This window comes from Jannaschia aquimarina (assembly GCF_000877395.1).
GTDB classification, from domain to species: Bacteria; Pseudomonadota; Alphaproteobacteria; order Rhodobacterales; family Rhodobacteraceae; genus Jannaschia; species Jannaschia aquimarina.
The window spans coordinates 1-54,450 of record NZ_JYFE01000068.1 but is presented as its reverse complement, the minus strand read 5'-3'; the positions used below and the strand labels follow the sequence as shown (position 1 = coordinate 54,450).

At 67.0% G+C, this 54,450-nt stretch carries 58 protein-coding genes (1 of these 58 only partly in view); 18 read left to right on the top strand and 40 right to left on the bottom strand.

The window, feature by feature from the left end; genetic code table 11:
* A protein-coding gene (locus jaqu_RS17960; protein ID WP_084630026.1) for an efflux RND transporter permease subunit crosses the window boundary here: on the top strand, window positions 1-1,275 show its final stretch. The gene continues 2,502 nt to the left of window position 1, outside the view; the window shows 1,275 of its 3,777 coding nt (coding positions 2,503-3,777); the start codon falls outside the window, past its left edge; it ends in the stop codon at window positions 1,273-1,275.
* A 258-nt stretch (window positions 1,276-1,533) separates the two neighbouring features.
* Here the strand turns inward: jaqu_RS17960 and jaqu_RS17955 are convergent, their stop codons facing one another.
* The 3 genes from jaqu_RS17955 to jaqu_RS17945 all read right to left on the bottom strand — a co-directional run bounded on the left by jaqu_RS17955 (window position 1,534) and on the right by jaqu_RS17945 (window position 6,488).
* The gene (locus tag jaqu_RS17955) at window positions 1,534-4,074 is read right to left on the bottom strand and encodes a penicillin-binding protein 1A (protein ID WP_089268440.1); all 2,541 of its coding nucleotides are present in this window, start codon (window positions 4,072-4,074) and stop codon (window positions 1,534-1,536) included.
* Between the two features lie 141 nt (window positions 4,075-4,215).
* Window positions 4,216-5,343, bottom strand: a complete 1,128-nt coding sequence (locus tag jaqu_RS17950) for an N-acetylmuramoyl-L-alanine amidase family protein (RefSeq protein WP_043920386.1) — start codon at window positions 5,341-5,343, stop codon at window positions 4,216-4,218.
* Entirely contained in the window at window positions 5,340-6,488 is a 1,149-nt protein-coding gene (locus jaqu_RS17945) for a pyridoxal phosphate-dependent aminotransferase (protein WP_043920409.1), read from the bottom strand. Before jaqu_RS17945 ends, jaqu_RS17950 begins: the two co-directional genes overlap by 4 nt.
* 67 nt (window positions 6,489-6,555) lie before the next feature.
* On the opposite strand from jaqu_RS17945, the gene jaqu_RS22335 reads away from it, so the two are divergent.
* Window positions 6,556-7,020, top strand: coding sequence for a M48 family metalloprotease (locus jaqu_RS22335; protein WP_316243073.1), 465 nt, complete (start codon window positions 6,556-6,558; stop codon window positions 7,018-7,020).
* Window positions 6,962-7,837, top strand: a complete 876-nt coding sequence (locus jaqu_RS17940) for a tetratricopeptide repeat protein (RefSeq protein ID WP_316243072.1) — start codon at window positions 6,962-6,964, stop codon at window positions 7,835-7,837. The genes jaqu_RS22335 and jaqu_RS17940 overlap by 59 nt, the downstream gene beginning before the upstream one ends.
* A 98-nt stretch (window positions 7,838-7,935) precedes the next feature.
* Here the strand turns inward: jaqu_RS17940 and jaqu_RS17935 are convergent, their stop codons facing one another.
* The 6 genes from jaqu_RS17935 to jaqu_RS17910 all read right to left on the bottom strand — a co-directional run bounded on the left by jaqu_RS17935 (window position 7,936) and on the right by jaqu_RS17910 (window position 16,717).
* On the bottom strand, window positions 7,936-10,872 hold the full coding sequence (locus jaqu_RS17935; protein WP_043920385.1) for an Rne/Rng family ribonuclease: 2,937 nt from the start codon (window positions 10,870-10,872) through the stop codon (window positions 7,936-7,938).
* Between the two features lie 429 nt (window positions 10,873-11,301).
* Window positions 11,302-11,772, bottom strand: a complete 471-nt coding sequence (locus tag jaqu_RS17930) for a hypothetical protein (protein WP_043920384.1) — start codon at window positions 11,770-11,772, stop codon at window positions 11,302-11,304.
* A complete protein-coding gene (locus jaqu_RS17925; protein ID WP_043920383.1) occupies window positions 11,769-13,100 on the bottom strand; it encodes a sigma-54-dependent transcriptional regulator in 1,332 nt (443 codons plus the stop codon). Before jaqu_RS17925 ends, jaqu_RS17930 begins: the two co-directional genes overlap by 4 nt.
* Before the next feature lie 11 nt (window positions 13,101-13,111).
* Entirely contained in the window at window positions 13,112-14,794 is a 1,683-nt protein-coding gene (locus tag jaqu_RS17920; RefSeq protein ID WP_236687895.1) for a sensor histidine kinase, read from the bottom strand.
* A 147-nt stretch (window positions 14,795-14,941) separates the two neighbouring features.
* Window positions 14,942-15,610, bottom strand: coding sequence for a phosphoribosylformylglycinamidine synthase subunit PurQ (purQ, locus tag jaqu_RS17915; protein ID WP_043920381.1), 669 nt, complete (start codon window positions 15,608-15,610; stop codon window positions 14,942-14,944).
* 72 nt (window positions 15,611-15,682) lie between these two features.
* Window positions 15,683-16,717 carry a zinc-binding dehydrogenase gene (locus tag jaqu_RS17910; RefSeq protein ID WP_043920380.1) on the bottom strand — a complete coding sequence of 345 codons (1,035 nt, stop codon included), beginning with the start codon at window positions 16,715-16,717 and terminating at the stop codon, window positions 15,683-15,685.
* Between the two features lie 136 nt (window positions 16,718-16,853).
* Here jaqu_RS17910 and jaqu_RS17905 point away from each other — a divergent pair, with 136 nt between their 5' ends.
* Window positions 16,854-17,885 carry an NADP-dependent oxidoreductase gene (locus tag jaqu_RS17905; RefSeq protein WP_043920379.1) on the top strand — a complete coding sequence of 344 codons (1,032 nt, stop codon included), beginning with the start codon at window positions 16,854-16,856 and terminating at the stop codon, window positions 17,883-17,885.
* A gap of 15 nt (window positions 17,886-17,900) precedes the next feature.
* On the opposite strand, the gene jaqu_RS17900 is transcribed toward jaqu_RS17905, so the two are convergent.
* The 4 genes from jaqu_RS17900 to jaqu_RS17885 form a co-directional block, all read right to left on the bottom strand.
* The gene (locus jaqu_RS17900) at window positions 17,901-18,098 is read right to left on the bottom strand and encodes a CsbD family protein (protein WP_043920378.1); all 198 of its coding nucleotides are present in this window, start codon (window positions 18,096-18,098) and stop codon (window positions 17,901-17,903) included.
* Window positions 18,099-18,246: 148 nt separating this feature from the next.
* Window positions 18,247-18,474: a phosphoribosylformylglycinamidine synthase subunit PurS gene (purS, locus tag jaqu_RS17895; RefSeq protein ID WP_043920377.1), complete on the bottom strand. Its 228-nt coding sequence runs from the start codon at window positions 18,472-18,474 to the stop codon at window positions 18,247-18,249.
* 1 nt (window position 18,475) lies between these two features.
* Complete coding sequence (gene purC, locus jaqu_RS17890; RefSeq protein WP_043920376.1) at window positions 18,476-19,237, bottom strand: phosphoribosylaminoimidazolesuccinocarboxamide synthase; 762 nt, start codon at window positions 19,235-19,237, stop codon at window positions 18,476-18,478.
* Between the two features lie 132 nt (window positions 19,238-19,369).
* Window positions 19,370-19,819: a tellurite resistance TerB family protein gene (locus jaqu_RS17885; RefSeq protein WP_043920375.1), complete on the bottom strand. Its 450-nt coding sequence runs from the start codon at window positions 19,817-19,819 to the stop codon at window positions 19,370-19,372.
* Between the two features lie 159 nt (window positions 19,820-19,978).
* Here jaqu_RS17885 and jaqu_RS17880 point away from each other — a divergent pair, with 159 nt between their 5' ends.
* Complete coding sequence (locus jaqu_RS17880; RefSeq protein WP_084630022.1) at window positions 19,979-20,299, top strand: DUF1476 domain-containing protein; 321 nt, start codon at window positions 19,979-19,981, stop codon at window positions 20,297-20,299.
* Between the two features lie 31 nt (window positions 20,300-20,330).
* Here the strand turns inward: jaqu_RS17880 and jaqu_RS17875 are convergent, their stop codons facing one another.
* Window positions 20,331-21,317, bottom strand: coding sequence for a hypothetical protein (locus jaqu_RS17875; RefSeq protein ID WP_043920374.1), 987 nt, complete (start codon window positions 21,315-21,317; stop codon window positions 20,331-20,333).
* Between the two features lie 7 nt (window positions 21,318-21,324).
* Window positions 21,325-21,828: a tellurite resistance TerB family protein gene (locus jaqu_RS17870; protein WP_141134390.1), complete on the bottom strand. Its 504-nt coding sequence runs from the start codon at window positions 21,826-21,828 to the stop codon at window positions 21,325-21,327.
* Window positions 21,829-21,970: 142 nt separating this feature from the next.
* Between jaqu_RS17870 and bmt the strand changes: the two genes are divergently transcribed.
* Window positions 21,971-22,978 (top strand): betaine--homocysteine S-methyltransferase, encoded by a 1,008-nt coding sequence (gene bmt / locus jaqu_RS17865; protein WP_043920372.1) that lies wholly within the window; start codon window positions 21,971-21,973, stop codon window positions 22,976-22,978.
* A complete protein-coding gene (locus jaqu_RS17860) occupies window positions 22,975-23,817 on the top strand; it encodes an endonuclease/exonuclease/phosphatase family protein (RefSeq protein WP_089268436.1) in 843 nt (280 codons plus the stop codon). Before bmt ends, jaqu_RS17860 begins: the two co-directional genes overlap by 4 nt.
* A 95-nt stretch (window positions 23,818-23,912) precedes the next feature.
* Here the strand turns inward: jaqu_RS17860 and jaqu_RS17855 are convergent, their stop codons facing one another.
* Complete coding sequence (locus jaqu_RS17855) at window positions 23,913-24,974, bottom strand: PA0069 family radical SAM protein (protein WP_043920370.1); 1,062 nt, start codon at window positions 24,972-24,974, stop codon at window positions 23,913-23,915.
* 152 nt (window positions 24,975-25,126) lie between these two features.
* Between jaqu_RS17855 and jaqu_RS17850 the strand changes: the two genes are divergently transcribed.
* Complete coding sequence (locus jaqu_RS17850; RefSeq protein WP_043920369.1) at window positions 25,127-25,831, top strand: corrinoid protein; 705 nt, start codon at window positions 25,127-25,129, stop codon at window positions 25,829-25,831.
* A gap of 277 nt (window positions 25,832-26,108) precedes the next feature.
* A complete protein-coding gene (locus jaqu_RS17845) occupies window positions 26,109-26,618 on the top strand; it encodes a superoxide dismutase family protein (protein ID WP_043920368.1) in 510 nt (169 codons plus the stop codon).
* 2 nt (window positions 26,619-26,620) lie between these two features.
* Here jaqu_RS17845 and jaqu_RS17840 read toward each other — a convergent pair whose 3' ends face one another.
* The 9 genes from jaqu_RS17840 to jaqu_RS17800 all read right to left on the bottom strand — a co-directional run bounded on the left by jaqu_RS17840 (window position 26,621) and on the right by jaqu_RS17800 (window position 33,194).
* The gene (locus jaqu_RS17840) at window positions 26,621-27,094 is read right to left on the bottom strand and encodes a hypothetical protein (protein WP_043920367.1); all 474 of its coding nucleotides are present in this window, start codon (window positions 27,092-27,094) and stop codon (window positions 26,621-26,623) included.
* A gap of 53 nt (window positions 27,095-27,147) precedes the next feature.
* Entirely contained in the window at window positions 27,148-27,975 is an 828-nt protein-coding gene (locus tag jaqu_RS17835; protein ID WP_043920366.1) for an ATP-binding protein, read from the bottom strand.
* Window positions 27,972-28,865 carry a twin-arginine translocase subunit TatC gene (gene tatC / locus jaqu_RS17830; RefSeq protein WP_043920365.1) on the bottom strand — a complete coding sequence of 298 codons (894 nt, stop codon included), beginning with the start codon at window positions 28,863-28,865 and terminating at the stop codon, window positions 27,972-27,974. Before tatC ends, jaqu_RS17835 begins: the two co-directional genes overlap by 4 nt.
* On the bottom strand, window positions 28,862-29,332 hold the full coding sequence (tatB, locus tag jaqu_RS17825; RefSeq protein ID WP_043920364.1) for a Sec-independent protein translocase protein TatB: 471 nt from the start codon (window positions 29,330-29,332) through the stop codon (window positions 28,862-28,864). The genes tatC and tatB overlap by 4 nt, the downstream gene beginning before the upstream one ends.
* A 14-nt stretch (window positions 29,333-29,346) precedes the next feature.
* Entirely contained in the window at window positions 29,347-29,571 is a 225-nt protein-coding gene (locus tag jaqu_RS17820; protein WP_043920363.1) for a twin-arginine translocase TatA/TatE family subunit, read from the bottom strand.
* A gap of 159 nt (window positions 29,572-29,730) precedes the next feature.
* Complete coding sequence (locus tag jaqu_RS17815; protein ID WP_052501065.1) at window positions 29,731-30,924, bottom strand: peptidoglycan DD-metalloendopeptidase family protein; 1,194 nt, start codon at window positions 30,922-30,924, stop codon at window positions 29,731-29,733.
* Between the two features lie 32 nt (window positions 30,925-30,956).
* Window positions 30,957-31,592, bottom strand: coding sequence for a protein-L-isoaspartate(D-aspartate) O-methyltransferase (locus jaqu_RS17810; RefSeq protein WP_269079001.1), 636 nt, complete (start codon window positions 31,590-31,592; stop codon window positions 30,957-30,959).
* Window positions 31,589-32,386 (bottom strand): 5'/3'-nucleotidase SurE, encoded by a 798-nt coding sequence (gene surE, locus jaqu_RS17805; protein WP_043920362.1) that lies wholly within the window; start codon window positions 32,384-32,386, stop codon window positions 31,589-31,591. The genes jaqu_RS17810 and surE overlap by 4 nt, the downstream gene beginning before the upstream one ends.
* Before the next feature lie 19 nt (window positions 32,387-32,405).
* On the bottom strand, window positions 32,406-33,194 hold the full coding sequence (locus tag jaqu_RS17800; RefSeq protein ID WP_043920361.1) for an enoyl-CoA hydratase: 789 nt from the start codon (window positions 33,192-33,194) through the stop codon (window positions 32,406-32,408).
* Window positions 33,195-33,231: 37 nt separating this feature from the next.
* On the opposite strand from jaqu_RS17800, the gene jaqu_RS17795 reads away from it, so the two are divergent.
* Entirely contained in the window at window positions 33,232-33,663 is a 432-nt protein-coding gene (locus tag jaqu_RS17795) for a PaaI family thioesterase (protein WP_043920360.1), read from the top strand.
* Here jaqu_RS17795 and jaqu_RS17790 read toward each other — a convergent pair.
* Complete coding sequence (locus tag jaqu_RS17790) at window positions 33,660-33,944, bottom strand: hypothetical protein (RefSeq protein ID WP_043920359.1); 285 nt, start codon at window positions 33,942-33,944, stop codon at window positions 33,660-33,662. The genes jaqu_RS17795 and jaqu_RS17790 overlap by 4 nt on opposite strands.
* A 138-nt stretch (window positions 33,945-34,082) precedes the next feature.
* On the bottom strand, window positions 34,083-34,310 hold the full coding sequence (locus jaqu_RS17785) for a DUF1127 domain-containing protein (RefSeq protein WP_052501064.1): 228 nt from the start codon (window positions 34,308-34,310) through the stop codon (window positions 34,083-34,085).
* A gap of 112 nt (window positions 34,311-34,422) precedes the next feature.
* Between jaqu_RS17785 and jaqu_RS17780 the strand changes: the two genes are divergently transcribed.
* The 3 genes from jaqu_RS17780 to rpsI all read left to right on the top strand — a co-directional run bounded on the left by jaqu_RS17780 (window position 34,423) and on the right by rpsI (window position 37,071).
* On the top strand, window positions 34,423-35,856 hold the full coding sequence (locus jaqu_RS17780) for an aminotransferase-like domain-containing protein (RefSeq protein ID WP_043920358.1): 1,434 nt from the start codon (window positions 34,423-34,425) through the stop codon (window positions 35,854-35,856).
* Between the two features lie 245 nt (window positions 35,857-36,101).
* Window positions 36,102-36,560: a 50S ribosomal protein L13 gene (gene rplM / locus jaqu_RS17775; protein ID WP_043920357.1), complete on the top strand. Its 459-nt coding sequence runs from the start codon at window positions 36,102-36,104 to the stop codon at window positions 36,558-36,560.
* A gap of 4 nt (window positions 36,561-36,564) precedes the next feature.
* Complete coding sequence (gene rpsI / locus jaqu_RS17770) at window positions 36,565-37,071, top strand: 30S ribosomal protein S9 (RefSeq protein ID WP_043920356.1); 507 nt, start codon at window positions 36,565-36,567, stop codon at window positions 37,069-37,071.
* A gap of 69 nt (window positions 37,072-37,140) precedes the next feature.
* Here rpsI and jaqu_RS17765 read toward each other — a convergent pair whose 3' ends face one another.
* Together jaqu_RS17765 and cutA are read right to left on the bottom strand one after the other, a co-directional pair.
* Window positions 37,141-37,653, bottom strand: coding sequence for a hypothetical protein (locus tag jaqu_RS17765; protein ID WP_043920355.1), 513 nt, complete (start codon window positions 37,651-37,653; stop codon window positions 37,141-37,143).
* Window positions 37,654-37,774: 121 nt separating this feature from the next.
* On the bottom strand, window positions 37,775-38,098 hold the full coding sequence (gene cutA / locus jaqu_RS17760) for a divalent-cation tolerance protein CutA (protein ID WP_043920354.1): 324 nt from the start codon (window positions 38,096-38,098) through the stop codon (window positions 37,775-37,777).
* Between cutA and jaqu_RS17755 the strand changes: the two genes are divergently transcribed.
* Window positions 38,097-38,558, top strand: a complete 462-nt coding sequence (locus jaqu_RS17755; RefSeq protein ID WP_161793900.1) for a hypothetical protein — start codon at window positions 38,097-38,099, stop codon at window positions 38,556-38,558. The two genes, cutA and jaqu_RS17755, sit on opposite strands and share 2 nt — an antisense overlap.
* Here jaqu_RS17755 and jaqu_RS17750 read toward each other — a convergent pair.
* The 6 genes from jaqu_RS17750 to jaqu_RS17725 form a co-directional block, all read right to left on the bottom strand.
* Window positions 38,555-39,691 carry a cobalamin-independent methionine synthase II family protein gene (locus jaqu_RS17750; RefSeq protein WP_043920352.1) on the bottom strand — a complete coding sequence of 379 codons (1,137 nt, stop codon included), beginning with the start codon at window positions 39,689-39,691 and terminating at the stop codon, window positions 38,555-38,557. The two genes, jaqu_RS17755 and jaqu_RS17750, sit on opposite strands and share 4 nt — an antisense overlap.
* A gap of 196 nt (window positions 39,692-39,887) precedes the next feature.
* Entirely contained in the window at window positions 39,888-40,841 is a 954-nt protein-coding gene (locus jaqu_RS17745) for a cupin domain-containing protein (protein WP_043920351.1), read from the bottom strand.
* 109 nt (window positions 40,842-40,950) lie between these two features.
* Window positions 40,951-41,604, bottom strand: a complete 654-nt coding sequence (locus jaqu_RS17740) for a DUF2268 domain-containing putative Zn-dependent protease (RefSeq protein ID WP_043920350.1) — start codon at window positions 41,602-41,604, stop codon at window positions 40,951-40,953.
* Between the two features lie 402 nt (window positions 41,605-42,006).
* Complete coding sequence (locus jaqu_RS17735; protein ID WP_043920349.1) at window positions 42,007-42,999, bottom strand: nuclear transport factor 2 family protein; 993 nt, start codon at window positions 42,997-42,999, stop codon at window positions 42,007-42,009.
* Window positions 42,996-44,030: a LacI family DNA-binding transcriptional regulator gene (locus jaqu_RS17730; RefSeq protein WP_043920348.1), complete on the bottom strand. Its 1,035-nt coding sequence runs from the start codon at window positions 44,028-44,030 to the stop codon at window positions 42,996-42,998. The genes jaqu_RS17735 and jaqu_RS17730 overlap by 4 nt, the downstream gene beginning before the upstream one ends.
* Complete coding sequence (locus tag jaqu_RS17725; RefSeq protein ID WP_043920347.1) at window positions 44,027-44,782, bottom strand: SDR family NAD(P)-dependent oxidoreductase; 756 nt, start codon at window positions 44,780-44,782, stop codon at window positions 44,027-44,029. Before jaqu_RS17725 ends, jaqu_RS17730 begins: the two co-directional genes overlap by 4 nt.
* A 122-nt stretch (window positions 44,783-44,904) precedes the next feature.
* Between jaqu_RS17725 and jaqu_RS17720 the strand changes: the two genes are divergently transcribed.
* Window positions 44,905-45,477 (top strand): exopolysaccharide biosynthesis protein, encoded by a 573-nt coding sequence (locus jaqu_RS17720; RefSeq protein WP_043920346.1) that lies wholly within the window; start codon window positions 44,905-44,907, stop codon window positions 45,475-45,477.
* On the opposite strand, the gene jaqu_RS17715 is transcribed toward jaqu_RS17720, so the two are convergent.
* The 5 genes from jaqu_RS17715 to jaqu_RS17695 form a co-directional block, all read right to left on the bottom strand.
* The gene (locus tag jaqu_RS17715; RefSeq protein WP_170938656.1) at window positions 45,464-46,411 is read right to left on the bottom strand and encodes an ester cyclase; all 948 of its coding nucleotides are present in this window, start codon (window positions 46,409-46,411) and stop codon (window positions 45,464-45,466) included. The two genes, jaqu_RS17720 and jaqu_RS17715, sit on opposite strands and share 14 nt — an antisense overlap.
* Before the next feature lie 105 nt (window positions 46,412-46,516).
* Window positions 46,517-47,839 carry a histidinol dehydrogenase gene (hisD, locus tag jaqu_RS17710; protein ID WP_043920345.1) on the bottom strand — a complete coding sequence of 441 codons (1,323 nt, stop codon included), beginning with the start codon at window positions 47,837-47,839 and terminating at the stop codon, window positions 46,517-46,519.
* A 106-nt stretch (window positions 47,840-47,945) separates the two neighbouring features.
* The gene (locus jaqu_RS17705) at window positions 47,946-48,536 is read right to left on the bottom strand and encodes a hypothetical protein (RefSeq protein WP_043920344.1); all 591 of its coding nucleotides are present in this window, start codon (window positions 48,534-48,536) and stop codon (window positions 47,946-47,948) included.
* A 27-nt stretch (window positions 48,537-48,563) separates the two neighbouring features.
* Window positions 48,564-49,553: an alpha/beta hydrolase gene (locus jaqu_RS17700; protein ID WP_043920343.1), complete on the bottom strand. Its 990-nt coding sequence runs from the start codon at window positions 49,551-49,553 to the stop codon at window positions 48,564-48,566.
* A gap of 45 nt (window positions 49,554-49,598) precedes the next feature.
* Window positions 49,599-50,342, bottom strand: coding sequence for an alpha/beta fold hydrolase (locus jaqu_RS17695; protein ID WP_043920342.1), 744 nt, complete (start codon window positions 50,340-50,342; stop codon window positions 49,599-49,601).
* 278 nt (window positions 50,343-50,620) lie between these two features.
* On the opposite strand from jaqu_RS17695, the gene jaqu_RS20860 reads away from it, so the two are divergent.
* The 3 genes from jaqu_RS20860 to jaqu_RS20850 all read left to right on the top strand — a co-directional run bounded on the left by jaqu_RS20860 (window position 50,621) and on the right by jaqu_RS20850 (window position 54,407).
* Window positions 50,621-51,709: a calcium-binding protein gene (locus jaqu_RS20860; protein WP_052501063.1), complete on the top strand. Its 1,089-nt coding sequence runs from the start codon at window positions 50,621-50,623 to the stop codon at window positions 51,707-51,709.
* Window positions 51,710-52,018: 309 nt separating this feature from the next.
* Window positions 52,019-53,116: a calcium-binding protein gene (locus tag jaqu_RS20855; RefSeq protein ID WP_052501062.1), complete on the top strand. Its 1,098-nt coding sequence runs from the start codon at window positions 52,019-52,021 to the stop codon at window positions 53,114-53,116.
* Window positions 53,117-53,348: 232 nt separating this feature from the next.
* Window positions 53,349-54,407 carry a calcium-binding protein gene (locus tag jaqu_RS20850; protein ID WP_052501061.1) on the top strand — a complete coding sequence of 353 codons (1,059 nt, stop codon included), beginning with the start codon at window positions 53,349-53,351 and terminating at the stop codon, window positions 54,405-54,407.
* Window positions 54,408-54,450 lie beyond the last annotated feature (43 nt).

Here is a 54,450-nt window from a genome sequence, read left to right as displayed (position 1 = left end):
GTTGGCGCGATGGTCCAGCTGGTGACGCGCGGCATCCTGCTGGACACGATGCGGGTCGACAGTTCGGACGAGGAAATCGAAATCCGCGTGCGCCTGCCCGAGGAAGATCGCGTCCTCTCCACGCTCGACTCCCTGCGCGTGCGCACCGTCGACGGGCTGGTGCCGCTTGATAACTTCATCACCCGGCGCCCCGTGCCTCAACTGGCAGAGATCAACCGCGTCGATCAGCAGCGCTATTTCGATGTGAAGGCGGATGTGGCCGCCGGTCTGGTTGTCACATCCGACGGATCCGTCGTTCCCGAAGGCGAAGCCGACGGCCAGCCCGTCACAGCGAATGAACGGATCGGAGAGCTGACGGAACTGCTCCAGGGACCCAACTCTCCCCTTCCCGCCTCGGTCAGCTTCGAATGGACCGGCGATCAGGAGGAACAGGCCGAAAGTCAGGCCTTTCTCCAGACGGCCTTTCTGGGCGCGTTGGGTCTGATGTTCATCATTCTGCTGGCTCAGTTCAATTCGGTCTACAACGCCGTGCTCGTCTTGCTGGCCGTCGTCCTGTCCACGACTGGCGTCCTGATCGGCATGCTCGTGATGGATCAGGCATTCTCCATCATCATGACGGGCACGGGGATCGTCGCGCTGGCGGGGATCGTCGTGAACAACAACATCGTGCTGATCGACACGTATCAGGACTACGCCCGCTACATGCCCAAGCTCGAGGCGATCGTCAGAACGGCCGAGGATCGGATCCGGCCCGTCCTGCTGACCACGCTCACGACGATGGCCGGCCTGACGCCGATGATGTTCGGGATCTCGGTCGACTTCATCGGCGGGGGCTATTCCTTCGGATCTCCGACTGCGCTCTGGTGGATCCAGCTCGCGACAGCCGTGGTGTGGGGCCTGGGCGTCGCGACGGTCCTGACGCTTCTCTTCACGCCGTCGATGCTGGCGCTGCGGATCTGGTTCTGGGTGATCGCCGGTGCGGCCTTCCGAGGGATCGGCCGACTGGGCGCCGCCCGGCTGAGCCGACGGGGGCAGGACTGGACCCTGACGCGTCAGGCCCGCCGCATCCGCCAGCCGCTCCTGCTCTGGGCAGAGGAAGAGGAGGAACCCGTAACCTACCCGGTCGTCGCAAGGCCGGACCAGACGGCCGGAAGCGCTGCGCCGAGCAGAATGGCGGACGTTCCGGAAGCGGACGCAGTGTCGGAAGGCGACGATACGGCCGACGAGACCTCAGCCGAAGAACCGAGGAGGCGCCCGCCCCACGCAGCCGAGTAAGCGCCTCCGCTGCGGATGTCGCATCTAAGGTCGGTCGTCCGATCAGGAGGGCGAGCTACATCGCGAAGCCCGGGTCGGCCTCAATAGGGCGCTTGTGACTGGGGAGGAAGCGACCGTTTGGGTCCACTCCGCGTCCTAATGGCCGTCTTCAAGAAGCGCACGCCTTACTTACACGGGCCGACCCGCCGGTCTCCGCGTCCGGCTGTCTCTCACGAGAACCGCGGACCGCCCAGGCGACCCGCCGAAGGAACCGGCGGGCTAGTAGAGCCCGCCGCTCGACAGCGACCCGAAACTCGCCCGCGGCGGCACGACGACCTGACGTCCGGTCGACGTCTGGACCTGAGTGGCGGACCCGCCGCCATATTCGTCGCCCTCACCACGGCCAAAGAGCGGCAAGTCCCCTGCCATCGCAAAGCCACCGTCGATGATGGTAATGCCGCCCAGCCCAGCATAGGTATCGTCACCGTCGCGGAAGTATTCGGCCACGACATGCTCTCCGGACGCCGAATCCGGAAGGCGCTGCCCGGAATACCGGTCGATCTTCACGAAGTAGCCGCCCGGCGGCACTTCGAACTGGCCACCGCCATACTTCTCGATGGCCTTCGACATGAACTCCTGAAAGACGGGCCCGCACATGCCGCCACCCGACGCACCGCGGCCCAAGCTGCGCGGCTGGTCGTAGCCGATATAGCATCCGGCCGCGATCTGCGATGAGAAGCCGACGAACCAGACGTCCTTCGCGTCGTTGGTCGTGCCCGTCTTGCCTGCGATCGGGACTGGGAGGTTCACCGTCTTCGATGCCGTCCCGCGATCGACCACGCCGGTCATCATCGACGTGAGCTGATAGGCCGTGATCGCATCCATGACCCGTTCGCGGTTGGAGACGATGCGGGGGCCGTAGCCTTCGGTCAACGACGCGAACTGCTCGCAGTCGCGGCACTCGCGCTGGTCGTGGGCATAGACGGTCCGGCCATAGCGGTCCTGAATGCGGTCGACCAATGTCGGCTCGACCCGTTCGCCGCCATTGGCGAACATCGCATAGGCCGCGACCATGTTGTGAAGCGTGGTCTCCTGGCTTCCCAGCGAGTTGGCCAGAAGCTGATCCATGCGGTCGTAAACACCGAAGCGTTCGGCGTAGCTGCCGACGACGCCCATCCCGACATCCTGCGCGAGACGGATCGTCATCAGGTTCCTTGACCGCTCGATCCCGGTTCGCAGGGGCGACGGGCCGTAGTAGCGGTTCGAGGCGTTCTTCGGGCGCCAGATCTCTCCGTTGCCCTGATCGATCTCGATGGGCGCATCCACAACGATGGTGTTCGGCTGATAGCCCGAGTCGAGCGCGGCCGCGTAGACGAAGGGCTTGAAGCTGGAGCCCGGCTGGCGCTGGGCCTGGGTCGTCCGGTTGAAGACGGAATCCTGATAGCTGAACCCGCCCTGCATCGCGAGCACCCGGCCCGTGTTGACGTCCATCGCCATGAAGCCGCCCTGGACCTCCGGCACCTGACGCAGGGACCAGCGGATCAGCGAGCCGTCGCTGTCATTCGTCATCTGCCGAACGTGGACGACATCGCCGCGCTCGAAATTGTCGAAGAAGCTGCCGCGCATCCACTGGATGTCTTCGCGGGGGACGGAAACGGTTCCGTCCACATCTTCGACGCCGAGCGTCATGGCCTGATCGCCGATCTCGAGAACGACGGCAGGGTGCCACCGATTGTCCAGTTCGATGTCGCGCGCGACATCGACACCGCTCAGCGCATCCCGCCACGCTCCGTCGGCCAGTTGCGCCTCTTCGAGCTTCTTGCCGGTTCCGCGCCAGATGCCGCGTTGACGATCGTAGGATTCCAACGCGCCCTGCAAGGCCTGCGCCGCGACCCGCTGCATCTCTGCGTCGACGGTCGCGCGAACGCTGAAACCCTGCGTGAAGAACGCCTCCTCGCCGAAGTCACGGACAAGCTGACGACGGATTTCGTCGGTGAAGTAGTCGCGGTCGGGCAAAGCGGAGCGGAACGAGCTGAAGTGCCCGGACTGGACGGTCAAAAGCGGCTTCTCCCGCGCCGTCTCCATTTCCTCGCGGCTGATATAGCCGTTCTCCCACATCTCGCGCAGGACGAAGTTGCGGCGCCCGATGGCGCGCTCGGTCTGACGGACGGGATGATAGTCGCTCGGCGCCTTGGGCAACACGGCGAGATAGGCCGCCTCTTCCAGCGTCAGCTCATCCAGCGGCTTGTTGAAGTAGGTCTGTGCGGCGGCGGTCACGCCATAGCTGTTCTGTCCGAGAAAGATCTCGTTGAGGTAGAGTTCGAGGATGCCCTCCTTGTCGAGCGTCTCCTCGATGCGGGAGGCCAGGATGATCTCCTTGACCTTCCGTTCGGCGGACCGGTCGGACGAGAGAAGGAAGTTTTTCATCACCTGCTGCGTGATGGTCGAGGCCCCGCGGATCGTTTCGCCACGCGTGCGGACCGCCTCGACACCGGCGGCAAGGATGCCGCGCGGATCATAGCCCGCATGGACGTAGAAGTTCTTGTCCTCGGCAGAGATGAAAGCCTGCTTGACCAGATCGGGGATCTCTTCGGCGGGCGTGAAAAGCCGGCGTTCGCGCGCGAATTCGTCCATCAGGCGGCCTTCGCCGGAATAGATCCGGCTGATCGTGGGCGGCGTGTATTGCGCGAGCTGCTCATGATCGGGGAGGTCCCGACCGTACATCCAGAGGATGGCGCCTACCGTCACGGCGGCGGCGATGATCCCCAACGTGATCGCCGAGAACAATCCGCCGATGGCGGAAAGAATGAACATGAACACGCCGGTGATGGCGCCGTGGACTGCCCGAACCATAGGATAAACCCCTTGCCCGCCTCGTTCGCTCGAGATCGTGACCCCACATTAGCACCCGATGGCAGCGTTCGAAAGCGACCCGGGATCACGCTATCGGCAGAGGCGCGCCTATCGACGTCGTCGTGTTTCATTCGCGCGATCGGCCACCGCCCACGTATCGACGGCACGCGCCAGGGCATCCGCCATCTGTCGCCGCCAGACAGGGTTGCGCAGGTTGGCCAGATCTCTCGGGTCCGACATGAAGCCGAGTTCCAGCAGGACCGCTGGAATGTCGGGGGATTTCAGCACGGTGAAATCGGCACCCAGCCGCGGGCGCTTGTGCAAGGGAAGACCGGCAGCCTCAATCGCTCCGGCCAGAGCGTCCGCGAAGGCATCGGCGCGGGGCGCCGTGTCCAGAAGCGCCAGATCCACGAGAATCTGAGCGACCCGGTCGCCCTGCCCCTCGAGAACGACCCCCATGAGCAAATCGTCGCGGGCCTGGCGAGCGGTCAGCTCTTGTGTGAGCGCATCCTCGTCCTGGGTCGCATGGGTGTAGATCGTTGCGCCGGAAGCGTCCCCGCTCTCGATCGCGTCCGCGTGGAGCGAAATGAGCAGATCCGCCCCAGCTGCCCGGGCGATGTTGACGCGGCCTCTCAGGCTGACGAACTCATCCCGCTCACGCGTGAAAACGACATCATGGCCGGATCGGCGCAAGGCGGCGGCCGCTTCCTGCGAGAAGCGGAGCATCAGATCGGCTTCGGTGGTCAGACCGCGTTGCGCACCGGGGTCGATCCCGCCATGCCCCGGATCCAGCGCGATCAGCAGCGGCCCCTCACGCGTCGAGGGCGGTGTGTCGAGGTCGGCGCTTTCTTCGGGCAGACTGGCCTGGGCATCCGCGTCGGCGGTCACGGTCACACGGATCGTGCCATCGGCCGAACTCATGGCCGCCTCGGTCACGCGCATCGGACCCGGCAGATCGACGATCAGACGCATCCTGTCGGGCCCGACCACACCCCAGCGCACGCCTTCTCCCAAAGCGTCGGCGCCCAGTCCGGCAAAGTCGCCGCCATCGAGATCCAGCGCCAGCCGCCAAGGATCCGCCAGCGTTCCGACACGCCAGGGGACAGCAGACGAGAGAACCAGTTTGACCTCCGCCCGATCCCGCCGGACGTCGATCCGTGTCTCGACGGTGTCGATAACGCCGCCCGTCGCCGGTGCAGCCAACAACAGCGCGAGGACGGCGAGGACGACCCTCACCAGCCGCCCCAGGCTGCGAGGCGGGCAAGCCCCTCCTCGATATCCGCAGTCGAGCGCGCGTAGCTGAAGCGGAGCGTCCCGGACCCGCGCGTCGGATCGAAGTCGAGACCTGGCGTCACGGCGACGCCCGCCTCGTCCAACAGGCGGCCCGAAAGCGCGAGGCTGTCCTGCGTCAGATCGGAGACGTCCGCATAGACGTAGAACGCCCCGTCAGGAGGTGCGAGGCGGGTCAGTCCCGCTTTCGGCAAACCCTCGATCATCCGGGCGCGGTTCGCGCGATAGGTCTCCACATTGGCCTCCAGCTCATCCCGTGCGTCCAAGGCATGCAGCGCGGCGATCTGGCTCGCATGGGGGGCGCAGATGAACATGTTCTGGGCCAGCCGCTCGTATGTTCGGATATGGCGTTCGGGCACGACGGCCCAGCCGATCCGCCAGCCGGTCATCGAGAAATACTTCGAGAACGACCCGATCACCGTCACGTCGTCGTCGACCTCCAGCGCGCTGACGGCCCGATCGCCGTAGTGCAGGCCGTGATAGATCTCGTCCGAAATGAGGGAGATGCCTCGCGCCCGGCAGGTCTGCGCCAGAGCGGCGAGCCCGTCGCGGTCCAGGATCGTCCCCGCTGGATTTGACGGCGAGGCGAGAATCAGGCCGTCCAGCTTTTCCGGTATGGATGTGGGGGCGGGCTGATAGCGGTCTTCTGCCCGCGTTTCGATGCCGACGGCGTCCAGCGAAAGGGCGTGCAGGATATGACGATAGGACGGATATCCCGGTAGACCGAGGCCGACGCGGTCCCCGGCGTCGAAGAGCGCGGTGAAGGCCAGGACGAACGCCCCCGACGCGCCTGCCGTGACCACGACACGGTCGGGATTGAGATCGATCCCGTACCAGTCGGAATAGAGACGGGCGATCCCGGACCTGAGCCCGGGCAGGCCGAGCGCGACCGTATAGCCCAGCCCGCCTTTGTCGATCTCTCGAGCGAGCGCGGCGCGCGCAATCGCGGGCGCGGGCGTCCCCGGCTGGCCGACCTCCATATGGATCACGTGACGCCCCGCGGCTTCCGCGGCGCGGGCGCGCTCCATCACGTCCATCACGATGAACGGATCGACCCTCGAGCGATCCGAAAGGTCCCTTGCGCCACCCATCCGCGCCTCCATACTGCCCGGATGCGGGATGCCGGGTCGGCGCTCCGGGGTCAACGGGAGGACGGACATGCGCATCCTGATCGCGGCACTCTGCTTCGTGGCGATCGCCGGAACGGCGACGGCGCGGCAGACCATCATCCGTGACGCGGAAATCGAATACGCCCTGCGACAGGTGGCGGCGCCGATCCTGCGTGCGGCGGGCCTGCCCTCCTCCGTCCGGATCATCGTCGTTCGAGACGACCGGATGAACGCCTTCGTGGCGAATTCACGCACGATCTTCATCCATTCCGGGCTGCTCCTTCGGATGGAGGACGCCGCGATGCTTCAGGCCGTCATCGCCCACGAGGCGGCCCATATCGCGAACGGGCATCTGACACGCCGCGCAACGGCCGTCCGCGGGGCGCGCAACATGGCGGCGATCGGCCTCCTGCTGTCGGCAGCCGGCGACTGGCGACGCGCGCGCGGGGCTCGGCGTGGCGGCCGGCACGTCGTCGGCGGCGCAGCGCTCGCTTTTCGCGCATACGAGGGCTGAGGAGGCAAGCGCCGACCAGTCGAGCCTCCGCTACCTTGCCAATGCAGGCGTCGATCCCCGGGCGGCACTCCGTGTACTGGAACTGTTCCGTGGCCAGGAAGTCCTGTCGGTCGGGCGGCAGGATCCCTATGCGCAGACGCATCCGCTGACGCGCGACCGCATCCGGGCCGTCGAAGGGTTCGCGGCAGCCGTCAGCCCGCGCGGATCCGCAGATCCTGCGACCGCCTACTGGTACGCGCGCGCCACCGGAAAGCTGTCGGCCTTCCTACGCGCCCCGCGATGGACATTGCGCCGGGTTCGCAATCAGAACGACGGCATCAGCGTCATGCGCCGTGCGATCGCCGAGCATCGGAACGCGAATAGCGGGCGCGCGGTCTCCCTGATGGACAGCCTACTCGCCGCCCGGCCGCAGGACCCCTATTGGCACGAGCTTCGCGGGCAGATCCTTCTGGAAAGCCGGAACGCAGCCGGGGCGGTCGCCTCCTATCAGCGCGCGGCATCCCTTGCGCCGCGCGAGCCGCTGATCCGCGCAGGGCTCGGGCGCGCCCTGCTCGCTGCCGGCCGACCGCAGGATGCCCTTGCCGCGCTTCAGGCCGCCCGGGCGAGCGCCCCCTACGATCCCAATATGCTCCGCGACCTCGCTCAGGCGCATGCCCAACTCGGCCAGGCCGGCCTCGCCTCCATCGCGACCGCGGAGAGGTATGCGATCACCGGCCGGATGGACGACGCGCGCATTCACGCGACCCGCGCGGAAGCGACCCTGCCACGCGGCTCATCGGGTTGGCTGCGGGCTCAGGACATATTGGCGGTTCGCTAGACGCGAAGGCCGCCCGCGTTCGATCCGGGCGTCACCGGCTGGTGCACGGTCGCGAGGGCGGCCCCGGAAAGGTTCCGGAGCAAGCCCTCACTCAGCTATCAACTCCCGAAAGACCACCAGCCGCGCTTCTTCTTCGGTGCCGGTTCCCCCTCGTCGGCCGAGGAGGTTGCTTCGGGCTCCGCTGCTGGCTCGGCGACGGGTTCGGACTTGACCGCCTCGGCAGCGGAAGCCGCCACTTCGGCCACCTCGGGGCTCGGCTCCGGTGCGGGCGCCTTGGCCCGGGCGCGTGACTTGCGCTTGGGCTTCTCCGGCTCCGCCTGCGGCTCGGTCTCGGACGCCTCCTCCGGCACCGCTTCGGCGGCCTTTGCCTCGTCACTCGCTTCGGAGGATTCCGGTACGGGATCGGCGGCTTTCTTCGATCGGGTCCGGGTCCGCCGCTTCAGCTTCTCGCTGGCCGGAGCCGCCTCGCCCTCGGCTTCGGCATCCGCCGCACTCTCTGACGGCGCGGATGGAGCGGCCGTCTGCTCCGCCGCCGCCTCCTCATCTACGGCAGCGGATGCGGCCCCGCCTTCGTTCTGCGGCGCATCGTCCGTCGCGGATTCGGTGTCCGAGTTCTCGGCACCGCCATTGCCACGGCGGCGGCGCGACCGGCGACGGCGCTTCTTCTTGGGGCGATCCTCCTCCGAGGGCTCGTCCGCAACAGCATCCTCGGCTTCGTCCGTCTCGGGCTCGGCAACGTCCTCGTCGTCGTCCGGGGTCCACGACGTGTCGAGTTGCACGACGTTCGTGATCGCCTTCTGGACCTGACGGGACGCGGTCTTGGACTTTTCGAGCGGCGGGAGTTCGTCACCGATCAGGGACGGATCGGCCTCGACCCGGACGACCATCTCATAGCGTCCCTCGATCGCGGCCAGATGCTCCCGCTTCTCGTTCATCAGGTAATTCGCGACCTTCACGGGCACCCGCGCCGTCACCTCGCGGGACCGTTTGCGGGTCCCTTCCTCTTCCAGCATGCGGAGCACCTGGAGCGCGATGGAATCGTCTGATCGGATCAGCCCGGTTCCGTGGCAGTGGGGACAGGGCTGGGTCGTCGCCTCGAGCATGCCGGGTCGAAGCCGCTGCCGCGACATCTCAAGCAGGCCGAAGCCCGAAATGCGCCCCACCTGGATGCGCGCGCGATCGTTCTTGAGCGCGTCCTTCAACTTCTTCTCGACGGCGGCGTTGTTCTTGCGCTCGTCCATGTCGATGAAGTCGATGACGATCAGACCGGCGAGGTCCCGCAGCTTTGCCTGTCGCGCGACCTCGACGGCGGCTTCCAGGTTGGTCTTCAGAGCGGTCTCCTCGATCGAGCCCTCCTTCGTGGCCCGGCCCGAGTTCACGTCGACGGCGACCAGCGCCTCGGTGATGCCGATCACGATGTAGCCGCCCGACGGCAGCTGCACCGTCGGATTGAACATCGAGTCGAGATAGCTTTCGACCTGATAGCGCGCGAAGAGCGGAAGCGGATCGGTGTAATTCTTCACGTTCTTCGCATGCGAAGGCATGATGAGCTTCATGTAATCCTTCGCCTGGCGATACCCGGCCTCGCCCTCGACGATCACCTCGTCGATCTCGCGATTGTAGAGGTCGCGGATCGAGCGGTGGATGAGGTTGCCTTCCTCGTAGATTGGCGCCGGCGCGATGGATTGCAGCGTCAACTCGCGGATCTGCTCCCACTGGCGTTGAAGGTATTCGTAATCGCGCTTGATCTCGGTCTTGGTGCGCTTGGCGCCAGCGGTGCGGATGATCAGTCCGGCCCCCTGGGGCACGTCGATCTCTGACGCGATCTCCTTGAGCTTCTTCCGGTCGGGGGCATTGGTGATCTTGCGGCTGATCCCACCACCGCGCGCGGTGTTCGGCATCAAGACGCAATAGCGACCCGCCAGCGACAGATAGGTGGTCAGCGCCGCGCCCTTGTTGCCGCGCTCTTCCTTGACGACCTGCACCAGCATGATCTGGCGGACCTTCACGACCTCCTGGATCTTGTACTTCCGGGGGCGCGGCTTGGAAGGCAGACGGACCTCGTCTGCGGCATCGTCATCGGCCACCGTCTCGACGTCACCATCCTTGTCCGCCGCCGACTTGCGCCGCGACCGAGAGCGCGAGCGGGACTTGCGGGGGGCCGGATCCTCGGCCGGGGTATCCTCGACGATCTCGTTCGGTTCGGCATCGTCGTCCAGATCGACGACATCCATGCCGGTCGGACCTTCGGGCTGGGCCGCCTTCGGCGCATCCTCGGCTGCCGACTCGTCAGCGTCCGCCTCGGTCGTGGCCTCTTCGTCCCCGGCAGCGTCGCCGTCTTCGGGGGCGTCCCCCTCGCTCAGCGTCCGGTCTTCGAGACCCGCGCTTTCCGCGATGCTCTTGCTGTCATCGTTGCCGTCCGCCTCGGCTTCCGCCTCATCGCCCCGGTCGGCCGCATCGGACAAGTCCGCGCCGCTGCCAGAGACCACCTCGCCCTCACCCTCCACGGCGACGACCTCGGCCGCGTTCGGCGTGTCCTCGGTCTGCTGGCCCTCGCCTTCGGTCGGAGTCTCGCCGGCCTCGACCGTGTCCTCGACTTTCTTCTTGCGGCTGCGGCTGCGGCTGCGCGACTTGCGCTTCGGCTTATCTTCGCCCTCGTCCGGAGCGGCCTCGGCCTCCTCCGCGTCGGACGCAGCCCTTTCCTCGTCATCATCCTCACGCTCTGCCTGGGCGGCCATAGCCTCCGCATAGGCGCGTTCTTCGGCAAGCAGCGCGTCCCGATCCGCTTTGGGGATCTGATAGTAATCGGGGTGGATTTCCGAGAAGGCCAGGAACCCGTGCCGGTTGCCTCCGTAATCCACGAACGCCGCCTGGAGCGACGGCTCCACGCGTGTGACTTTTGCCAGGTAGATGTTGCCCGCAAGCTGACGCTTGTTCAGACTCTCGAAATCAAATTCCTCGACTTTGTTCCCGTCTGCCACCACGACCCGGGTCTCTTCCGGGTGGGTGGCGTCGATCAGCATCTTCTTCGCCATGAGTTCCTCGCCGGACGAACGCGACCGGCGCCCCGGGGGGCGCTAGGGTTCTCATCCGTCCGCATGATGCGTGCACGGAGGGATGCGGATGGGGGCGGCTGACCGCCCTGCCCGTCCGTCTTGTCCCGTCTCGCGTCATCGCGCTTCACCTCGGCCCCGGTCGGGGCCAGCTCGCGGCCCGCGCCTCTGGCGTCGGGCTGTTCTTCGGGGACGGCGTGTACCTACATCCCCAAAACGCTTCTCTCGGGCGCGGGGCCGACATTTCGGGCCACCGATGCGCGGAGAAGAATCCTCAAACCGGTCCCGACCACCGAGCGTCCGGCGGCACGACCGTAGGGCGAGGTATAGGTTTGTTTTCGCCGCGGACGCAATCGGATTCGACCGGATGGTCAGAGATCGGCCGGCCGCCTCCGTCGCCGCGGCCTTCCGCTAGTCGGGAGCCAGCCCCAACTTGCGGCGGAGGCGCTGCGTGTAGAACAACGCCCCGCCGAAGACCGACACCGCGATGATCGTAAGGTCGGCCAGTATAACCGGGTTTGTCGGCCTGAGGGACGCGATGCCACCGGCCAGCAAATCCCCGCGAGCCATCGCGTCGCCCAATCCGTAGAACACGGTCCCCACAAGCGACGTCGCCATTGCGACGGCCACCGGATGCCGGGCCGCATGGACCCCGACCGCCAAGGCCGCAATCACGCCCAGCGCGATCAGGGGCAGAGAAATCAGCGCACCCATGGTGTAGCTCAGCAGCATGTGCAGGGGCGTCAGGGCGATCCCCTGCAGCACCCCGGACAGACCGCCGCCTTGCGAGACCTCGGTGACCGGCCCATAGACCAGCCCGGCAATCGCAAGGCCGACGACCCACCCCAACAGAGCCTCGCCGACGATTGCCCAGCGGCTCACAGATAGTTCGCGCGGCTCAACCCGTACTTCGCCATCTTCTCGTTCAGCGTCCGCCGCGGCAGGCTCAGCTCGTCCATTACGGATTGGATCGAGCCGCGATGACGTCGCATCGTGTTGTCGATCAGCATCCGCTCGAACGCCTCGACATATTCCTTCAGCGGCTTGCCCTCTGTCGTGACTTGCGGAACGTCGGCCTGCGCCTCGGTATCCGCCATCAGAAGCGACGAGATGCTGCCGGTCCCGCGACGCTGCTGAAGAACGGCCCGTTCCGCCAGATTGATGAGCTGCCGCACGTTCCCCGGCCATGGCGCTTGCAGCAATTGGGCCGCCTCCTGCGCCGAAAGCTGTGGCGGCGTCGCGCCGTATTCGTCCCCGAAGGTCTCGGCGAAATGGGTGAAAAGCGTCAGCACGTCCTCGCCCCGATTACGAAGCGGAGGCAGCGTCAGCTTCATCGCCGCGAGCCGATAGTAGAGATCCGATCTCAGCGCCTGCTCGCAGCCTTTCTCGGGGTCTGAGGCGTTGCAGATCGCGACGATGCGGGTCTCTGCCGGAACGCCCTGATCGTTGATGAAGGTCAGCAGCCGGGCCTGAAGCGACGGCGGCAGGCTTTCGACATCCTCCAGCACAAGCGTGCCGCCCCGCGCCTCTTCGACCAGCGGAAGGCCGTCCTCGGTCGGACCGAACAGCTTCGCGCCGAGTTCCTCTTCGGCCAGGGCGGCGCAGGAGGTCAGCGCAAAGGTCTTGCCCGCCCTAGGCCCCACCGCGTGCAGCGCATGCGCCACCAGGGTCTTGCCGGTGCCCGTCTCTCCGTCGATCAGGACATGCGTGTCCGCCTGACCAAGATCGAGGATATCCTCGCGCAGCCGCTCCATCGCGGGGGAGGTGCCGATCAGCTTCCGCATCAGGACCGTGCCGTCCGACAGTTCCCGGCGCAGCGCACGGTTGTCGAGCGTCAGCTTGCGCGCCTGGCTCGCGCGGCGCGCCAGATCGGTCAGGCGATCCGGGTTGAACGGCTTCTCCATGAAGTCGTAGGCACCCAGTTGCATCGCCTCGACAGCCATCGGCACGTCGCCATGGCCGGTGATCATGATCACCGGAAGGCTGCTGTCCTGGCTCAGCAGGCGCTTGAGCAACGTCATGCCGTCCATGCCGGGCATGCGGATATCGCTGATGACGACACCGGGGTAGTCCGGGCCGACCGCCTTCAGCGCTTCGTCGCCGGATCCGAATGTCTCGGTCCGAAAACCGGATAGCGCAAGCCACTGGCTGATGGATTGGCGCATATCCTGTTCATCATCGACGATGGCGATACGTGTCTGCTCGGCCATCTAATCCACCCTTATTCTGCGGCGTCCAGCCGGTTATCTAAACGCGGGAGCCGGACTTCAAAGACCGCGCCGCCCCGCGCCGCGTTGCGAGCGGTCAACCGCCCACCGAGATCGTGAACGATCCCGGACGATATGGCGAGGCCAAGCCCGACGCCCTCCCCGGGCTTCTTCGTCGTGTAGAACGGCTCGAAGAGCTGGTCGGGATCGTCGAGGCCGTGACCGGTATCGCGCACGGCGATCACAGCTTCCTCTCCGGCGGCGACAAGGATTTCCAACTCCCGGACCTCCTGACCGCGCATCGCGTCGATCGCATTCCGCACGAGGTTGATGACGACCTGTTCCAGACGCAGGCGATCGGCCTGGATCGGCACCGGGAAGTCGGGGACGGTCGTCGTCAGCCGGACGCTCTCCTGACGCAAGGTCGGCTCCATCAGGGTCAGGGCCGAACTGAGCGCCGCGCGCAGGTCGAACACTTCGAAGGCCTCGTCTCCCTTGCGGGCATAGGACTTGAGCTGCCGGGTGATCGCCCCCATCCGTTCGATCAGGTCGTCGATCCGCTGGAACGAGGACAGCGCCTCTTCGGCGCGGTGGCGCTGGAGCAGCAGCTTGGCCCCGGCAAGATAGGTCTTCATCGCGGCAAGCGGCTGGTTCAACTCATGGCTCACGGCTGCCGACATCTCGCCGAGCGCGGCGAGTTTCGACGACTGGGCGAGGCTCTGCTCCGTTTCCTTGAGTTCTTCCTGAACGCGCTTTCGCTCGGCGATCTCGGCGCTCAGCCGATCGTTCAGACGCCGCAACGCCGCGCTTTCGCGTTGAAACAGAAGGCTGCGGACGGTCGCCCGGCGGTTGAGCAGATAGAACCCCAAGGCGAGCGCCAGCGCGAAGACCGTGATGATCAGGGCGAGGACACCGTTCACCCGTTCGCGAACGCTTTCGTAAGAGGTGAAGCTGACCAGTTTCCAACCGCGGAACGGCACCCGTGCTTCAAGCTGCATGAGCGCCGCGCCAGAGACCCAGTCCGGCTCCGGATCGCGGGAAAAGGCGCCTGCGGTCTGAAGTGCCCGCTGCAGCGCGGATGGCACCGGCAGCCCCTCGAGCGCCTCCTCCAACGGCTTGCCGCGCCAGCGGGGCTCGGTCGAGATGATGACGCGGTCGGTCGCGTCGGTGACGACGACGGCGGCCGTCGTGCCCCGCCAGCGGCGCTCGAACTGGGCCAGATCGACTTCCACCTGGATCACGCCCAAGGGCTGCGGCCCGACCCGGACAACACGGCTGAAACTGGCCTGATAGGTGCCCGTATCGGTCGGCACGAGGGTGAAGACCGTCCCGCTCGTATCCAGGGCCTCGGTGAAGAAGGGCGTCTCGGAGAAGTCGGTCCCAAGCTCTTCGCGCTCCGTCGCCGCCACCGTGCGCCCGTCCATGTCCAGCAGCGTGATCGCCGCCGCGCCGATTTCGTCCACGAATGAGATCAGCCGCTGGGAGGAGGCCGAGAAATCACGCGCTTCGAGCGCCGAGATCAGGACGGGATCCCGCGCCAGAAGCAGGGGGACGACCGAGTTGCGTTGCAACTCGGACAAGATCGCACCGGCGTAGAGCTGCTGTCGAAGCTCTGCCCGTGTTCTGGTCGACTCGACAAATCGGTCGGTCAGGAACGAGTTCGCGAACCAGATCGCGAGGATCGCGATCGCGATCATCAGGAGCAGGAGTATCCTGACGATCCACGGCAGCCGCGGAAGCGGTTTATCTTCGGATCCGGACCCGGAGGACTCGTCGCGCACGAACATGGCCAGAGCCTATTCCTGCTGCCCTGCCCGCTGCAAGCGACCGCAGCCTGATCGGCGTCAAGCCGCGACCAGCGCCTGCGCGAGGCCTCGGAACATCGGCGCCCCCTGCGTTCCGCCATGTGCCGGGTCGCACGCCCGTTCCGGATGCGGCATGAGACCCAGGACGCGACGGTTCTCGGACAGGATGCCGGCGATATCGTCCGTGGCGCCATTGGGCGCGTCGATGTAGCGGAAGGCGATCCGGTCTTGGCCGCGCAATCGCGCAAGCGTCTGGTCGTCGACGACGTAGTTCCCGTCGTGATGGGCGATCGGAATCTCGATCGTCTGATCCTCGGAATAGCGGCTCGTGAAGACGCTGTCCGTGGTCTCGACCCGCAAGGCGACCCTGTCGCAGATGTATTTCAGGCCCGCATTCCGGATCAGTGCGCCGGGCAGCAATCCGGTCTCACAGAGGATCTGGAACCCGTTGCAAGGGCCCAGAACATATCCTCCACGATCCGCATGTGCCCGCAGGGCCCCCGCGATCGGAGAGCGCGCGGCGATGGCTCCGCAACGCAGGTAATCGCCATAGGAAAAGCCGCCCGGAACACCGACGACGTCGATGCCGTCCGGCAGCGTCGTTTCCTTGTGCCAGACCATCGCCGTCTCGAAGCCCGCCTCCCGAAATCCGACGGCCAAATCGCGGTCGCAATTCGATCCGGGAAAGACGAGGATGGCGGCTTTCATGGGGCTGCTTTCACGGTTCGTTGGGTTTTCGAAGGCCGTCTTTCACATTCCGCACGAGATCTCCAGCGTCCCTCAGCATGTGAAATCGGTGATGACCGCGACGCCCGGAGGGGTCGGACCGTCGAAGGCCGCGAGTTCGGCCGAGACGTCAGACAAGGCCACCTCCCGCGCGATCATCGGTGCCAGATCGACGGCCCCGCTTTCGATCAGGGCGAGGAGCGAAGAATAGCGCCAGGACGGCATGCCGCGCGTTCCGAAGAGGGCGAGGTTGCCTTGGTAGACGGCGCTCATGTCGACCTCCATCCGGGCGGTATGGCCCACCGGCATTCCAACCTGCACGTGCCGTCCCAGCGGACGCAGACATTCGAGCGAAGCATTCACCGTCGCCGGAATGCCCAGCGCCTCGACGCTGACATGGGCGCCGCCGCCGGTGATCTCTCGGATCCGGGCGGCCGTGTCTTCGCCTGCCATCACCGCCGAGTCGATGCCCAAGCTCAACGCATGGTCCAGCTTCTCCTGTACCACATCGACCACCACGACCCGCGCGCCCAGCGCACGGCCCAGCAGGGCCGCCGACAGGCCGATCCCGCCGGTTCCGTGCACGGCAAGCCATTCGCCACCGGCAAGCGCGGCCCGCCCCGTCAGGGCATGCCAGGCCGTCGTCACGCGGCAGCCGAGCGCGGCGGCGAGGGTCGGGGCCATCCCTTCGGGCAATCGCGCAAGGTTGTGATCGCGCGGAACCGCCACGTATTCGGCGAATGCGCCGGGCTCGATAAAGCCCGGCAGGCGCTGGTCCAGGCAGGTATTCTGCGCACCCGACCGGCATTGCGGGCAGGTGCCGCAGGCGAGGATGAAGGGCGCGATCAGCAAGTCGCCCACCGCATGGGTCGCCTGAGGCCCCGCCTCGACCACCTCGCCGCAATATTCGTGGCCGCCGATCTGGCCCGGTTTGACGCGCGGATGCTCTCCGACCCAGCCATGCCAGTCGGAGCGGCAGACACCGCAAGCGAGGACTTTGAGGACGACGCCGTCGGGCGGGCAATCCGGATGGGGCACATCCTCGATGGCGAGCGGTTCGTGGTAGGTCCTGAGGATCGCGGCGCGCATGTGGGTCTCCCTTTTCCCGGGGGAACGATGGCCCGGCGGAGACACGCTCGGCAAGGGCGGGAGCGAGGGGCCAGCCCCTCGCGCTCCCCGGGATATTTGGGGCAGGATGAGAGATGGACGCGACAGGGAGGCCGGGATGGCGCAGAGTTCGAAGACCAACCGCAGGATCGTTCTGGCCGAACGGCCACGCGGCGAACCCGACGAAACGACGCTGCGGATGGAAGAGGCGCCCGTGCCAGAGGCAAGCGCGGGCGAGATGCTGATCCGCACGGAATTCCTGTCGCTGGACCCGTATATGCGCGGCCGCATGAACGACGCGAAATCCTACGCGGACCCGGTCGGGATCGGAGAAGTGATGACGGGGCAGGTCGTGGCGGAGGTCGTATCCTCCAAACTGGATGGGTTCGCGGCAGGGGATCGCGTCCTCGCGAGCAGCGGTTGGCAGGATTGGGCCGTCTCGGATGGGCGCGAGGTGCTGAACCTCGGCCCCGCTCCCGAGCGGCCGTCCTGGGCGTTGGGGATCCTGGGGATGCCTGGTTTCACCGCCCATGCGGGCCTCTACGGGATCGGCGCGCCGAGGGCCGGAGAGACGTTGGTCGTCGGAGCCGCGACGGGGCCGGTGGGCGCGACGGTCGGCCAGATCGGCAAGATCGAGGGATGCCGCGTCGTCGGCGTCGCGGGCGGGCCAGAGAAATGCGCCCATGCGGTCGAGACGCTTGGCTTCGATGCCTGCATCGACCACAGGGCCGAGGATTTACAGGCGCAACTCGCAGCCGCCTGCCCCGACGGGGTCGATATCTATTGGGAGAATGTGGGCGGCCGGGTCCTTTACGGTGTCCTGCCGCTGCTCAACCCGTTCGCGCGGATCCCGGTCTGCGGGGTGGCGGGCTGGTACAACCTGGAGCGTCTTCCCGACGGACCGGACCAGGGGCCGCAGATCATGGGAACGATCCTGCGGATGAAGGTGAAGATGCAGGGATTCATCATCTTCGACAATTTCGGGCCCGAAGAATATGCGCGGTTCCGCTCCGACATGGAGAAATGGCTGGCGGAAGGCCGCGTTCGCTACACCGAACAGATGGTCGAGGGACTGGAGGCCGCACCTGCCGCGTTGAACGACGTCCTGACGGGGCGCAATTTCGGAAAGGTGGTCGTGAAGGTCGGCTGACCCGGACGGCGTTCGTCAGAGGCGATCCAGCAGGGCCTCGATGCGTTCGCCGGCCTCCTGGCGGTCGTGCCCATACTTTTCCTGCAGGAGGCGTTCGAGATTCTCGCGCCGTCCCTCGGCGCGGTCCCATTCCTCGCCCGTGATCTCGTGCCACTGGGACAAGGCCTGACCCTTGAACCCGCTGTAATCTTGATCGATCCGGTTCCAAGCCATCGCGCACCCCCTTCGACATCCGTGGATGTAGTTGAAGGTAAACCGAATTCGAGGGCGAAAGTTCCGGTTGGCGGTGCATTCCCGTGCGGGCCGCGGCGGTTGGCGAAGGCCGAGATCCGGAGGCGACGCACCAATCGCGTCGAGATGGTCACATCTCGACGCGGTAGCTTTCGATGACGGTGTTGGCGAGGAGCTTTTCGCACATCTCGGTCACCTGCGCCTCGGTCGTTCCATCGGCGACGTCGAGTTCGATGAGCTTTCCCTGGCGCACGCCGTTGACGCCGTCGAAGCCCATTGCGCCCAAGGCATGACGCACGGCCTCTCCCTGCGGGTCGAGCACGCCGTCCTTGAGCATCACGGTCACCTTCACGCGCATCTCAATTCACCAGATGGGGCCGCGTCACCGGGCCGGAATTGTGAGGCAGCACGCCCAGACGACGCGCGACCTCCGTATAGGCGTCGGAGAGCGATCCGAGATCCTGACGGAAAACATCCTTGTCCAGCTTCTTGCCGGTCTCGATGTCCCAGAGACGGCAGGAATCAGGACTGATCTCGTCGGCGACGATCAGGCGGTGGAAGTCGTTTTCCCAGATGCGGCCGATTTCGATCTTGAAGTCCACCAGGCGGATGCCGACGGCCAGCATGCAACCGGACAGGAAGTCATTCACCCGCAAGGCGAGCGCCACCATGTCGTCGATGTCCTGCTGGTTGGCCCAGCCGAAGGCGATGATGTGCTCTTCGGAGACCATCGGGTCGCCCAGCTTGTCATCCTTGAAGTAGAACTCGATGATCGGGCGCGGGAGCGGCTGCCCTTCTTCGATGCCGAGCCGCTTGGACAGGCTGCCAGCGGCGACGTTGCGCACCACCACTTCCAGCGGAATAATCTCGACGGAGCGGATCAGCTGCTCGCGCATGTTGAGGCGCTTGATGAAGTGGGTGGGCACGCCGACGGCATTCAGACCGTTCATGAAGAACTCCGACAGGCGATTGTTCAGAACGCCCTTGCCTTCGATGACATCCTTCTTCTCGGCATTGAAGGCGGTGGCGTCGTCCTTGAAGTACTGAACGAGGGTCCCCGGCTCGGGTCCTTCATAGAGGATCTTGGCCTTGCCCTCGTAGACCTTCTTGCGACGTGCCATGTGCGATTCTTTCCCGTGCGGATTGGCCCGACATAGGGAACGGCCCCCGATCCCGCAAGACGGGACGAGGGCCGCGAAACCATGGCGGACGCACGAAAAGGGTCTGGTGCGATCCGGCCCGGTTGTGCGCAATCACGCGCGGTAGAGCACCGTTATGACGTCGGCGATGGCGTTGTAGCGCTCCGGTGAGACGTCGAGGCGGATCGCGAGAGACGCGAGGACTTCATGCTCCTGATCGCAGAAAGTGCCGTCGGCGGCGGCGACGAAGAGAGCCATCGCGATGGCGGTCTCGCGCAGGTCGGGGGGCTGGTTCGTGAGGCGGTCGAGAACACGCTCGGCCCCGCCCGCTGCGATCTCGGCGCTGGCGCGGGCCACGCAATCCTGTGTCGCGTCCGGACCGATGCGCAGGAACAGCGGGTTCGCCGTCAGCAGGTTGCCGAGCTTGCGGCGCTCGCTTTCCCGGGTGGCGCCATCGGCCGCCATCGCCAGCAGCGCGGGGCCCAGAAGGGCGCAGGCCCGCTCCCGGTCGGCGCCGAGCACGGCGGTGGCGTCGTTGGTGTCGATGCTGGAATCCTTGCCCATCTGGGTCCTCTCGGTCTTGGCCGCGATATCGGTGCCGGACAATCATGCCAGGGGGGCGATAATGTGGCGGGGCCGTGGAAACCGCGCATGGCGCCTTGCCCTCGCTCGCGCCCGTGTCCAGATTGCGCAGCAAGCATAGCCAGGGCCGGAGGAAGCAGGATGTCCGACAACATGAAAGACCGCGAACGCGGCTTCGAGAACAAGTTCGCCCATGACGCAGAACTGCAGTTCAAGGTCGAGGCGCGCCGCAATCGCCTTCTGGGCGAGTGGGCCGGGGATCTGCTGGGCAAGTCGGGCGACGAGCGCGCCGATTATGCCAAGGAGGTCGTGAAGGCCGATTTCGAGGAGGCCGGCGACGAGGACGTGTTCCGCAAGGTCTCCGGCGATCTGGGCGACCGGGCGACCGAAGCCGAGATCCGCGCGAAGATGGCCGAACTCATGACGGTGGCCAAGAAGCAGATCATGGAAGAGGTGACCTGACCGTCCCCGCCCCGTAGACCTTGCTGACGTCTCAGGCGCGGCGAAGCTGTCGCTTGAGCCAGCCGCCGTCCTCCCGGTCATGCTGCGCACCCGGGCCGGACTTCATGGGGCCGAACGCCGCGACGTGATCGAAAGGGCTGTCGCGGTGGATCAGGACGCGGTGGGCCGCGCCTGTCGCATGGCGGGCGGCTGGGATGTAGCGGATCGTGAACGCCGCTTCGTCTTCCGGCCCGGCGGGCCCGGACATCGTGTCGCCGTCGCGGAAATCGTGCCCCAACTCGCTGCACATGACACCGGCGGTCAGCGCAAGGCTCTTGGCGGCGGCGATGTCCATCGGGGCCTGACGCAGCTCGACCTCGGCGCCCGAGAACGTGGCGAAGCCCTGCGTCCGAACGGTCACCGTATCGGATCCGACGGGATCGGGCGCCGCCAGCAGCAGCGACATTCCCAGCCACGGAAGCGATCCCTGGCGCACCTCCTTGGCCCATTTCACCCAGCGCCGCGCCGGGACGACACGCGCGGCCTCGTGCCAGACGACAGCCGCCGCGATCGGCATGCGGGCCAGAACCGCGACCGTCGCGGCGAGATAGCGCGCCGCTTCGTGGAGGGCGGCGGGGTCGCCGGGCGGCACCTCGATGGCGACGTTCAGATAGGAGGCGGCCCGGGCCAGCCGCTCGGCCGTGGGGCGTTCGACCTGATTGACAGACAGGAGCCGCTGGTCGGGGCGGAAGTCGAAGCCGGGCTTGTTGTTGATGCGGACCGATCCGGCCGCCGCACCGCACAGGACAGAGGCGTCGACCTGTTCTTCACTGTCGAAATCCTCGGCGGCTGTCTCGTCCTCTTCATGCCATGTCAGTTCGGGGAAATCCTCGCGCAGGGCCACGATCAGGTGCCGGACGCGGAACTGCAGCGGCTCGTCCAGGATGACGAAGGCCGACAGGCGCACGCCATCCGGGACGGGCGTGGCCCGTGGGACGGACTCTGCGACCGTCGTGCTGCCCCGTCTGAACAAGCCCATCTGCGGACTACACCGCCAGATCGGCCTGCACGACGCGCATGGCGTCGGCGATAAGCCCATCCCTTTCGGACGCGTCGATCCCCAACTGGCGGGCGATGGGACCCAGAAGGGCCATCTGGTCGGGACCGATCGTACCATTCAGCGCGGCGACCTGCGCGGCGAGGGTGATCGCCACGCGGGCGGCGGTCTCGTCGAGGTCCGCGCGGACCTGCTCGAACACCTCGGCCTCGCCGTAATCGGCGATCCGCTCGCGGACGTCGCTGGCGATCGCATGGGCGAGATCCGGGTCGGGCATGATGACCGCGAGGCTGTGGCGCTGCGCGATCGGGATCAATTCGTCGGCAACCGCCTCGATCTCTTCCTCGGATAGCTCACGGTCGGCATAGGCCACGATCAGAGCGACCGTGGCGATCGCATGGGTCCGCCTGTAGGCCGGTCCGTTCACCGCCTTCGCCCTCTGTTCCAGAAACTGCGCCAATTCCCGCTCCGTCCGCTCGCTGTCCGTGATCAATGATTGGAGAGAGCGGCGAAAGTTGGGCCGATGACGGTTAATCCTACGACCGTTGGCAGGCTCAACAAGATCATGACGAATATGCGTTTGCGTCTGCGATCCGCGCGCGCGAGGGAGGCCCGACTTCACACGCGGAGACCTCATGTCCGACGCCCTGACCGCCCTTCTGACGAATCGTGACTGGCTGCTTGCCGACGGCGCGACCGGCACGAACCTGTTCAATGCAGGTCTGTCGTCCGGCGACGCGCCGGAATTCTGGAACGAGGACCATCCGGACCGGATCAGGGATCTCTATCGCGGGTCGGTGGATGCGGGATCGGATATCTTCCTGACCAACACCTTCGGCGCGAACCGCGCCCGGCTCAAGCTGCACGATGCGGGCCATCGCGCGGCCGAGCTGTCGCGGATGGGCGCCGAGCTGGGCCGCGAGGTGGCCGATGCCGCCGGACGTCCCGTCGTTGTCGCGGGCAGCATGGGTCCCACGGGCGAGATCATGGAGCCGATGGGCCCGCTGAGCCACGATCAGGCGGTAGAGATCTTCCACGAGCAGGCGGAGGGTCTGAAAGCGGGCGGCGCCGACGTCCTGTGGGTCGAGACGATCAGCGCCCCCGAAGAGATGAAGGCCGCCGCCGAGGCGGCCCGGCTCGCCGGGATGCCCTGGGTCATCACCATGAGCTTCGACACGGCAGGGCGCACCATGATGGGGACCGCCGCGCCCGAGATGACCCGCCTCGTCGGCCGCCTGCCCCATCCCCCCGTGGCCTACGGCGCGAATTGCGGCGTGGGCGCCTCGGATCTGGTGCGCACGGTTCTGGGCTTCGGCGAAGGCGCCGGGCCATTGGTCGCCAAGGGGAATGCGGGCATTCCGAAATATGTGGACGGGCATATCCATTATGACGGCACGCCCGACCTGATGGCCGATTATGCGCTGCTGGCCCGCGATGCCGGTGCGCGGATCATCGGCGGTTGCTGCGGAACGACGCCCGCCCATCTCGAGAAGATGCGCGCCGCGCTGGAAACCGTGCCCAAGGGTGCCCCCCCTGCCCTCGAAGAGATCGCGGCCAAGCTGGGCGGCTTCTCGTCCGAGGGGGACGGCATCGCGGCCAAGACTTCGGACCGTCCGCGCCGGCGGCGCCGCAGCACCGCGTGAGCGTGCGAAATGTGGCCGCGCTGGCCCTGCTGATTCTCTCGATCCCGCCAGTGCTGGGGGGATGGGCCGGAGGATGGACACCGTTTCTCGACAGCCTCGGGGTCGGCCTGCCGCTGGCAGTCGGCGCCTCGCTTCTGGCGGCGCTTTTGGGTCGGGGCTGGCCGCGCCTCGCCGCGCTGGGCGTTCTGGCCGCGGGGGCAATCCCCGTCGCGCAGGCCGCATGGCCGGGTCGCCTTCCGGAAGACAGCGCAGACGTTGCGCTCGTCCAGCACAACCTTCGCTTCGACAGCGGGATCACCGACCTCGCCCGACTGGAAAGGGCGGACGTGGCGACGTTGCAGGAGGTGCTTGTGCCGGAAGCACTGAGCCTCCCTGCCGGCTGGATGCTGCATCACTGCCCCTTCACGCGGGTCGGCGGGCAAGTCGTCGCAACGCCGCACCCGATCCTGGAGACCGGCTGCGCGGAAGGCATCGCCTGGGTCCGGGCTGCCCTGCCGAGCGGTGAGGCGACAATCGTGTCGCTGCATCTGCACTGGCCCTGGCCCAGCCGCCAGGCGTCGCAGGTGAATGCGCTGCTGCCGGTGCTGCGCGCCCTGCCCCGGCCCGTCCTGCTGGGTGGCGATTTCAACCAGACGCGCTGGTCCGCCAGTTTGCGCCGGATCGCAGAGGCGACCGGGACGCGCGCCCTGCCCGCCTTGCGGCCCAGCTACCACGTCGCGATCCTGCCGCTGCGGATCGACCACGTGTTGATCCCCGAAGACTGGATCGGCACGAACCGTATCGACGGGTATCATGGCTCCGACCACGCTGCGATCCGCGCAGCGGCGGCGCCCGCATGAGAACCGCAGCGCAGTGGGCGGGCGCCCCGCAGGGGGCAGTCCCGCAGGGCGCGCCAGCCCGCCCGGCACGGGTCGCATGCCGGGCATTCCGTCGTTCAGAAGAGGGCCAGCTGGGCCCCTGCCCCGGCCGGCACCTCGAACAGGTCGGTGCGCAGGTTCGGCATCCGCAGCTTGAGCCCCTCGGCCTCGCACGCCCGCCGGAACCGTTGCTGGAGCAGGTCCGCATGAACTCCTCGCCCCCGCATCCGGTGGCCGAACCCCGCGTCATAGAGTTTGCCGCCGTGGAATTGCCGGACCCGGTTCAGGACCTTGCGCGCCTCGCCGGGGACATGGGTCCGCAGCCATTCCTCGAAAAGCGGCGCGACTTCTGCCGGCAGTCGCAGGGGGATCATGCTGGCAGCCACGGCGCCCGCCTCTCGGGCAGCCGACAGGACGGCCTCGACCTCGTGGTCGGTCAGGCCCGGAATGATCGGCGAGACCATCACACGCACCTGAATACCAGCCTTGGCCAGCGTCTCGATCGCCTTGAGACGCCGCGCCGGGGCGGGCACCCGCGGCTCCAACCGCCGGGCGAGATCGGCGTCCAGCGTCGTGACCGACAGGCCGACGCGGCAAAGCTCCGGCCCCATCTCTGCCAGGATGTCCGCATCCCGTTCGACCAGGGTGCCCTTGGTGGTGATGCCGACCGGGTGGCGGAAATCGCGCAGCACCTCCAGCAGACCGCGGGTGATGGCGCGGTCCCTCTCTGCCGGCTGGTAGGGGTCGGTATTCGCCCCCAGCATGATGGTCTGCGGCGCGTAACCCTTGCGCGACAATTCACGCCGCAGCGCCTCGGGCGCATCGGTCTTGGCGGTGATCCGCGTCTCGAAGTCCAGCCCCGGCGACAGGCCGAGGAAAGCGTGGGTCGGACGGGCGTAGCAATAGATGCAGCCGTGCTCGCATCCCCGGTAGGGATTGATCGAACGGTCGAAACCCAGATCGGGGGAGCGGTTGGTCGATACGATGCGGCCGGCGCGTTCCTCCCGCAATTCCGTGCGCATGCGGCCGGGCAACGGCGCGTCGTAGGAATAGGGCTCGAACCGCCCGGCAAGGTTGGACACGGCGCCGCGCGCCTGCACCGGCGCGGGCGTATCGAAACTGCGGAAAGCCTGTCCCATTTTGCATCCCCCGGGGTGCTGCGGAATGAGAACATAAATAGAACATTAACCCTGCAGGCGCAAGAGCGTCGCCGCCTGACCGCCGGAAGTCGCTTTCCGCGCTGTCCAGCGGGCCGCGCCATTCCACACCTGCCTGCAAGACGGAGGCCCTGATGTCCGACGAAGACGACGAGATCATCCTGAGCGAGCTGCCGGACGACGAGCTGGTCCAGCAGATGTTCGACGACCTGTATGACGGCCTCAAGGACGAGATCGAGGAAGGCGTGACGATCCTGCTCGATCGCGGGTGGGAGCCCTACCGCATCCTGACCGAGGCGCTTGTCGGCGGCATGACCATCGTCGGCAACGACTTTCGCGACGGGATCCTGTTCGTCCCCGAAGTGCTGCTGGCGGCGAATGCGATGAAGGGCGGGATGGCGATCCTGAAGCCTCTGCTGATCGAGACCGGCGCGCCGCAGGTCGGAAAGATGGTCATCGGAACAGTGAAGGGCGACATCCACGACATCGGCAAAAACCTCGTCGGCATGATGATGGAGGGCGCGGGCTTCGAGGTGGTTGACCTCGGGATCAACAACGATGTCGACAAGTATCTGGGCGCCCTCGACACCGAAAAGCCGGACATCCTCGGTATGTCCGCCCTGCTGACGACGACGATGCCCTACATGAAGGTGGTGATCGACACGATGGTCGAGCGGGGTATCCGCGACGATTACATCGTTCTGGTCGGAGGCGCGCCGCTGAACGAGGAGTTCGGCAAGGCCATCGGTGCCGATGCCTATTGCCGCGACGCCGCCGTAGCGGTCGAGACGGCCAAGGAGTTCGTGGCCCGCCGCCATAATCGCCCTGCTGCCGGCTGACGCATCCCCCGTGCGATCACGGGCACATCCTCAAGAGCCGGGTCTACGCCGGCGGGCGCGGCGAAGGAGCGGTCCACCGGGGGACTGGCCTGGTCCGACAAGGCGCGATCACGGATGATCGGCGCGCCTCTGATGGTCCACGCGCCCCGGCTTCGAGTATCGCGCTCGACCGGGTGCCCGCATTTCGGTCCGCCGCCGGGTGGATCGCGACCGATGTCCCTGGGCGGCTGCGCGTGGCGGACTATTCTCAACAGCGCACCAACGACGGAGACCACTCATGTTTCGCCTGACCGCCGCCCTTGCTCTTTTCGCGACGCCGCTTCTGGCCGACGCCCATGTCGGCGCCCGCGTGACCGGCGACATCCAGAACCGTGAGGGCGAGATCATCGGCTCGACCTCGATCTTCGAAACGGCGAGCGGGATCGTCCGGATCATCGTCACGGCGAACGGCATCAGCCCCGGCACCCATGGCGTGCATCTGCACGAAGTCGGCGAATGCGAAGGCGACTTCACCTCTGCGGGCGGCCACATCGCCGGAGATGCCAACCATGGCCTCGTCGAGGGCGGCCCCCATCCCGGTGACCTGCCCAACGCCTACGTCCAGGACGACGGCGCCCTTGCGATGGAGGCATTCGCCGTGGCCTCGCTGTCGGTCGAAGAGCACCTGCGCGATCCCGATGGGGCGGCGTTGATCATCCATGCCGGCCCGGACGACTACGAAAGTCAGCCCAGCGGCGCGGCGGGCGACCGGGTCGCCTGCGCAGTTCTGAACCTGATGCCGGAATAGACCTACTTGCGGCGGTTCACCGCCGCCGAGGACAGGGGGGCGGGCGCGAAGAGCACCTTTTCCGGCAGCGGCCGCCCCGCTTCGAGACAGACGAGACCGCCTACGCAGCGCTCCGCCCGCCGCAACGCGCAGGCGACGAGAGCCAAGACGGCGAGCCCTCCAAGCAGGGGCGAGAAGGTCCGACCAAACCAGACGGTCAGCGTGCCCAGCAGGAAGACAGACCATCCCTGCGCCTCGACCCGCAAGGCCGTCGCCAGCATCAACGGTGCGTGCAAAGCACGCGCCCTTCCGTATCCGGCGGGCATGTCGCGGATATCGGTCAGATCTTCGGCGATATTTTCCTCGATCCACATGATGCGCAGCAAGGCAAGGATGGCAGCGAGGGCCATCAGACCAGTGGGAGCCACCACTGCGAGAAGGATGGAACTCAGGACGAGCGCGGCGGATGTCAGCGTATCGCGAGCGGTGGCGGCCATGGGAATTCTCCTGCGCTATGATTCCTCAATGCGCCGCGGCTGTGAAGGTTTCCCTAAAGCCGAATGCCGTGCCGTCCCGCCAGGTCGGTGAAGAATTGCCATGCGACCCGACCGGAGCGGCCGCCGCGCGTGGCCTGCCACTCGATCGCCTGCGCGCGCAGGTCGTCCGATGCGACATCAAGGCCGTAGGCATCGCAATAGCCACGGATCATCGCGAGGTATGCATCCTGATCGCAGGCATGGAAACCCAGCCACAGCCCGAACCGGTCCGAGAGGGAGACCTTTTCCTCGACCGCTTCGGCCGGGTTGATCGCGCTGGAGCGTTCATTCTCGATCATGTCGCGCGGCATCAGGTGGCGACGGTTCGAGGTGGCGTAGAAGACGACATTGTCCGGCCGCCCTTCGACCCCGCCGTCGAGCACCGCCTTCAGCGACTTATAGGCGGCATCATCATGGCTGAAGCTCAGGTCGTCGCAATAGAGCACGAACCGATGCGGCGCGTCCCGAAGCAGCGTCAGCAGCCGCCCGACGGTGGAGATATCCTCACGTTGCAACTCGACCAGCTTGAGGTCCGTCGCTTCGAGTTCCCCATGCACGGCCTTCACAAGAGACGACTTCCCCATCCCCCGTGCGCCCCACAGCAGCGCATTGTTCGCGGGCAGCCCGTTCGCGAAACGCCGCGTATTGCCCAGCAGGGTGTCGCGCTGCCGGTCGATCCCGACCAGCAGGGTCAGGGGGATGCGGTTCACCCGCGCCACCGGCGTCAGCCGGTCGGGATCGGCGTGCCACACATAGGCTGAAGCGCTCCAGTCCGGCGCGGAGGCCGCCGGCGGTGCCAGTCGTTCCAGCGCGTCTGCGATCCGCTCCAGCGGCTCGCTCACGAACGCTCCTCAGGGAGATCGGCATCATCCTCGTCGTCCAGCACCCCCTCGGCGCGCAGGCGCGCGTCGCGGCGCCGCTCCACGATGCGGACAAGCTGGATCGACACTTCGTACAGGCCGTAGACCACCACGAACAGAATGATCTGGGTGATGACGTCCGGCGGCGTGACGAGCGCGGCAAGCACCAGAATGCCGACGACCGCATATTTGCGGACATTGCCCAGCCCTTCGGCGCTGACCAGCCCGGCCATTCCCATGAGCGTCAGCAAGACCGGCAACTGGAAGCACAGCCCGAACGCCATGATGAACTTCAGCGACAGGTCCAGCGATTCCCGCACCGAACCCAGGAACACTGTCCGAAGCTCTTCATTCTCGATCTCGGCCACCGTGTCCGTGCCCGAGATGATGTTCACCAGCGCCGGGATCGCATCCGAGAAACCGATGAAGAAGTTCATCGCCAGCGGCGTCACGACATAATGGGCAAAGGCTGCGCCCAGCATGAAGAGCGCGGGTGAAGCGATGATGAAGGGCAGGAACGCGCGCTGTTCCGACTTGTAGAGACCGGGCGCGACGAAGCGCCAGAGCTGATGCGCGATGACCGGAAAGCTGAGACCCAGGCCGAAGATCACGCTGATCCGGATCAGAACGAAGAACTTCTCTTGCGGCGCCGTGAAGATGAGCTGCGGATTCTCGCCCCGCGCGCGCAAGACGTCAGCGATAGGCTCGGCCAGGAAGTTGAGAATCGGCTCGGCAACCGTGAAGCACGCGACCATCGCGATCAGGAACGCGATCACCGCGCGGATCAGCCGTGTCCGAAGTTCCGCCAGATGCTCGATCAGCGGTGCAGAAGAGCTTTCGATGTAGCTTTCGTCTTCGTCGGCGGCGCTCATGCGCTATCGGCCTTCTCAACGGGCGCGTCCGGTTCCGCGGGCGGCTCCGGCGAGGCGGGATCAGGTTGCAGCGCGTCGCGTTCCCGGGCCTGGCGTGCCAGAGCGGCGTCGGCCTGCGCCTTCTCGATCTTGGCGCGCTGCGCCTCACGCTCTTCGGACAGAGCCTTTGTATGGGGGCCGGTCGTCTCGTCCGGTTCCCATCTCGTCAGGTCCTTGGTGGCGTCCTTGATCGCGTCGATGCCGTATTTCTTGGGGTTGGCGATCTTGCGCAGGTCGCTTGACACCTCATCCACCCCGCTTTCGCGGGCGGCATCGTTCATCGCCGACTGGAACTCGCGCGCCATCCGTCGGGCTTTGCCCGTGAACTCGCCCAGCTTGCGGAACATGACGGGGAGGTCCTTCGGACCCACCACGATCAGCGCCACGATGCCGATGACGAGAAGCTCGCTCCAGCCGAGATCTAGCATGGATCAGAGAAGGCTCAGGCCTTCTCCTTCTCCGCCTCAGGGGTCACGTTGCGGGCGGCGGTGCCATCCGCGATCTCGGCGGCCTCGTCATCTTCCGAGCCGTCCTTGACGCCCTTCTTGAAAGCAGTGATCCCCTTGCCGACCTCGCCCATCAGCGAAGAGATCTTGCCGCGCCCGAAGAGCACAAGCACGACCACGGCGATCAGCAGAAGGCCCGGCAGGCCGATGTTGTTCAGCATTTCCCTACTCCCTCGACGCCCGTCCGGACGAAATCATTCCCGACCTACTTACGTGGTTCCGGACCCGGTTTGAAGGTACGCCGGCGCCTTTTCGTACCTCGCGGCAAAGAACACAGCCACAGGGCGATCCGACCACGGGCCGGACCGCCTCAGGGGGCATCAGCGAAGGAAGCGCGACGGATCGACCGGATCGAGGCCCTGACGCAGTTCGAAATGCAGGAAGTCGCCCTCGCCGACGCTGGCGATCCGCTGGCCCTTGCGGACGGTATCGCCCTTGTCGACGCGGATGTCCTGAATATTCGCGTAGACGGTCAGCAACCCGTCACCGTGGCGCAGGACAAGTATCGGCACCTGATCCGTATCGCGGGTGATCGCCGCGACACGTCCGTCCGCCGCGGCCCCGACAGGCGCGCCGGCCGGGGCGTTGTAGTCGATCCCTTCGTTGCGGTCCGAAAAGCCTTCGCGCACCGACCCGTTCACCGGACGCTGGAAGCTGACGCTGCCGCTCTCCTCCGGCTCCGTGGTCACGGGCTCGCGGACGCCGCTGGGCTGGGAGGCCGCTGCGCTCTCTTCGGTCCGGAACTGGTCGAGCTGCGGGCTTTCCGGCAGCGACTGGGCCTCCACCGCGTCCGGCAGGGCCGAGGACGCCGAGGGCGGCAGTGGCGTCTCGGATCCCGAGCCGGGCTCGGCCACGACTTCGGACCCATTGTCGCCGATGACCAGCGGGATCAGCAGGAACTGCCCCTCACGCACGGCGAGATCTGGGCCGAGACCGTTCCAATCCGCCAGACTGCGCGGCGTCACCCCGTAGAGACGTGCGATGGAGAATGCCGTCTCCCCGCGCGCGACCTGGTGACGGACCGGCTCTGCCCCGCCCTGCACGTCGAGGGGAGCGGCCGCCTGCGAGGCCGAGGCCCGGTCGATGGCCTGCCCGGCGATCGAGGCGATATCGCGCTGCCCGCCCGACGCGGCCGGGTTCACCCGGCTCGGCAAGGCCAGCACCGCGTTCCGGTTCAGCCGCGCGTCGGGTGTCACGCCGTTGAAGCGCGCCAGTTCGGCCGCATCGGCGCCGATCCGCTGCGCCACGTCCGTGACCGTGTCTCCCCGCCGGGCGACCGCGACCTGATAGGTCGGATAGGTGATCAATCCGTTCGCGTCCGGCTCCGGCCGGTCAGCGGCCGCCCGAAGCGCCGCCTCGGACGTATCCAGCGCGCCCACCGCGTTGTCGCGAAGATCCAGATCCAGCCGGCTGAGCGTGTCGCAGGCGCCGAGCACCCCCAAAGCGAGCGTCGCCGCCGCAAGGCGGGGATATGTCGAAAGGCGCGGCCTGCGCGCGCTGATGCGATCGGTCATCCGATCCTCCTGCCCCGGGGGCGTCAGGCCCTTCAGTCCTGTTCCACCCCATCCACCAGTGGCACGAAGCGCACCGGCATCAATTCGTCGTACTCGTATCCGTCTTCCGTCCGCGTGACCTTGATGAGGGTCTGAACCGCATCCGACACGCCGACGGGCAGCACCATGCTACCCCCCTCTCGCAATTGGCTCAACAGCGGACCGGGCGGATCCTCCGCGGCGGCGGAGACGAGGATCGCGTCGAAGGGCGCCTGCTCGGGCAGGCCGCGGGTGCCATCGCCGGTGATGACGGTCACGTTGGTGATGCCGAGGCGTTCGAGATTGGCCCGTGCCGCCCTGGCCAGAGGGGCGTGGCGCTCGACGGAATAGACCCGCCGGGCGAGGCGCGAGAGGATCGCGGCCTGAAAGCCCGTGCCTGTCCCGATCTCCAACACCTTGTCGCGAGGGCCGATCCGGGCGGCCTGCGCCATCAGGCCGATGACGGAGGGCTGGCTGGTCGTCTGCCCCGATGCGATGGGCAGGGGCACATCCTCTTCGGACCGTTCCGCAAAGGTGGCGGGCACGAATTCGGCCCGGTCGATCTTTTCGAAGGCGGTCAGCACGCGCGCATCCGTCACCCCGCGCGAGCGAAGCGCGTAGATGCGCCGCATGACCTGTTCGGGCGTCACCCGTCGGTCGGCGAGTCGAGCACGCCGTTCATCGCCGCGAGGACCTCGTGATCCGTCAGGTCGCAGCGCATGGGCGTCACGCTTGTCCAGCCGTTCACGTTGGCGTGGACGTCCGTCCCCTCGGCTGTCGCCTCGCCCTGGGCACTGCCGCTGATCCACAGATACTTGCGGCCCGATGGCGCCGTCTGCGGCGTCACGCCCATGCGTCCGTCGCCGCGATAGCCCTGCGACACCGCCAGCGCCCCGCGCACGCCGTCCGCGGGAACGGGCGGGAAGTTGACATTGTAGAACAGCTTGTAGGTGTCGCCGCCCCAGGGCGCGCCCTCGATCAGACGTCGGACGAGATCCGCGCCGGTGGCGCGCGCCGCCTCGAACGGATCGTCGAGTTGCACGTTCCGGGGACCGTAGAACTGGCTGAGTGCGATGGCGTTCACGCCTTGCAGCGCCGCCTCGATCGCCGCGCCGATGGTGCCGGAATAGATCGTGTTCTCACCCGCGTTGTTCCCCCGGTTCACGCCCGACAGGACCAGATCGACCGGCCCGTCCACCAGTTCGCCGAGGCCCGCGAGGACGCAATCCGCCGGAGAGCCCTCGACCGCGATCCGCCGCGGCCCGATCTGCTGGACCATCGAGGGGCGGACGTAGTTGATCGCGTGCCCGACGCCCGATTGCTCGAAGGCCGGCGCTACGGTCCAGACCTCTCCGTCCGGGCCGGCAACGTCGTGGGCGATTTCGGTCAGGACTTCGAGCCCGGGGGCGCCGATGCCGTCGTCGTTCGTGATGAGGATACGCATGGTGCCAGCTAGCCGCGCCCTAACCGCGCGTCCAGCCGGGAGGCCGCTTTTCGAGAAAGGCCTGTATCCCTTCGGCCGTATCCGCATCGGCGAGGTTCTGGACCATCGCTTCGCGGGCCAGCGCATAGGCTTCCTCGACCGGCCGCTCGGCCTGGGCGTGGAACGCCCCCTTTCCGATGCGAACGGCGGCCGGCAGCTTGGACGCGACGGTCCGGGCAAGGTTGTCCACGTCGTCGGCCAAATGGTCGGCATGGACGACGCGGTTCACCAGGCCGGCCTCCTCGGCTTCGGACGCGGACAGGAACCGGCCGGTGGCCAGCATCTCGAAGGCACGCTTGCGCCCCACATTGCGGCTCAAAGCGACCATCGGGGTCGAGCAGAAAAGCCCTATATCCACCCCGTTCACCCCGAACCGCGCCTCGTCCGACGCCACCGCCATGTCACAGGTCGCCACAAGCTGGCATCCGGCGGCTGTGGCCAGCCCATGCACCTGTGCGATCACCGGCTGCGGCAGCTCGCGGATGGCCCGCATGACGGCCGCGCACCGGTCGAACAGATCGCCGAAGGCCGCCGCCCCGCCGTCGGGAGCCTGCCGCATGGCCTGCATCTGTGCGAGGTGATGCCCGGCGCAGAAGGCGCGTCCCTCCGCCCGCAGCACGACCACCCCGGCCTCCGACACGGCGATCCGCTCCAAGGCGCCGCCCAGCGCGGCGAGCATCTCATCGGACAGCGCGTTCAGCGTCCCGGGGTCATTCAGGGTCAGGCGGACGATCTCTCCGTCAACCTCTTGCAGCAGCAGATCCGACATTTGACGCGCCCTCCTTCGCGTCGCAGGGTGCGGCGCGATGGACGGGGACGCAAACATAAAGATGGACGAGGCGGCGCTGATGGCGTTCCTCGACACGCATTTCCTTCAGGTGAAGGGCGAGTTCATCGTCGAAGAGGTGACGGATGACGGCGTCACGGTCCGGCTCGACGTCGCCGAACGTCATCTGAGGCCAGGCGGCACGGTTTCCGGCCCTACCATGTTCGCGCTGGCGGATGTGGGCGCCTATCTCGCGATCCTGTCGCGGATCGGTCCCGTGGCGCTGGCCGTGACGACCAATTGCTCGATCGACTTCATGCGAAAGCCGGCACCAGACGCGCCGCTGAGATGCGAGACCCGGCTGCTCAAGCTCGGCCGGGTCCTCGCCGTGTGCGATGTCCTGATCTTTTCCGAAGGCGTGGTCGAGGCGGTCGCGCGCGCCTCGCTCACCTATTCGATCCCGCCGCGTTAGCCGACCGTCCGGCACCGGATGGCGGCGACATCCTCTGTCACGACACCGTTGAACACCGCGAGACCGGTCCCGGCCGTCACGGTGGAGTTCGCGCGCGGCTCGTCATCGGGTCCGACCGCCACGCAGAACAGGGGAACATCGGCTTGCACCTGGCAGGCGACGCCGCCCTCGGCGGTCTCGCACACGACGGCGACATCCTTCATCTCGCCCTCGGCCAGCGCGAAGAACGGCGCCGTGATAAGCGTTACGAATCCGATGAATGCGGCAATACGGCCGGTCATGGTCTTCCTCCTTGCAGGTCGCGGACATAACGCCGCAGCCCCCGGCAGGTTCACCTGACCAAAAAAAAGGACCGGACGTCCATCGGGGGAAGCGTCCGGCCAGGGGGGAAGAGAACGGGTGTTGCGCTGTGGTCGCGGTCAGGCCCGCCAGAAGGGCTTGGCCCCCTCGTGCAGCGCCTCGGCGGTGGTCAAGCCGATATCCGGCAGACGTTCGGCAGGAAGCTCGCGCAGGGCGGCGCGGGTGCGGGCGCGCGTCTCCCACTTCGCCAGCGTCACCGCAGCCGACAACAGCGCCTGCGTCACCGGCGAAGCGGTCGGCAGGGCGTGGGCGTTCAGGGCGGGATGTTCGAAGGCGGGGGCGGCCATGGCGTGTTCCTTTCGGGATCTCCGTCTGCGGAAGTGTATTGATACAATCGTAGCGATCAGCTACGGGATATAGATACAATCCTGTTCCGCCTCGATCCAGAGAAACATTGTCATGGTTACAATCACGGATGAGAATGTCATCGAGGTGGAGTTCGGCTCGGACCCCCGCCCGAAATACGTCGTCCTGGAAGGCGCCGTGCGGGCGGCGATCGAACGGGGCCGCCTGACGCCCGGCACGCGTCTGCCCCCCGTCCGCGATCTGGCCTGGCGCGTGGGCGTCACGCCCGGCACCGTTGCCCGCGTCTATCGAAGCCTGACCGAAGAGGGCGTGCTGGAGGCCGCCGTCGGCCGCGGCACCTTCGTCGCCGAGCCCGGCCCTCCTGCCCCGATCTATCAGGAGTTCCAGGCCCTCGCCGTCGATGCCACGCCGCACAAGACGGGCGGGGATAATTATGCGGTCAATCTGCTCTCGCCGCACCTGCCTTCGGTCGGGCAGACCTATCTGATCCGCGATCTGCTGGCCGAGGTGGCGCAGGATCCGCCCTCCGGCCTGATGCACTATCCCGTCCATGCCAGCGAGCGCCCGGCGCGCGAAGCGGCGGCGGCCTTCCTCCAGAACCCGATGCTGGGCCCGGTCGAGCCCGACGATATCGCCCTGACCCATGGCGGCCAGCACGGCATCGCCCTGGTCCTGCAAGCCGTCCTGCGCGGCCGCCGTCCCGTCGTCCTGTTGGAAGAGTTGGCCTATCCCGGCTTCCGCCGCATGGCAGAGATGCTGCGTGCCGAAATCGCTACCGTCGCCATCGACGAGCAGGGCATCGTCCCGGAAGCATTCGAACAGGCGGTGCGGAGGTCGGACGTCCAGATCCTGTGCACCTCGCCGGATGTCCAGAACCCGACCTGCGCCCACATGCCAGAGGATCGGCGCCGCCGGATCGCGGCCATCGCGCGCGAGGCGGACATCCAGATCCTCGAAGACGATTGCTACATGATGGAGAAGGCCAAGCTGCCGACCTACCGTCTGCTTGCGCCGGAACGGACGTGGCACGTCTCGTCCATCGCCAAGACGATCACGCCGGCCCTCCGGCTCGGCTTCGCATTGGCCCCGCCCGAACGCCGCCTCGCCCTGCAGCGAGCGGCCGAGTACAATTCCTTCGGCCTCGCCACACCCATGAGCGACCTCGCAGCCAAGCTGCTGGTCCATTCGGACCTCCCCGCCCTGATGGAAGAGACGCGCGACGTGGTCCGTCGCTACGTTGAAGTCGCCGCCCGCGTGCTGGAGGGACACGATCTCAAATGGCGCCCGGACGTCTCGTTCGTGTGGCTCAACCTGCCCAGCGGCTGGCGCGCCTCGGCCTTCTGCCGCGCGGCCGAGGCGGCCGGCATCAAGATCCGGGCCGCCGAGGAATATGCCGACCGCGATGCCAACGCCCCCCACGCGGTGCGTTTCGCGGTGAATGCGGGCGTGTCGCTGGCCAGCTTCGAAGCTGCGATGATCCGCCTGCGCGACCTGCTCGACCATCCGCCGGAGGGGCTGGGGGTCTAGGTCTCGCCAGGCCTCCACCACTTTGCCGGTCCAATTCCCAACGTGCGGCAACACCGCGCCCGCTTCCGGACAGGCCATTCCACATCGCGTGTGCATGGGGTAAAATTGCACCCCAGACGCAACCCCTTGATGAAAATAGATAACGCGCCGTTCGCGCCACTTGACACCGCTCGCGCCGCGCTTAAAAGCCGCCCATCCGCCGCCGGACGCCTCCGGCTCTCACACGAACAAGGAAGGGCGAGGGAATGAAGACCTACACCATGACCCCCGACCAGATCGACAAGAAGTGGATCCTGATCGACGCCGAGGGCGTGGTTCTGGGCCGTCTCGCCTCGATCGTGGCCACCCGCCTGCGGGGCAAGCACAAGGCGACCTTCACGCCGCACATGGACATGGGCGACAACGTGATCGTCATCAACGCCGACAAGGTGCAGCTTACCGGCAAGCACCGCGACCGGCCAGTCTACTGGCACACCGGCTATCCGGGCGGCATAAAGTCCCGCACCGTCGGCCAGATCCTCGAAGGCAAGCACCCCGAGCGGGTCGTGATGCAGGCCGTGAAGCGGATGCTTCCGGGCAACCGCCTGTCGCGCAAGCAGATGACCAACCTGCGCGTCTATGCCGGTGCCGAGCATCCCCACGACGCCCAGTCGCCCGAAGTGCTGGACGTCAAGTCGATGAACCCCAAGAACACGCGGAGCTGAGCGCATGGCCGACCAGATCAACTCCCTCGAAGACCTCAAGGGCGCCGTCGATACCTCGACGCTCGCCGAAGGCTCCGACGCTGTCACGCTTGAGGAAGTCACCCGTGAACCCGTGCGTGACGACCTCGGCCGTTCCTACGCGACCGGCAAGCGCAAGGACGCGGTCGCCCGCGTCTGGATTAAGCCCGGCTCGGGCAAGGTGACTGTCAACGGCAAGGAGATGGACAAGTACTTCGCCCGTCCCGTGCTGCAGATGATCCTGCGCCAGCCGTTCCAGATCACCGACCGCGAAGGTCAGTTCGACGTGATGGCCACCGTCAAGGGCGGCGGCCTGTCGGGCCAGGCGGGGGCCGTCAAGCACGGCATCTCCAAGGCACTGCAGCTCTATGAACCGTCGCTGCGCGGCGCGCTCAAGGCCGCCGGCTTCCTGACCCGCGACAGCCGCGTGGTCGAACGCAAGAAGTACGGTCGCGCCAAGGCCCGGAAGAGCTTCCAGTTCTCCAAGCGCTGATCCGCTTCCCCGGACATGCAAAGGCCCGCCTCTCCGGCGGGCCTTCTTCATTCTGGGATGCGCTCTGGGTCAGAACAGATGCACGTTCGGATCGTCGGACTGGATCCAATCGAACTCGTCCAGATATCCGAGCTGCGGTCCCTGCGGTGGTGGCGGCGGCGGGGACGGTTCCTGGTACTGACCGTAATTGTCCTCTCCGTCCGACTCGAAGGCGTACTGGTCGCCGTCATCCGTGACGTACTCGCCGGTATAGCCCGCACTAGGGTCGTCCGGATCCCGCTCGACGAGAAAGAACGAGTCGACTGCGCCCAACTCGGATAGCCATTCGAGCCAGGCCAGCACGGTGTCCGCAGTCGGCGCCTCCCCGTCGTTGAACGGATTGTTGTCGTCGGCGAAATCCTCCTGCCCTTCGGAAGGGCGCCGCGCCGTCACGACGATCTCTGGCGTGTCGTCCTCGTCCGGATCGTCGGGTTCGTCGTCGGGGGGCGGCCGAGTGCCGCCTCCGCCGCCATCGTCGTCAACGGTGCCGACCACGACGATTTCGTTCTCGGTGGTGTCATCGTCCTCAATTTCGTCAGACACAGATCTTCCCCCTTCCAATTCCGTTGAAGAATGGGCCCACGGTGCCAAGCGTCCGGATTCTCTCAAGCTGCCGAAAACGGCATATGGCGGATTGCTGCCAATCCCTGCGAAAACGTCGGCCTCAGGGGGCGCGGGTTTCGGTCCGGACCCAGTCGGCATAGGCGGCGGACACGAAATCCGCCTTCCATCCCAGGATCGCCGGCACCTCGTAGGGATGGAGGTCGGTCACACGCGCCGTGACGGCATCGCCAAGTTCCGCCCGCGTCTTGGCGAGCAGCGTGACCTCTCCTTCGCAGGCGACCGACCCCGCCCACCGATACCGGCTCTCATGCGGCGCCAGAACGTGGGTGCAGGCGGCGAGACGTTCTTCGACCAGCCGGGCGCCGAGGACCGATGCGGTTTCCGTGTCCGGGCAGGCGATGTGAAGGATCAGGATGTCGGTCATGGAGCCTCCGCTATTCGGCCCCCACATTAGCGAGCCGTCGGCAAAGGTTTACCCGTTCCAGAGCGCCGACAATGCATCGCTTGCCGCAGGCCGGTCCGCCGCGCAGGGTTCGGCCATGCCTGTCTCGCGCGTCATCCTCTTTCTCGTTTCGGTCGCCGGCTGGTGCGTTCTGGTCTTTGGCGCGTGGATCGCGTGGCGCGGCGCGGTGCTTTACGAGAACGACGCCGTGCTCATGGGCACTGGCGGCGGACTTGCATTGGGCGGCCTGCTCGTGATTGCGCTGACGATCGGCGCCTTCGCGCAGGTCTCGGCCGCGCGCGACCTCGCCGCGATGCGCGCCCGCCTCGAGGCGCGCGAAGAGCGTCGCGCAGATGCCCCGCCCCCGCGCGGCGAGCCGGCCCTTCGATCGGTCGAAAAGCCCAAGGCCGTGCCGCGCGTCGAACCCCGGTTGTCGCTCTAGCTCCGGGCGCGTGCGTTCGTCAGCGCGGCGCCCTCGGCCATCGCGCCCAGCTTGGCGTAGGCGATCTCGGGGTCGACGGCCCCGAACCCCGCAAACGTGCCGAAACCGCAATCGCTGCCGGCGATCACCCGTTCGGCACCCACGATGTCGACGAAGCGGCCCAGCCGTTCGGCCACGACTTCGGGATGTTCGACGAAATTCGTCGTGGTATCGACGACGCCTGGTATCAGCACCTTGTCCTCGGGGATCTCCGACGCCCGGTCCCGCCAGACGCGCCATTCATGGGCGTGCCGCGGGTTCGACGTCTCGAACAGCAGGTGCGACGCGTTCACCCGCAGGAAGGTCGAGAACACCGTGTCCATCGCGATGTCGCAGACATGCGGGCCCTCGTAATTGCCCCAGCAGATGTGCACCCGCACCCGCGACGGGTCGATACCGGCGAGCGCGCCATTCAACGCTTCGACATGGGTCTCGGCGACCTTCAGGAATTCGTCGTCCGTAAGGTCCGTGAAGAGCATGTGACGGCTGAGCGCGAGGTCCGGGCAATCGAGCTGCAGGTAGAGCCCCGCCTCGACGATGGTGCGATATTCCTCGGCCATCGCGTCGGCCAGCGCCGCCAGATAGGCCTCGCGCGTCGGGTAAAAGTCGTTCTGCAGGAACAGGCTGATCACACCGGGCGAGGCCGCGTTCATGAACCCTTCCGCCGCGCCGTGGGCGACCATCGCCGCCTTCAGGTTGTCGATGTCCTTCTGCAGCTCCCCGTGCCCCTTGGAGCGCACCTCGCCCACGCACATGGGCCGCGCATAGGTCGGCGCGCCCTTGTCCCGGGACAATCGGGCCGAGAAGGACGGAAACAGCTTCAGGTCCGCCGGCGTGTTGCGCGGGCTGTCCCCGCCGAAGCCGGTATAGCGATCCTTGACGTAGGTGGCGTAGCTGATCTTGGACGTCTCGCCGTCGCTGACAATGTCCACCCCGGCCTCGACTTGCCGGCGCACGGTCTCGGCGCAAGCCGCGCGCATCGTCCGGTCGAAGAGCGCCTCGTCGTAAGGTTCCCCCTTCTCGCGGGCGAAGATCAGATCAACGACCTCCTGGCTGCGCGGCAGACTTCCGGTGTGGGTGGTGCGGACGGGCATCGGGATCTCCTCACGAAGTCGTGAGGGGGTGCCATGCCGGAGGGGTCAGGGCAAGGCTGGCATGTCGACCTGTCCCGCGAGGTGGAAAGGGGACGTCAACCGGGCGTCCGGGCGATCACCCGGATCTCGTGGACGAGGCCGGGCGACATGCGCCACTCCGAGACGGAATTCTCCAGTCCGTCCGGGCAGATCGGCATCATCCCCGCCACGTCGCCCCTGCCGGATCGTCCGTCCCGACGACTTGATACAGCGCCGCCTCGCCCGTCATCGACGGCCAGGCCGCGTGGTCCAGATCGGCCGGGACGCTCATCGTGTCGCCGGGTGCCAGGACATCGGCGCCTCCATCCCATTCCACGCGCCAATGGCCCGTGACCGGCATCAGGACCGAGGGACGGTCGTGGCGGTGCCGGTCTTCGGTCGCGGACCCGCGCGTGACCAGATAGACTTCGAAGCCGGGCCGGTCGCGCAGGATCCCGTCAGCGCCGATCACCTCGACCGGCGCGCGATCCGCCAGGGCCACCATGTCCCAGTAGCGCGCCACATAGCCCGGAACGACTTCCGCGGTGGTCGGCTCGGGATAGGCCTTCAACTGCTCGTCGGTCAGCAGCGGCATCGGCGCGACGCCGTCGGGCAGCGCCTGCCCCTTCTTAGTGTCGTAGAGCTTGCCGTTCTCGCCCAGCACCAGCCCGTGATCCTTGGCGTCCTCGATCACCTGCGGGGCCCAGATGACGCCGCCCCCGGCATCGTCGCCACCGAGGATCGCCATGATCATCCCGTAATCCTCCCCGATGTTCTCGAAGCCGCGGAAGATGCCGGTGGGAATGTTGAAGATGTCACCCTTCTCCAGCACGACCTCGCCCGCATCCCCCCAACGTCCCCAGAAGAAGCGCCAGCGTCCCGACAGCACGAAGAACACCTCTGCCGTCCGATGCGAATGAAGCGAGTTGCGGCAGCGCGGCGGCTGTCCCGCCGCGCCGATATTGAACCCGTGGGGCGTGGCTATGTGGACATGCTGGTCCGGGCTTTCGGAGACGCCGCCGCCGATGATGGTGAAATTCTCCTTCTGGTCGCTGCCCGGCGTGTGGGCGTCGATGAAGGCGGTCTTGCAGGGGATCAACTCGCCGTAGCGGACGATCTGCGGGGCGGTCATCGGGAACACTCCTGTGGGTGAGGCCGGTCTGGCACGGAAAACGGCCGGACCGCCTGCATGGCGATCCGGCCGCGAAAGGAAACGGAATCCGGGTGCGTCCGACCCGCCGTCAGGCGACCGCGCGCCCCTGCTCGGCAAAGCCCGGGGCGAGCAACTGCTCGGCGGGCAGATCCGCCGCCTCCCAGGCGTTCAGGTCCAGCCGCTTCAGCGCACCGGTCATCAGCAGATGGCCGACAGTATAGACACGGTGCACGGCACCGGGCTGTTCGGGTTCGGGCGAGTAGAGCCAGTTGCGATGGCCCGCCAGCGGCTCGTTTCGATGGGCGAGCACGTAATCCACCGCCTCCTGGACGTTCGCCAGGGGTCGGTCCACCTCGTCCTGCGGGCCCGACGCCACGTGATCGGCAAGCAGGGCCAGTCCCTCCAGGATCACGGACTCGCCGACCGTCCAGCGAGAGAAGGCCCGCATCCGCTTGGCATGATGCAACTCGTGGACGGCAACCCGGAACAGCTCGCTCTCCAGCTCTTCCGACGACAGCTGCGAGCGCTCGATGCCCAGATCGATGTGATGCGGGTTGGACGTGAAGCTGGAGATCAGGAACTGGTCCGGACCATGATCGGCCGGGTGGACGATGACGTCGACATCCGAAAGATCCGAGACGCTTTGAACGTACTCGACGGCCTCCGCCACCGTGCGGCGGATCAGAGGCGCCTTCCGACGGAACAATCCACCGGGGTCCAGGAATTGCACGCGAATGGTCATTCTTCGCTTCGATTTTCGGGGCCGACTTCGCATGAAGGAAGTCGGGCATTGCAAGTGGTCGGCCAACGTGGCCGGGACGACCGCGAACCGGTCTCTTCAGGGAAATGAGATTGGTAGTCCCGGCCCGCGGTTCAACATGTCTTCTGACATAAATTCGTAATTTGACGCGACTCCGCCGCAATCGCCGCCTCGGTGGCCCGTTCGAAGACGGATACGGGCCGTCCCCTTCGCGGTCTGCTTCCGGCACAGAGCGCTCATGATCCCTCGTTAAAGGCCTATCAGGCCCTAAGTCCCTTTCCCGATATTCCCTCGCACCGAGGATGCATCGCTCTACACGTCTACGCTCATGCGGCACGATGTCGCATAAATCTATGACATAATCAGATGTCGGATGACATACGCTCATGCGGCGTGAAGGTGGATCTGCTTCCAGATCGCGACCTCGTCGTACAGCGTCCATTCCCGCCGCAGACCACGGGGACCAAACTCCGCCTGGGTGATGCCCATCACGTAGACCATCGCGCCGGTCGGACGTCCGAACCCGCCCCAGCCGGAGTGACGACCCCACAGCGACCAGCGAACAGCGGCACGAGGGGCCATCAGCGGATCCTCCCGACCGATGACATGGTGAATCCGGAACTCCGCTTTTGGAAAGGCCGCCCGAAGGCGGGTCCAGAAGCGATCCGCATCGCCGTGGCCGTGACCTGTCGCACCGCCCGGATAGGCCAGCTCCGCCCCCCGGTCCCAGATTTCAGGTATGACACGCAGATCCGCGGCCATGATCCTCTCCAGCGCCTCGGCCAGACGCGCGCCCCATGGGTCGGTGTTGCCGCGGCCCGTATAGGGGCCCGGTACGTCCCGCTCCGGTGTCAGCGGCTTGACGCAGTGCTCCGCGCCCCCTTCCCGCTCGATCAGGTCGGCGGCGAAGTCCTGCGGGGTCTGGCCCATCTGGCGCACGATGGCGCCCTGATCCCTCACCAGCCACTCGTCGTCGATGCAGGTCCCCGTGATGTGGCAATCGGCCAGGATGCGGTAGCGGAAGGTCCGCCCGCTGGCCGGCCCGTAGACGCCGTCGCCGGTATGGGTCGCCGTCGAGATCAGCCTGTGCGACGACAGATGCCCGCCGCCCCGCGCCAGTGGCACGTCGCACCAGATCACGTCCTCCGCCAGAAGCTGGCGGTCGGGAAACTCGGCCAGAGTGGCGAGCGTCGCGCCGATCACCTCGTCGTTGCCCACCACCACCGAGGCCGGAGAGCGGACCACGATCGCAGGCGCATAGTAGCGCGTCAGGGTGTGGACGCCGCGATCCTCCCAGATCTCCTTGGTGACGCCGATGACGTATGCGGGGATATCGGCCCACCGGGCCTCGTCCGGCTCGGATGGGGTGTCCTTCACGTCCGGTCCTCCGGCAGGCGGGCCGAGCCGCGGACCACAAGCGGACCGTCGATCCGGGTCGTCGTCGCCTGCCGCGCGGGGGCGGCGATCAGGCGCATCAATTCGGCCACGCTGGCCTCCACCATCCGGCGGGTGGGCTGCCGCACCGTCGTCAGGTCGTAGGACGGCCAACCGGCCATCGGCACGTCGTCATAGCCGACGATGCTGACATCCTCCGGAACGCGCAGGCCAAGATCGTGGCGAAGGCAATCCATCACCGCCAGGGCCATATGGTCGTTGGCCACGAAGATCGCGTCCGGCGGCACCGCCTGCCCCATCAGGAACCGTGCCGCCTCGGAGGCCCTGTGCCGGTCATAGGCGCCGTCGGCGACGTACATGAGCGGCCGCCCGGCGCCCTTGAGGTGATCGCGGAAGCCTTGCAACCTGTCCCGCCCGGTGCTCGAGGCCTCCCAGCCCGCGATGTGAGCGAGGCGCCGATGTCCGCCGCGCAGCAGGAATTCCGCGACCATGCGCCCGCCCGCGACGTTGTCCGAGGTGACCGCGCTGATGCCGCCCTGATCCGTCCCCCGGTTGAACAGGACCACCGGCATCCCCGCCTCCCGGCAGCGCTTGGCCAGATCGCCGGACAGGTTGATCGACGCGGCGATGATCCCGTCGACGCGGTAATCCATCAACTCCTGGAAGATCCGGTCCACATCCATCTCGGTGCGCCCGGTGGTGAAGATCAGCAGATGATAGCCTTCCTCCTGCAGCGCAGCCGACAGCTTCTCGATCGCGTCGGGGTAGAAGGGATTGTCCAGATAGGCGACCACCAGCCCGATGATCCGGGTGCGCCCGGTGATCAGGCTGCGCGCCAGCACGTTGGGCCGGTAGCCCAGCCGCTCCGCCGCCTCGCGGACGCGCGCATCCATGCGGCCGCTGACGCTTGCGCCCTCGGTGAAGACCCGGCTGACGGCGGACTGGCTCACGCCCGCCTCTCGGGCCACGTCGGCGGCGGTCACCCGCCTGCGGTTTCTCGTCGGCTCGCTCATCCCGCGGTCCACCCGCCATCGACCAGCAGCGAGGTCCCGGTGACCATCGCGCTCGCCTCCGATGCCAGAAAGACGACGGCCCCCATGATGTCCTCCACCTCGCCCACGCGGGGCAACTTGATCTTCTCGTCGATCCAAGCGCGGCGCTCGGGATCGGCGAAGGTCGCCGCCGTGAGCGGCGTGCGGATGAAGGTGGGACAGATCGTGTTGACGCGGATGTCGCGCGGCCCCCACTCGATCGCCATCGCCTTGGTCATGCCCTCGACGCCATGCTTGGTGGCGCAATAGACGGCGCGGTCCACGCCGCCCACATGGCCCATCTGGCTGGAGATCTGGATGATCGACCCGCCCCGGTCCATCCCCCGCGCCACGCGCTGCGCCAGAAAGTAGGCCGCGCGCAGGTTCAGCGCGGCGACGGCATCGAAATCGTCCGGCTCCGTCTCCAGCGCGGGCCCGTGGCGCGCGACGCCAGCGGCGTTGCACAGGATGTCGAAGGGCGCTTCGCCGTCGAGAAAGGCATCCACGGCAGCCAGATCGGTCACGTCCAGCGCCACGCCCGTCGCCGCATGGCCCGCCTCGCGCATCGCGGCGGCCGCCGCCTCCACCGCATCGGCCGAGCGGGCGGCGATCACAACCTCCGCGCCCGCTTCGGCCAAGGCGACGGCACAGCCGAGCCCGAGGCCACGCGATCCGCCGGGCACGAAGGCACGCCGGCCCTCCAGCCGGAACGAGGGCGTGCGGGGAAGGTCCATGCGAGTCTCCGGTCCGGTCTTTGCATACGTATGCAAACACCCGCGCTCCGCGCCGATCAAGCCCCGATGAACCCTCGCGCGTGCTGCGCGTTGGGACCCCAGCAGACGAGTCGGAGCAGGCCATGGGCAATGCACAGGATCCCGTCGACGCGCTCGACGATGCAGCCGACGGGCAGGACCGGGTCGCGCTGGGTGACATCAACGAAGAACTCGGGCGCCGCTCGTTGGGCGCCGTCCTCGCCCTCCCCGCGGCTCTGGAACTCACCCCGATCGGCGGGGTGCCCGGCATCCCGACGACCCTCGCCCTGATCGTCGCGATCTTCGCCGTTCAGATCGCTCTGGGCCGGGACCGCATGTGGCTGCCGGGGTTCCTGTCCCGGCGCGAGATGTCCGCCGACAAGCTGCAAGAAGCCGCCGACCACCTGCGCAAACCCGCCGCCTGGGCCGACCGCCATTTTGGAGCACACCTGACTTGGCTTGTCGATCCGCCCGCGCCGCGCTTCGCCGCGCTCGCGATTCTCGCGCTCTGCGCGACCGTGCCGCCCCTCGAGGTGATCCCCTTCGCCTCCTCGATCCCGATGGGCACCATCGTCCTCTTCGGGGTGGCGATGATCCTGCGCGACGGGCGGGTCATGGCGCTGGCCTGGACGGCGACGTTTGCCGCGGCGATCTCGGTCTGGTTCATCCTGACCTGAGCTGCCGCATCCGCGCCAGCACGTCGACGCCCAGCTGCGCCCAGACGTCCAGCAGATCGACGGTGACCCAGTTCTCGCGGATCAATCCGCCTTCCACGCGCCAGAAATCGAGGCTGCGCATGGTAATCCGCTGTCCTGCACCCGCTATGCCAAGCCAGCCTCCGCCCGTCAGGGTCATTTCCATCCCGGGCCAGGCGGTGAAGGCGGCATAGTCGCCCTCGCCGAAAAAATGCCCTCTCTCGACCAGCCCCTTGCGGTCGGGCATCGCGTCCAGAAACGGGATCTGGTGCTGGGCGCGAAATCCGGCGATGCCCCGCGCGGTGCCGATGCCGCCCGGCCCGTACCACGAACAGCGCGGGTGCCAGAACGCCTCCAGCCGCATCGCCGCAACGCCCTCGTCAGACCGATTGAGATGCGCCAGCATGTCGCCGACCAGCGTCACCGCAGCGGTGCCGTCCCCGCCGGGCCGAACGCCGTCCCGCGTGGCCGGGCCCGGCACGAGACCGGTTCGGCCCAGCGCCGGTCCCATCGGCCAGATTCCGGCCTGCAGCATCAGGTCCGGCAAGTCCCAGATCGCCTGAACCTCGACCGCGCGCTCCTCCTCGATCCGGTAGAATTCGTGATAGCGCAGGAACGCCATCCGCCCCGTCGGCGGCACTCCCAGGAACGGGGCTGCGAAAGTTCCGGCATAATGGCCCGCCTCGCCGTGCCAGACCTGTCCATGCCCGTCCGTGCCGCGGACCGAGATGTCGACCCGCCGCTCCACATCCGGCATCGCCTGCCAGAGCGGCCCAAGCGCCGCCTCCACGAAGCCCGCACCGCCATCCACCGTCCCGATGGGATGGAACAGCCTGACCGGGGCCTGTGGCACCACGAGGGCCTGGACGGCCTCCGCCATCGCCGCCGCCCCGTGGTCGCTCAGATCCAGCAGCATCCGGTCCCTCCGGCCCCCCTTCTTCGCTTTCGAAATATCCCGGAGAGCGCGAGAGGTTGGCCTCTCGCCGGATCGGACCGGGTTCGATGCCCGGTCCGATCCGTCTCACTCCGCCGCGTCGCGGTAGGGCGCGGCCTCGCCATAGGGAACGTTGATCCCGCCATAGCGGCGGACGCGGACATTGCATTGCTCCGCATGGCCAACGAAGCCTTCCATCATCGACAGGCGCGAGCCGTAGGCGCCGATCAGTGTCGCCGCCTCGTCGGTGAGGATCTTCTGGTAGGAATGGGTCTTGAGGAACTTGCCCACCCACAGACCACCCGTGTAGCGGCCGGCCTTCTTCGTGGGCAGCGTGTGGTTTGTGCCGATCACCTTGTCGCCGTTCGAGACATTGGTGCGCGGCCCCAGAAACAGCGCGCCATAGCTGTGCATGTTCTCCAGGTACCAATCGTCCCGGTCCGTCATGACCTGGACATGCTCGCCCGCGATGTCGTTGGCGTAATTCAGCATCTCGTCGTGATCGTCGCAGACGATGACCTCGCCATATTCGGCCCAGCTCGTCCGCGCGTGGGGGGTGGGCAGTATCTCCAGCAGGCGGTCGATCTCGCGCAGGGTCTCCTCGGCCAGCTTGCGCGAGGTGGTCAGCATCACCGCCGGGCTGTCGGGCCCATGCTCGGCCTGGCCCAGAAGGTCGGTGGCGCACATCTCGGCATCCACCGTCTCGTCCGCGATGACCATGGTCTCGGTCGGCCCCGCGAAGAGGTCGATCCCCACCCGCCCGAAGAGCTGACGCTTGGCCTCGGCCACGAAGGCGTTGCCAGGCCCCACAAGCATGTCGACAGGGCGGATACTGTCGGTTCCGATCGCCATGGCGCCGACGGCCTGGATCCCGCCCAGCAGGTAGATCTCGTGCGCGCCCGCCATGTGCATCGCGGTGATGACCGCCGGATGGGGCTTGCCGCCCACGGGGGGCGTGCAGGCAACGATCCGCGGCACCCCCGCCACGTTCGCGGTCAGCACGGACATATGCGCGCTGGCGATCAGGGGGAACTTGCCGCCGGGCACGTAGCAGCCTGCGGATTGCACCGGGATGTTGCGGTGGCCCAGCACCACGCCGGGCAGCGTCTCGACCTCGATATCCTTCATCGACGCCCGCTGTGCTTCGGCGAAGCCGCGGATCTGGTCTTGGGCGAACTCGATATCGGCCTTCTCGCGGGCCGACAGCTCTCCCATCAGGCTGTTGATCTGGTCCTGGCTCAGGCGGAAGTCATCCGCCTCGTACTTGTCGAACCTGGCCGACAGCTCCCGCACGGCGGCGTCGCCGCGGGCCTCGATATCTGCGAGGGTCGCTTCGACCAGCTTGCGGACTTTCGCGTCGTCCTGCGCCCGGTCGTCCTCGGACCGGGCGGTCTTGAGATGCTCTGCCATGACGTCCTCCCCAGGTGGCGGCGGGCCCAGCGCCCACATCCATCAAGGACAATTTGCATACGTATGCAAGCCACCACCTTCCCCGCCGTCACCGGGGGCGCGCCGCTCAGGTCTTCGAGCGCAGCTTGTGGATCACCAATGCGCAAAACCCCATCGCCAGAACGACGACGTCCAGCGGAGTTCCGCCCACGGCGCCCGGCTGGCCATTGGGCACGAAGGGCGTGTCGGGGGCCTGCTGGACGATCACCTCCTCCAAGGTCTCCCGCCCCGGATAGGGCGCGTCCTCCTTGAGCAGGCGCTCGATCATCTCCTTCATGCCGTCCAGGATCTCGTCGGGGCCGTTCAACGCCTCGTGGATCGCGGCGACCGCGACCATCAGGCGGGCGTAATAGGCCTCCACCTCGTCGCGCTGGTGCAGCCGGGTCCGCAGGCGGTCCATGTCCTGCCGCGCGCCCCGCGACAGCCCCGCAAATGACCGGGCGCGGGCCACGGCGTTGTCCGCGGCGCGCTGGAACTGGCCCAGCCGGGCCTGCCAGCCCTCGATCCTGGCGGCCGCCTCCATCGGCTTGGGGCTCCCCGGGGCGATCGGCTCCAGCGCGAGGTCGCGGGCATATTGCTCGGCTTCCGTGACCAGCGCGGCCAGGATCCGCCGCCGCATCCGGTCGGATTTCGGAACGGAGAAACGAAGGTGCTGCATGAAATCCTCTCGGGTCTTGAATGCGTCCTAAAGGCCCCCGGCCCAATCGACGATCGCGTCGATCGCCATCGGGGTCCCGGCGGGGGACAGGATATCGCCGGCGATGACATGGGCCAGAGGGTCGTCGCCCTCGGGCGTCGCCACTTCGGCGACGGTGACGGGGCCGCCCCAGCCATTGGCCACGCGCGCCGTGACCGAGGCGTCGACCACCTGATCGGCGGGATCGTAGTAGAACAGCGCGGGCACCGTCGCCCGGGACCAGTCCAGCCCGTCCGCATGGTCGATCAGCGCCTGCACGGGCAGGGTCGCCACCGTGGGGTAGGAAGTCGTCCAGTGCCGCGCATGGCGGTCGTTGAACGGCTCCCACGACCGGGTCTCGCCCGCCACCAGGGGTACCCAGGCCCGCGCCGCCGGCCAGGACAGAAGCCGCGCCGCCGGGTTCGCGACCCGGAAGTTGGGCGAGATCAGCACCAGCCCCTCCATCCCGTCCCGGATACCGGCCAGCGCGGGATCGGCCGCCGCGACGGCGGCCAGCGTACCCCCCTGCGAGGTGGCGATAACCAGCACACGCTCGCCCAGCGCGCGGCCCACGGCCATCGCCTCGGCCATGTCCTCCAGCCAGTCGCCCGCGCTCGCCCGGGCCAGGGCGGCGCCGTCGCGTCCGTGCCCCGTCAGCCGGGTGAAATGCAGGTTCGCGCCGAGCCGTTCGGCCACGCGGTCGGCCAGGGGCCGCGTCTCCCAGATCCCGGCGCTGAAGCCGTGGACATAGACCACAGCCCATTCCGTGCGCCGCCCCACCGCCCCGGCCCAGAGCACGCGCTTGGCCTCGTCCTCGCGCAGGTCGGGCACCTGCGACTCGCGATCCGCCAGCCAGCCGTCCAGATCGGAGGGCATCGTCGAGGGATCGAAGTCGATCCGGGTGTCGACCTCTTCGTAGGGGCCGGCCAGGACCAGGGCGAAGCCGGCGATGACAAGGCCGGCCAGAACCCAGGCGATCCCCCGCACGACTGTCAGCATGATCCGTCCTCCCGCGCGCCACTCAGGCGCCGCACGGCGGGCGCGTCAAGTCATCCGCGACAGCACGTCCGCCGCGGACCGCTCGATCAGGTCGATCTGTGCGGGCTCCGAAAAGCGATGATCCGCCCCCTTGACCAGCGTCAGAAGCAGGTCCGGCCCCTCGGCATGACCCAGCAGCTGGATGGCCCAGTCCTGCGGCACGTCCGCATCCGCCGTGCCTTGCAGCATCCGCACCGGGAAGGGCAGCGGCAGGGGCGTGCGCAGCACCAACTGGTCGCGCCCTTCCTCGATCAGGTGGCGCGTGATGACATAGGGCTCGCCATAATCGGACGGCACGGCGATGTGCCCCCGCTCGAACAGCTCGACCCGCTGGGCGTCGCTGAAGGCCGCCCAGTAGCCATCCTCGGTGAAATCCGGCGCCGCGGCGATGGTGACGAGGCCGCCGACACGATCAGGATGGTCCCGTGCGATCAGCAGCGCGATCCACCCGCCCATGGAGGATCCGACCAGCAGGTTGCGCTCCGGCATGGTGTTGGCGATCACCGCCAGCGCATCGTCCCGCCACCGCCCGATCGAGCCCTCTTCGAACGTGCCGCCCGACTGGCCGTGGCCGGAATAGTCCAGCCGCAGGAAGGCGCGGCCCTGCCGGCGGGCCCAGTCTTCCAGCGCGACGGCCTTGGTGCCGGTCATGTCCGACTTGAATCCGCCGAGGAACACGATGCCCGGCGCCTCTCCGGGGCTATGCTCGTAGGCCAGGCGCGTGCCGTCCCGATCGAGGAATTGGGGCATGACGATCTCCCTTCGCGCAACGACCTAGCTGGGTGGGCGGTGCGGGGCAAACGTGGTCTTGCCCCGGGCGTGACGGCGGCGCGGCCGCGATGTGGCGGCCCCGTCGCGACCGGCCGGCCCCGCGCGAACAGTGCCGGGGATCTGCGCCCATTCCCGCGCGTCGGGGCACCAGACGTCGCGCGGCTGGAAACGCTGCGTCCAGCCGCAGAGGGGCCGCTTTTCTGACACCGCATTCGGCGAAAAGTCGATGCAAATCCGCATGAACCTGGGAGCCTTCCATGGTCGCTCGCCTTCTCGACTTCAATTTCGCCGCCGGCACCCGGATGGACGATGAATACGCCGATCTGGGCGTAACGATCCGGGCCAACCAGCGGCACTCCCGCATCGACCAGGCGATGATCTTCGACAGTTCCGACGCCGGACGCTGGGACAGCGATCTCGACTATTCGGATGCCGACCTCGGCGGCCTGCTGATGATCTCGCAGGACGGCCGCAGCGACCGGCCGAACGACTCGTTCCGCGGCGGCACGCTCAAGTTCGACTTCGACGAGCCCGTCGACATGACGTCCGTCACCCTGCTCGACGCGGAGCGGGGCGCCAAGATCAAGGCCTACGACGAGAACGGCAAGAAGATCGGCGTGATCCGCGTCGAGAATGGCCATGACAACGACATGCGCGAGATTGACCTGTCGATCTTCGAGGGCGTGGCCAGCCTCAAGATCATCCTGCGCGGCAGCGGCGCCATCGACAATCTCGCCTTCGACGCCCCCGGCGACGACGACACGGGTGGCGGCGGTCCCGGCGGAGACGATACCGGCGGTTCCTTCTGCAGCGGCGGCGATGCCAGCCTCTCCTTCCTGGAGCCCGGCGGCCGCTACAACGCCCAGACCGGCGAGACGCTGGTCCAGGGCAGCGACGGCGCCGACACCATCGCGGGCAATGCCGAGGACAACACGCTCTACGGCAATGGCGGCAACGATTTCCTGCTGGGCAATACCGGGATCGACCGGCTTTGTGGCGGTGCGGGGGACGACACCCTCCATGGCGGACGGGATGACGACACCGTCGTGGGCGGCGCGGGCGATGACCGCATCAACGGCGACAAGGGCAGCGACGTGCTTGTCGGCGGGGACGGCGCGGACGCCTTCGCGTTCTCGTTCAAGGGCATCGTTGCCGGCGACCTCGACACGGTGAAGGATTTCGACGCGGCCAAGGGCGACTGGGTCATGCTGCGCGGCTTCGAGGCCGGAACGGTCGAGGCCCGCGCGGTCGAGGCAGGGGTCGAACTGACGCTGAACGGCGACGCCTTCGCAATCGTCGAGAATGCCGGCCTCGCCGATGTCGAGAACGCCCTGACCTTCGTTTGACGCGCCCGGCGCGCGCGCCAAGCGACCGCAATGCTCTGACGGGCCGCCCCTGACCCGGGCGGCCCCTTCGCGTTTGATCGATTCGCGAAATCGGGCCGGCCCCGCGCCAGCGAGGCCGTGTGCGGCACCGGAAACGGCGTCGTCACCCCCATCCGCGTCGCCCGATCGGGGGCGGTTCGCGCCTGCCGCCTGGACCGGTTCCGAAGGCGCGACAATACACCAAGAAGTTGCCGTACCGCTTGCCAGAATCAGCCTCCGGCGCGTATCGGTTAACTTATTGCTAACCATTGGGATGGGGGTAACGAGTCCATGGTTGCTCAGACACTCGACTTCAACTTCGCGCGCGGCACGATTCTCGACGATGAGTACGAGGATCTCGGCGTCTCGATCGCAGCATATCAGCGCTTCTCGTGGTGGGACTGGTGCAGGGGCATCAACCCCTGGGCGAACCGCGCCATGGTGTTCGACACCGACAACCCGACCGGTGGCGATTTCGACCTCGATTATTCCGGCTCTGGCCTCGGCGGCGCGCTGATCATCTCCGAGGATCTCGACAGCAGCGACCCGGACGACTCGGCCCGCGGCGGCAAGGTCGTCTTCAAGTTCGACGAGCCCGTCGATCTGACCTCGATCGTCCTTCTAGACGCCGAGCGCGGCGCCAAGTTCAAGGCCTACGATGCCGACGGCAACAAGATCGGCGTGGTCCGCGTCGGTTGCGGCAGCGACAACGACATGCGCACGATCGACCTCTCGTCGCTCGAGGGCGTCTCCAAGCTGAAAGTCATCGTCAAGGGCAGCGGCGCGCTGGACAACCTCGTCTTCGACGACGGCCAGCCCGGGGGACCAGGTGGCGACGACACCGGCCCCTGCGCCGGTGCCGATCCCAGCATGTCGCCGATCACGCCCGGCGTCAGCTACAACGCCCCCGACGACCAGCCGGTGACCCAGGGCACCGACTTCGCCGACACGATCGCCGGCAATGGCGGTGACGATACGATCTACGGCAATGGCGGCGACGACTTCCTGCTGGGCAATACCGGCGACGACCTGATCTGCGGCGGCGAAGGCAACGACACCATCCACGGCAGCCGCGACACCGACCGCATCTACGGCGATGCCGGCGACGACTTCATGGCCGGCAACAAGGGCACCGACACGATCAGCGGCGGCCTGGGCGCGGATACGTTCAACTTCAAGGCCAACACGGTCGAGGACGGCGATCTGAACACGATCACCGATTTCAGCCTGGCCGAAGGCGACACGATCCTTCTGGAACGATTCGCCGAGGGCTCGATCAGCACCCAGGTCGCCGGATCCGACGTCGAAATCCTGGCCGATGGAGACGTTTTTGTCCTCGTCCAGGACACCACCCTCGCGGATGTGAACGCGGCGCTGGTCCTGGCCTGATCGGAACGGGGGCGGCTCCGGCCGCCCCTCCTGCGCGCCAGACAGCCCGGCCAACGCGGACCTTCCGCAGCGCGGCGCGCTTCAACTAGGCCCAAGAATATTAATTGAAATCACCGTGATCGGGATCGGCGAAAGACCGCAAGTGCCTCGTTTTGAAGCAGGACAGCAACTTGTGCAGTCGCAGCATCCGGTCCAGAGGTGTTAACGGGATGGCGAGGCAGAGGGACTAGACATGGTTAGACGCGTACTCGATTTCGATTTCAGACCCGGGCGGATCATCAACCGCGAATACGAGGATATCGGCGTCAGGATCGCCGCAAAGAAGACCGGATCGACCGAAAAGCACTCAGGCATGACGTTCGACACCGAGAACCCGATCAAGGATCGGGAATTCGATTTCTCGGGCCAGGGCTTCGGCAGCGTCATGATGATCTCCGCGGATCGCGACCGCGATGAGCCGAATATCGCGGCCGCCGGCGGCAAGATGAAGTTCCGCTTCGACGAGCCGGTCGACCTCACCTCCATCACTCTGCTCGGCGCGACCGAGCAGGTGAAGTTCAAGGCCTATGACGCCGAGGGCAACAAGATCGGTGTCGTGCGCATGGATGGCGGCGAGGTCGGTCAGGCCCGCAACGTCGACCTGTCCGCCTTCGACGGGGTCGAACGCCTGATCATCGTCGTCAAGGGCGAGGCCGCGGTCGACAATCTGGTCTTCGAGGACTCACCCGTCGTCGGCGGCGACGAGCTTTCCTGCGCGGATGGCGATGCCAGCCAATCCACCCTGACGCCGGGTCAGACCTATTCGGACCTGCTGGGCGACTCGGAGATCCAGGGCACCAACGGTCAGGACACCGTGATCGGCAATGGCGGGGACGACACCATCTTCGGAAATGGCGGGGACGACGAGATCCTTGGCAATGCCGGCAACGATTTCATCTGCGGGGGCCACAGCGCGGACAAGCTGAACGGCGGTGTCGATAACGATACCCTCCTGGGCGATCTGGGCGACGATACGCTGTCCGGCGACAAGGGGTCCGACATCGTGACCGGTGGGGCCGGGGCGGATACCTTCGTCTTCAATCCCGGCGTTCTCGAGGAGGGGGATCTCGACATCATCACCGATTTCAGCACCGCCGAGGGCGACGTGTTCCGCATGGACCGCTTCAACGAGGCGGATATCTCCGTGCAGGCGGCTGGACTGGACACGGAGATGCTGTTCAAGGGCGAGGTCTTCGCGGTGGTCCAGAACACAAACGCGGCCGAGGTCGAGAACGCGCTGATCTTCACCTGACCGCCGCCTCCCGACCGTTCCGGCCCGCCGCGCGCAAACCGCG

What these genes read in the sequence shown, in the direction of transcription:
- jaqu_RS17945 (WP_043920409.1), bottom strand. Translation starts at nt 6,488, where the DNA reads ATGGGTGGCGCAAGGGACCTTTCGGATCGCTCGAGGGTCGATCCGTTC.
- jaqu_RS22335 (WP_316243073.1), top strand. Translation starts at nt 6,556, where the DNA reads ATGCGCATCCTGATCGCGGCACTCTGCTTCGTGGCGATCGCCGGAACG.
- jaqu_RS17935 (WP_043920385.1), bottom strand. Translation starts at nt 10,872, where the DNA reads ATGGCGAAGAAGATGCTGATCGACGCCACCCACCCGGAAGAGACCCGG.
- jaqu_RS17925 (WP_043920383.1), bottom strand. Translation starts at nt 13,100, where the DNA reads ATGGCCGAGCAGACACGTATCGCCATCGTCGATGATGAACAGGATATG.
- jaqu_RS17920 (WP_236687895.1), bottom strand. Translation starts at nt 14,794, where the DNA reads ATGATCGCGATCGCGATCCTCGCGATCTGGTTCGCGAACTCGTTCCTG.
- purQ (WP_043920381.1), bottom strand. Translation starts at nt 15,610, where the DNA reads ATGAAAGCCGCCATCCTCGTCTTTCCCGGATCGAATTGCGACCGCGAT.
- jaqu_RS17910 (WP_043920380.1), bottom strand. Translation starts at nt 16,717, where the DNA reads ATGCGCGCCGCGATCCTCAGGACCTACCACGAACCGCTCGCCATCGAG.
- jaqu_RS17905 (WP_043920379.1), top strand. Translation starts at nt 16,854, where the DNA reads ATGGCGCAGAGTTCGAAGACCAACCGCAGGATCGTTCTGGCCGAACGG.
- jaqu_RS17900 (WP_043920378.1), bottom strand. Translation starts at nt 18,098, where the DNA reads ATGGCTTGGAACCGGATCGATCAAGATTACAGCGGGTTCAAGGGTCAG.
- purS (WP_043920377.1), bottom strand. Translation starts at nt 18,474, where the DNA reads ATGCGCGTGAAGGTGACCGTGATGCTCAAGGACGGCGTGCTCGACCCG.
- purC (WP_043920376.1), bottom strand. Translation starts at nt 19,237, where the DNA reads ATGGCACGTCGCAAGAAGGTCTACGAGGGCAAGGCCAAGATCCTCTAT.
- jaqu_RS17885 (WP_043920375.1), bottom strand. Translation starts at nt 19,819, where the DNA reads ATGGGCAAGGATTCCAGCATCGACACCAACGACGCCACCGCCGTGCTC.
- jaqu_RS17880 (WP_084630022.1), top strand. Translation starts at nt 19,979, where the DNA reads ATGTCCGACAACATGAAAGACCGCGAACGCGGCTTCGAGAACAAGTTC.
- jaqu_RS17875 (WP_043920374.1), bottom strand. Translation starts at nt 21,317, where the DNA reads ATGGGCTTGTTCAGACGGGGCAGCACGACGGTCGCAGAGTCCGTCCCA.
- bmt (WP_043920372.1), top strand. Translation starts at nt 21,971, where the DNA reads ATGTCCGACGCCCTGACCGCCCTTCTGACGAATCGTGACTGGCTGCTT.
- jaqu_RS17855 (WP_043920370.1), bottom strand. Translation starts at nt 24,974, where the DNA reads ATGGGACAGGCTTTCCGCAGTTTCGATACGCCCGCGCCGGTGCAGGCG.
- jaqu_RS17850 (WP_043920369.1), top strand. Translation starts at nt 25,127, where the DNA reads ATGTCCGACGAAGACGACGAGATCATCCTGAGCGAGCTGCCGGACGAC.
- jaqu_RS17845 (WP_043920368.1), top strand. Translation starts at nt 26,109, where the DNA reads ATGTTTCGCCTGACCGCCGCCCTTGCTCTTTTCGCGACGCCGCTTCTG.
- jaqu_RS17840 (WP_043920367.1), bottom strand. Translation starts at nt 27,094, where the DNA reads ATGGCCGCCACCGCTCGCGATACGCTGACATCCGCCGCGCTCGTCCTG.
- tatC (WP_043920365.1), bottom strand. Translation starts at nt 28,865, where the DNA reads ATGAGCGCCGCCGACGAAGACGAAAGCTACATCGAAAGCTCTTCTGCA.
- tatB (WP_043920364.1), bottom strand. Translation starts at nt 29,332, where the DNA reads ATGCTAGATCTCGGCTGGAGCGAGCTTCTCGTCATCGGCATCGTGGCG.
- jaqu_RS17820 (WP_043920363.1), bottom strand. Translation starts at nt 29,571, where the DNA reads ATGCTGAACAACATCGGCCTGCCGGGCCTTCTGCTGATCGCCGTGGTC.
- jaqu_RS17815 (WP_052501065.1), bottom strand. Translation starts at nt 30,924, where the DNA reads ATGACCGATCGCATCAGCGCGCGCAGGCCGCGCCTTTCGACATATCCC.
- surE (WP_043920362.1), bottom strand. Translation starts at nt 32,386, where the DNA reads ATGCGTATCCTCATCACGAACGACGACGGCATCGGCGCCCCCGGGCTC.
- jaqu_RS17800 (WP_043920361.1), bottom strand. Translation starts at nt 33,194, where the DNA reads ATGTCGGATCTGCTGCTGCAAGAGGTTGACGGAGAGATCGTCCGCCTG.
- jaqu_RS17795 (WP_043920360.1), top strand. Translation starts at nt 33,232, where the DNA reads ATGGACGGGGACGCAAACATAAAGATGGACGAGGCGGCGCTGATGGCG.
- jaqu_RS17790 (WP_043920359.1), bottom strand. Translation starts at nt 33,944, where the DNA reads ATGACCGGCCGTATTGCCGCATTCATCGGATTCGTAACGCTTATCACG.
- jaqu_RS17785 (WP_052501064.1), bottom strand. Translation starts at nt 34,310, where the DNA reads ATGGCCGCCCCCGCCTTCGAACATCCCGCCCTGAACGCCCACGCCCTG.
- jaqu_RS17780 (WP_043920358.1), top strand. Translation starts at nt 34,423, where the DNA reads ATGGTTACAATCACGGATGAGAATGTCATCGAGGTGGAGTTCGGCTCG.
- rplM (WP_043920357.1), top strand. Translation starts at nt 36,102, where the DNA reads ATGAAGACCTACACCATGACCCCCGACCAGATCGACAAGAAGTGGATC.
- rpsI (WP_043920356.1), top strand. Translation starts at nt 36,565, where the DNA reads ATGGCCGACCAGATCAACTCCCTCGAAGACCTCAAGGGCGCCGTCGAT.
- jaqu_RS17755 (WP_161793900.1), top strand. Translation starts at nt 38,097, where the DNA reads ATGGAGCCTCCGCTATTCGGCCCCCACATTAGCGAGCCGTCGGCAAAG.
- cutA (WP_043920354.1), bottom strand. Translation starts at nt 38,098, where the DNA reads ATGACCGACATCCTGATCCTTCACATCGCCTGCCCGGACACGGAAACC.
- jaqu_RS17750 (WP_043920352.1), bottom strand. Translation starts at nt 39,691, where the DNA reads ATGCCCGTCCGCACCACCCACACCGGAAGTCTGCCGCGCAGCCAGGAG.
- jaqu_RS17745 (WP_043920351.1), bottom strand. Translation starts at nt 40,841, where the DNA reads ATGACCGCCCCGCAGATCGTCCGCTACGGCGAGTTGATCCCCTGCAAG.
- jaqu_RS17740 (WP_043920350.1), bottom strand. Translation starts at nt 41,604, where the DNA reads ATGACCATTCGCGTGCAATTCCTGGACCCCGGTGGATTGTTCCGTCGG.
- jaqu_RS17730 (WP_043920348.1), bottom strand. Translation starts at nt 44,030, where the DNA reads ATGAGCGAGCCGACGAGAAACCGCAGGCGGGTGACCGCCGCCGACGTG.
- jaqu_RS17725 (WP_043920347.1), bottom strand. Translation starts at nt 44,782, where the DNA reads ATGGACCTTCCCCGCACGCCCTCGTTCCGGCTGGAGGGCCGGCGTGCC.
- jaqu_RS17720 (WP_043920346.1), top strand. Translation starts at nt 44,905, where the DNA reads ATGGGCAATGCACAGGATCCCGTCGACGCGCTCGACGATGCAGCCGAC.
- jaqu_RS17715 (WP_170938656.1), bottom strand. Translation starts at nt 46,411, where the DNA reads ATGCTGCTGGATCTGAGCGACCACGGGGCGGCGGCGATGGCGGAGGCC.
- hisD (WP_043920345.1), bottom strand. Translation starts at nt 47,839, where the DNA reads ATGGCAGAGCATCTCAAGACCGCCCGGTCCGAGGACGACCGGGCGCAG.
- jaqu_RS17705 (WP_043920344.1), bottom strand. Translation starts at nt 48,536, where the DNA reads ATGCAGCACCTTCGTTTCTCCGTTCCGAAATCCGACCGGATGCGGCGG.
- jaqu_RS17700 (WP_043920343.1), bottom strand. Translation starts at nt 49,553, where the DNA reads ATGCTGACAGTCGTGCGGGGGATCGCCTGGGTTCTGGCCGGCCTTGTC.
- jaqu_RS17695 (WP_043920342.1), bottom strand. Translation starts at nt 50,342, where the DNA reads ATGCCCCAATTCCTCGATCGGGACGGCACGCGCCTGGCCTACGAGCAT.
- jaqu_RS20860 (WP_052501063.1), top strand. Translation starts at nt 50,621, where the DNA reads ATGGTCGCTCGCCTTCTCGACTTCAATTTCGCCGCCGGCACCCGGATG.
- jaqu_RS20855 (WP_052501062.1), top strand. Translation starts at nt 52,019, where the DNA reads ATGGTTGCTCAGACACTCGACTTCAACTTCGCGCGCGGCACGATTCTC.
- jaqu_RS20850 (WP_052501061.1), top strand. Translation starts at nt 53,349, where the DNA reads ATGGTTAGACGCGTACTCGATTTCGATTTCAGACCCGGGCGGATCATC.